Annotated in this window: 41 protein-coding genes and 6 pseudogenes; 27 read left to right on the forward strand and 20 right to left on the reverse strand. The window is 68.6% G+C overall.

What is annotated here, in order from left to right; all coding sequences use genetic code 11:
* Window positions 1-247 precede the first annotated feature (247 nt).
* Entirely contained in the window at window positions 248-598 is a 351-nt protein-coding gene (locus tag AB0D53_RS39430; protein ID WP_362454186.1) for an isomerase, read from the forward strand.
* 537 nt (window positions 599-1,135) lie between these two features.
* Window positions 1,136-1,702 (forward strand): phosphohydrolase, encoded by a 567-nt coding sequence (locus AB0D53_RS39435; protein ID WP_362454222.1) that lies wholly within the window; start codon window positions 1,136-1,138, stop codon window positions 1,700-1,702.
* Between the two features lie 390 nt (window positions 1,703-2,092).
* Here the strand turns inward: AB0D53_RS39435 and AB0D53_RS39440 are convergent, their stop codons facing one another.
* The 3 genes from AB0D53_RS39440 to AB0D53_RS39450 all read right to left on the reverse strand — a co-directional run bounded on the left by AB0D53_RS39440 (window position 2,093) and on the right by AB0D53_RS39450 (window position 5,390).
* Complete coding sequence (locus tag AB0D53_RS39440) at window positions 2,093-2,494, reverse strand: hypothetical protein (protein WP_362454187.1); 402 nt, start codon at window positions 2,492-2,494, stop codon at window positions 2,093-2,095.
* A complete protein-coding gene (locus tag AB0D53_RS39445) occupies window positions 2,487-3,749 on the reverse strand; it encodes a ricin-type beta-trefoil lectin domain protein (RefSeq protein ID WP_362454188.1) in 1,263 nt (420 codons plus the stop codon). Before AB0D53_RS39445 ends, AB0D53_RS39440 begins: the two co-directional genes overlap by 8 nt.
* Before the next feature lie 723 nt (window positions 3,750-4,472).
* Window positions 4,473-5,390 (reverse strand): EamA family transporter, encoded by a 918-nt coding sequence (locus AB0D53_RS39450; RefSeq protein ID WP_362454223.1) that lies wholly within the window; start codon window positions 5,388-5,390, stop codon window positions 4,473-4,475.
* Window positions 5,391-5,539: 149 nt separating this feature from the next.
* Between AB0D53_RS39450 and AB0D53_RS39455 the strand changes: the two are divergent.
* Both AB0D53_RS39455 and AB0D53_RS39460 read left to right on the forward strand, forming a co-directional pair.
* Window positions 5,540-6,456: pseudogene (locus AB0D53_RS39455) on the forward strand (LysR family transcriptional regulator).
* A 292-nt stretch (window positions 6,457-6,748) separates the two neighbouring features.
* Window positions 6,749-6,921: pseudogene (locus AB0D53_RS39460) on the forward strand (IS5/IS1182 family transposase); the annotation flags it as partial.
* An 84-nt stretch (window positions 6,922-7,005) separates the two neighbouring features.
* Here AB0D53_RS39460 and AB0D53_RS39465 read toward each other — a convergent pair.
* The 6 genes from AB0D53_RS39465 to AB0D53_RS39490 form a co-directional block, all read right to left on the reverse strand.
* Window positions 7,006-7,857 carry a class I SAM-dependent methyltransferase gene (locus AB0D53_RS39465; protein ID WP_362454189.1) on the reverse strand — a complete coding sequence of 284 codons (852 nt, stop codon included), beginning with the start codon at window positions 7,855-7,857 and terminating at the stop codon, window positions 7,006-7,008.
* Window positions 7,858-8,169: 312 nt separating this feature from the next.
* Window positions 8,170-8,301 carry a hypothetical protein gene (locus tag AB0D53_RS39470; protein ID WP_362454190.1) on the reverse strand — a complete coding sequence of 44 codons (132 nt, stop codon included), beginning with the start codon at window positions 8,299-8,301 and terminating at the stop codon, window positions 8,170-8,172.
* 57 nt (window positions 8,302-8,358) lie between these two features.
* Window positions 8,359-9,672 (reverse strand): MFS transporter, encoded by a 1,314-nt coding sequence (locus AB0D53_RS39475; protein WP_362454191.1) that lies wholly within the window; start codon window positions 9,670-9,672, stop codon window positions 8,359-8,361.
* Entirely contained in the window at window positions 9,669-10,325 is a 657-nt protein-coding gene (locus AB0D53_RS39480) for a helix-turn-helix domain-containing protein (protein ID WP_362454192.1), read from the reverse strand. The genes AB0D53_RS39475 and AB0D53_RS39480 overlap by 4 nt, the downstream gene beginning before the upstream one ends.
* 619 nt (window positions 10,326-10,944) lie before the next feature.
* Window positions 10,945-11,304 carry a DoxX family protein gene (locus AB0D53_RS39485; RefSeq protein ID WP_362454193.1) on the reverse strand — a complete coding sequence of 120 codons (360 nt, stop codon included), beginning with the start codon at window positions 11,302-11,304 and terminating at the stop codon, window positions 10,945-10,947.
* A 199-nt stretch (window positions 11,305-11,503) separates the two neighbouring features.
* Window positions 11,504-11,998 (reverse strand): cupin domain-containing protein, encoded by a 495-nt coding sequence (locus AB0D53_RS39490; RefSeq protein WP_362454194.1) that lies wholly within the window; start codon window positions 11,996-11,998, stop codon window positions 11,504-11,506.
* A gap of 81 nt (window positions 11,999-12,079) precedes the next feature.
* Here AB0D53_RS39490 and AB0D53_RS39495 point away from each other — a divergent pair, with 81 nt between their 5' ends.
* Window positions 12,080-12,931, forward strand: coding sequence for a LysR substrate-binding domain-containing protein (locus AB0D53_RS39495; RefSeq protein WP_362454195.1), 852 nt, complete (start codon window positions 12,080-12,082; stop codon window positions 12,929-12,931).
* A gap of 89 nt (window positions 12,932-13,020) precedes the next feature.
* On the opposite strand, the pseudogene AB0D53_RS39500 reads toward AB0D53_RS39495, so the two are convergent.
* From AB0D53_RS39500 to AB0D53_RS39510, 3 genes and pseudogenes are all read right to left on the reverse strand, one after another.
* A pseudogene (locus AB0D53_RS39500) lies at window positions 13,021-13,184 on the reverse strand (ISL3 family transposase); the annotation flags it as partial.
* 260 nt (window positions 13,185-13,444) lie between these two features.
* Window positions 13,445-14,113 carry an AAA family ATPase gene (locus AB0D53_RS39505; protein ID WP_362454196.1) on the reverse strand — a complete coding sequence of 223 codons (669 nt, stop codon included), beginning with the start codon at window positions 14,111-14,113 and terminating at the stop codon, window positions 13,445-13,447.
* Between the two features lie 517 nt (window positions 14,114-14,630).
* Complete coding sequence (locus AB0D53_RS39510; RefSeq protein ID WP_362454197.1) at window positions 14,631-15,221, reverse strand: DUF4240 domain-containing protein; 591 nt, start codon at window positions 15,219-15,221, stop codon at window positions 14,631-14,633.
* 685 nt (window positions 15,222-15,906) lie between these two features.
* On the opposite strand from AB0D53_RS39510, the gene AB0D53_RS39515 reads away from it, so the two are divergent.
* Both AB0D53_RS39515 and AB0D53_RS39520 read left to right on the forward strand, forming a co-directional pair.
* Window positions 15,907-16,419 (forward strand): SigE family RNA polymerase sigma factor, encoded by a 513-nt coding sequence (locus AB0D53_RS39515; protein WP_362454198.1) that lies wholly within the window; start codon window positions 15,907-15,909, stop codon window positions 16,417-16,419.
* A gap of 41 nt (window positions 16,420-16,460) precedes the next feature.
* Window positions 16,461-17,735 carry a hypothetical protein gene (locus AB0D53_RS39520; protein WP_362454199.1) on the forward strand — a complete coding sequence of 425 codons (1,275 nt, stop codon included), beginning with the start codon at window positions 16,461-16,463 and terminating at the stop codon, window positions 17,733-17,735.
* A 589-nt stretch (window positions 17,736-18,324) separates the two neighbouring features.
* Here AB0D53_RS39520 and AB0D53_RS39525 read toward each other — a convergent pair.
* Window positions 18,325-18,531, reverse strand: a complete 207-nt coding sequence (locus tag AB0D53_RS39525; RefSeq protein ID WP_362454200.1) for a hypothetical protein — start codon at window positions 18,529-18,531, stop codon at window positions 18,325-18,327.
* 158 nt (window positions 18,532-18,689) lie between these two features.
* Window positions 18,690-19,625, reverse strand: a complete 936-nt coding sequence (locus AB0D53_RS39530) for an aldo/keto reductase (RefSeq protein WP_362454201.1) — start codon at window positions 19,623-19,625, stop codon at window positions 18,690-18,692.
* A gap of 314 nt (window positions 19,626-19,939) precedes the next feature.
* Here AB0D53_RS39530 and AB0D53_RS39535 point away from each other — a divergent pair.
* Window positions 19,940-20,464: pseudogene (locus tag AB0D53_RS39535) on the forward strand (AraC family transcriptional regulator); the annotation flags it as partial.
* An 828-nt stretch (window positions 20,465-21,292) separates the two neighbouring features.
* On the opposite strand, the gene AB0D53_RS39540 reads toward AB0D53_RS39535, so the two are convergent.
* A complete protein-coding gene (locus tag AB0D53_RS39540; RefSeq protein ID WP_362454202.1) occupies window positions 21,293-22,129 on the reverse strand; it encodes a helix-turn-helix transcriptional regulator in 837 nt (278 codons plus the stop codon).
* A gap of 112 nt (window positions 22,130-22,241) precedes the next feature.
* Between AB0D53_RS39540 and AB0D53_RS39545 the strand changes: the two genes are divergently transcribed.
* The 9 genes and pseudogenes from AB0D53_RS39545 to AB0D53_RS39585 all read left to right on the forward strand — a co-directional run bounded on the left by AB0D53_RS39545 (window position 22,242) and on the right by AB0D53_RS39585 (window position 30,318).
* On the forward strand, window positions 22,242-23,477 hold the full coding sequence (locus tag AB0D53_RS39545; protein WP_362454203.1) for an MFS transporter: 1,236 nt from the start codon (window positions 22,242-22,244) through the stop codon (window positions 23,475-23,477).
* Between the two features lie 417 nt (window positions 23,478-23,894).
* On the forward strand, window positions 23,895-24,650 hold the full coding sequence (locus AB0D53_RS39550; RefSeq protein ID WP_362454204.1) for a TetR/AcrR family transcriptional regulator: 756 nt from the start codon (window positions 23,895-23,897) through the stop codon (window positions 24,648-24,650).
* A complete protein-coding gene (locus AB0D53_RS39555; protein ID WP_362454205.1) occupies window positions 24,647-26,338 on the forward strand; it encodes an MFS transporter in 1,692 nt (563 codons plus the stop codon). The genes AB0D53_RS39550 and AB0D53_RS39555 overlap by 4 nt, the downstream gene beginning before the upstream one ends.
* Window positions 26,339-26,481: 143 nt before the next feature.
* Entirely contained in the window at window positions 26,482-26,826 is a 345-nt protein-coding gene (locus AB0D53_RS39560) for a DUF6204 family protein (RefSeq protein WP_362454206.1), read from the forward strand.
* 70 nt (window positions 26,827-26,896) lie between these two features.
* Window positions 26,897-27,445 carry a DUF2087 domain-containing protein gene (locus AB0D53_RS39565; RefSeq protein ID WP_362454207.1) on the forward strand — a complete coding sequence of 183 codons (549 nt, stop codon included), beginning with the start codon at window positions 26,897-26,899 and terminating at the stop codon, window positions 27,443-27,445.
* A 211-nt stretch (window positions 27,446-27,656) separates the two neighbouring features.
* Window positions 27,657-28,334, forward strand: a pseudogene (locus AB0D53_RS39570) (helix-turn-helix transcriptional regulator); the annotation flags it as partial.
* Between the two features lie 163 nt (window positions 28,335-28,497).
* On the forward strand, window positions 28,498-29,094 hold the full coding sequence (locus AB0D53_RS39575; protein WP_362454226.1) for a hypothetical protein: 597 nt from the start codon (window positions 28,498-28,500) through the stop codon (window positions 29,092-29,094).
* 312 nt (window positions 29,095-29,406) lie between these two features.
* On the forward strand, window positions 29,407-29,928 hold the full coding sequence (locus tag AB0D53_RS39580) for a hypothetical protein (protein WP_362454208.1): 522 nt from the start codon (window positions 29,407-29,409) through the stop codon (window positions 29,926-29,928).
* Window positions 29,929-30,318 (forward strand): hypothetical protein, encoded by a 390-nt coding sequence (locus AB0D53_RS39585; protein WP_362454209.1) that lies wholly within the window; start codon window positions 29,929-29,931, stop codon window positions 30,316-30,318.
* A gap of 19 nt (window positions 30,319-30,337) precedes the next feature.
* On the opposite strand, the gene AB0D53_RS39590 is transcribed toward AB0D53_RS39585, so the two are convergent.
* Entirely contained in the window at window positions 30,338-31,318 is a 981-nt protein-coding gene (locus AB0D53_RS39590; RefSeq protein WP_362454210.1) for an IS630 family transposase, read from the reverse strand.
* Between the two features lie 340 nt (window positions 31,319-31,658).
* Between AB0D53_RS39590 and AB0D53_RS39595 the strand changes: the two genes are divergently transcribed.
* Window positions 31,659-33,020 carry an erythromycin esterase family protein gene (locus tag AB0D53_RS39595; RefSeq protein ID WP_362454211.1) on the forward strand — a complete coding sequence of 454 codons (1,362 nt, stop codon included), beginning with the start codon at window positions 31,659-31,661 and terminating at the stop codon, window positions 33,018-33,020.
* A gap of 178 nt (window positions 33,021-33,198) precedes the next feature.
* On the forward strand, window positions 33,199-33,378 hold the full coding sequence (locus AB0D53_RS39600) for a hypothetical protein (RefSeq protein WP_362454212.1): 180 nt from the start codon (window positions 33,199-33,201) through the stop codon (window positions 33,376-33,378).
* Window positions 33,379-33,476: 98 nt separating this feature from the next.
* Here AB0D53_RS39600 and AB0D53_RS39605 read toward each other — a convergent pair whose 3' ends face one another.
* Together AB0D53_RS39605 and AB0D53_RS39610 are read right to left on the reverse strand one after the other, a co-directional pair.
* The gene (locus AB0D53_RS39605; RefSeq protein ID WP_362454213.1) at window positions 33,477-34,400 is read right to left on the reverse strand and encodes a transposase family protein; all 924 of its coding nucleotides are present in this window, start codon (window positions 34,398-34,400) and stop codon (window positions 33,477-33,479) included.
* A 33-nt stretch (window positions 34,401-34,433) separates the two neighbouring features.
* Window positions 34,434-34,652, reverse strand: coding sequence for a hypothetical protein (locus AB0D53_RS39610; RefSeq protein ID WP_362454214.1), 219 nt, complete (start codon window positions 34,650-34,652; stop codon window positions 34,434-34,436).
* Window positions 34,653-35,130: 478 nt separating this feature from the next.
* On the opposite strand from AB0D53_RS39610, the gene AB0D53_RS39615 reads away from it, so the two are divergent.
* A complete protein-coding gene (locus tag AB0D53_RS39615) occupies window positions 35,131-35,991 on the forward strand; it encodes a hypothetical protein (protein WP_362454215.1) in 861 nt (286 codons plus the stop codon).
* A 272-nt stretch (window positions 35,992-36,263) separates the two neighbouring features.
* Window positions 36,264-36,836, forward strand: a complete 573-nt coding sequence (locus AB0D53_RS39620; RefSeq protein WP_362454216.1) for a hypothetical protein — start codon at window positions 36,264-36,266, stop codon at window positions 36,834-36,836.
* Window positions 36,837-37,311: 475 nt separating this feature from the next.
* Here the strand turns inward: AB0D53_RS39620 and AB0D53_RS39625 are convergent, their stop codons facing one another.
* Window positions 37,312-37,995, reverse strand: coding sequence for a hypothetical protein (locus AB0D53_RS39625; protein ID WP_362454217.1), 684 nt, complete (start codon window positions 37,993-37,995; stop codon window positions 37,312-37,314).
* Window positions 37,996-38,341: 346 nt separating this feature from the next.
* Between AB0D53_RS39625 and AB0D53_RS39630 the strand changes: the two genes are divergently transcribed.
* Window positions 38,342-38,632, forward strand: coding sequence for a hypothetical protein (locus tag AB0D53_RS39630; RefSeq protein ID WP_362454218.1), 291 nt, complete (start codon window positions 38,342-38,344; stop codon window positions 38,630-38,632).
* A 75-nt stretch (window positions 38,633-38,707) separates the two neighbouring features.
* Window positions 38,708-38,962: a tyrosine-type recombinase/integrase gene (locus AB0D53_RS39635; protein ID WP_362454224.1), complete on the forward strand. Its 255-nt coding sequence runs from the start codon at window positions 38,708-38,710 to the stop codon at window positions 38,960-38,962.
* Between the two features lie 159 nt (window positions 38,963-39,121).
* Here AB0D53_RS39635 and AB0D53_RS39640 read toward each other — a convergent pair.
* Window positions 39,122-39,414, reverse strand: a pseudogene (locus AB0D53_RS39640) (VOC family protein); the annotation flags it as partial.
* Between the two features lie 639 nt (window positions 39,415-40,053).
* Between AB0D53_RS39640 and AB0D53_RS39645 the strand changes: the two are divergent.
* The 4 genes from AB0D53_RS39645 to AB0D53_RS39660 form a co-directional block, all read left to right on the forward strand.
* Window positions 40,054-40,800 carry an IPT/TIG domain-containing protein gene (locus AB0D53_RS39645; RefSeq protein ID WP_362454219.1) on the forward strand — a complete coding sequence of 249 codons (747 nt, stop codon included), beginning with the start codon at window positions 40,054-40,056 and terminating at the stop codon, window positions 40,798-40,800.
* Between the two features lie 214 nt (window positions 40,801-41,014).
* Window positions 41,015-42,031: an IPT/TIG domain-containing protein gene (locus tag AB0D53_RS39650; RefSeq protein WP_362454220.1), complete on the forward strand. Its 1,017-nt coding sequence runs from the start codon at window positions 41,015-41,017 to the stop codon at window positions 42,029-42,031.
* Between the two features lie 214 nt (window positions 42,032-42,245).
* The gene (locus AB0D53_RS39655) at window positions 42,246-42,758 is read left to right on the forward strand and encodes an Ig-like domain-containing protein (protein ID WP_362454221.1); all 513 of its coding nucleotides are present in this window, start codon (window positions 42,246-42,248) and stop codon (window positions 42,756-42,758) included.
* A gap of 106 nt (window positions 42,759-42,864) precedes the next feature.
* Window positions 42,865-43,053: transposase (locus AB0D53_RS39660; protein WP_362454225.1), on the forward strand; the 189-nt coding region annotated here is incomplete at its 3' end.

Below are 43,053 nucleotides of genomic sequence, written 5' to 3' on the forward strand. Positions count from 1 at the left end.
CCGCTACGAGAAGACCGCGACCGTCTATCTGGCCGGACTCCATATCGCAGGGATCTTCCTTTGGTCTGCCCGGTGATCCAAACGAATGGCCCTAGCGGCACCGTGCCACCGACCTCTCCCCCTCGGGCTACTGCCTGAGCTGAAGCCATAGCAGGGCGTGATCCAGAATGGAGCGGTATCAGTTGGCCGAGCTGCCTTCCGTAGGGTGGGAGCCGATCACGTGATCCCATTCGAGGAGCTGCCCGCCATGCCACAGATCACCGTCGACTACTCCGGCTCGCTCGACGCAGCCTTCGACCGCCCGGCCTTCGCGCTCGCCCTGCACCCGATCGTCGTCGACACCGTCAACGCCCGCATGGAGGCTTGCAAGACCCGCTTCCGCCGGGTCGAGGACTTCACCGCCGGGACCGAGACCGAGGGCCATGCCGTCCTCCACGTCGAGATCGGCCTGCTCCACGGCCGCACCGACGCGACCAAGGCCCGCCTCGCGGCCGCAGTGCTCGCCCTGGTCGCCGCCCAGGTGGAGCCAGTCGACGGCGTCACCCTGCACGCCTCCGTCGAGATCCCCGACCTGGACGCGTCCTACCGAAAGAGCTGACACACGCGCTTCCCGAACACAACGAACGAGCCATCCGTCGGCTTTCCTGCCAGGATCGACCGCTGCCGCAGTGACGATGGCCCTGCACTCCCGAAGCTGCTGCGAAAGTGACAAGTGGCTTTCAGCGGCCAGAGTTGCGATCAATCGTTGTCGAGGCGTGGCCGGTCACCGAACCCGGCGCCGGCATTGCCATCGGTCGTGATGTAGCCGTTGGTGCGTGGCCCGTTGCTTCGGGGACGCAGCCGCAAAGTTGCGGTGCGTATTCGGTCTTGTGGTCCCGGGCCCAGAGGCGGGCGTCGCCCTCTGTGGAGCGGCGCGGTGAGCAGGAATCGGGACCACTGTCGCGGTCTCATCGTGTTGAGCCCCCTTCACCGGACAGTTGGGCGGACCACCTGCACGACACGGCAGGTGCGCAGGTCGGGCGGATCGCGAGGCGCGGCTCTGGTCGTCCCGGTGAGGAATCCGCTCACGGACACAGGAAGAGGCTGTGGTCAGTACCCTGGCGCGGTGAACACCAGCACTGCCTTGTCCAAGGCCATGAGCAGCACCGTCGACCCGCCACTGCTCCCTCTGCCGGACCGTGTCACAGAACTTCTGTCAGAGCTGGGAAGTCCGCCGCGACTGGCAGCTCACCTGCGTGCCGTCCATGACGTCGCACACCAGTTGGTCGACTGGGTGGAACAGCGCTACCCCGATGTTGTCTTCGACCGGGAGGCAGTGCTCTTCGGGGCGGCCACGCACGACGTGGGGAAGACCGTGCACATCACCGAGCTCTCCGGGCCCGGATCGGCGCACGAGGAAGCCGGGCAGGCTCTTCTGCTCCGCCACGGCATCAGCCCGGAACTGGCGCGCTTCGCCGCGACTCACGCGTCGTGGACGGACGTACGGGTCGGACTGGCCGACCTGCTGGTCAGCCTCGCTGACAAGATCTGGAAGAACAAGCGTGTTTCCGACCTGGAGGATCTCGTCGTGGCTCGGCTGGCCGAAGCAACAGGCCGGGCGGCCTGGGAGGAGTTCATCGCGCTTGACGGGCTTCTCGCCGACATCGGCGACGCAGCAGACGAGCGCCTGGCGTTCCAGGCATCCTTCCCGATCCACCACTGAGGGCTCGAGCCTGCTGGGCCGTTTCAGCCGGCCGGCCTCCGTGGCCCGGATGGCACCGGGCCTGATGTCGAGGCGGTGGGGGATCTGCGTCAACTCGCTGCCGTCGGCTCCGTGCAGGTGGCCGCCGTCGGCGGCTGCCGCGGCCCGGGCCCGGTCGGACAGCGCCGGCCGATCTGCGGCCCGTAGTCGCTCCAGGCCGCCATCCCGAGCACGAGGGTCCCGGATGGGGCGGTGACGGTGCCCCTGGGCGCAGGTCGGCTTCGTTCGTTTCCAGGGCAGCGTTTGTCCGCTGGTTCGGGCAGCAGCTGCGGATCTTGAGGCGCGTGAACGTTCACGCGAAATAGCAGCGCGAGCGACGGGCGGTGCGTCGCTCGTCGTGCCTGCGGGGTGTCACTGCCCGGAGCGTGGCCGGGTGAGTCCGGCTCCGACCCTGGTCAGCATCTGGCCGAGGAGGTGGAGGGATCGTGCCCGTGCCGGCACTCCGCGCGCTGTTCCCGTCCAGCAGGCGTCAGTGAGCTTCTCTGTCACCGCAAGGATCTGGTCGTCGTCCTGGGCGGCCGGCACGAGGACGAACCGCACGTAGTCGCCGATGTCGGTTCCCTGGAGGTGCTGGTGTGTGAAGGTCTGCAGGCGCGGTGCCAGTGCGGGCAGGGTGCGGTCCGTTGGGAAGACGACGGCGAGGCCGGCGAGGGCGAGGCGAACCGCAGGGCACTCGGCCGACCAGCGGGTCAGTAGAGCTGCTCCTGGCGCGATTCGGTGAGGCGCCGGCCGAGGCCGTGCGTGCTCAGCCACTCCAGCGCCAGTAGAGTTCGGGCCGAGGCTGCGTGCCGCAGTCGGAGAGCTTCAGCTCGGGGTTCTGCCGGTCGCGGTCGTTCCAGCGGGCGGGGAGTTCGCGGTCGTCCTGGAACAGACAGTGGTGGTCACTGCTGACGATCCGCCAGGCGTTACGTTTCCAGGTCGAGCTCTGCCACGGCTCACGGGTCCATCGTTGGCTTCCGCGACCGTCCTCGCATCGCTCAAGTCCGACGGCCGATGAGTTCGCGGTCAGACACGATTCGCGGTCGAGCCGTGGCCTGATCGTCCCGTCCTTCCTCATGTCCCACTTCTGCGCGGCGGACCCGTCACAGCCGCGGATGTCGGCCGTACCGGCGTTCGACGGCCCGGTGGTGGTGTGGAGGCACTGTGACGGTTCCCTCCCGGTGAAGTACGTCGTCCGGCCGATGTCCCCGAGGATCTCCCCGGAGCGCGGGGACCGGGGGGTCTGCTGGTACTGCCGGTGGATCCACAGACTCCAGTCCTTCTGGAGCGGGCCTTTGTAGGCGGTGACGTTCGCGCACGTCCCGGTGGCCCGGCACTTCCGGCTGGCGAGATACCAGCGCGCCACCTCGTCCTTCTCGGCCGAGGCCCCCGGGGTGAGGTTCGGTGCGAGCGGCGACATGGTGTAGCCGAGGTAGGCCGACACGGGAACCCCGAGCGCGTAGCCCACCCTGCGGAAGTACCGGGCGCCGATGCCGTGGTCGGCGTGGTCGACACCGCCGCCGAGCCCGAAGGCGAACGAGGCGTTGTCGTGATCCATCGTCAGGATGCGCTCTGCCCGGCTCAGCCGGACCAGTGCGGACACCACCGCGAGCAGCCGGTCCTCCGTGTAGCTCGCGGTGCTCTGGAACGGCTCGATGCTCTTCTTGTCCCGGTCGAACAGCTTCAGCAGGCTGTTCGCGTCCTGGCCGTGCGGCAGTCCGTCATGGAGGTCCAGGAACGTCAGCCGCACATCGGTGTCCCTGGCGTCGTCCGCGAGCCGGTAGGACCTGACCCGGACACCGTCCGCCTGCACATCCGACCGTTCCCAGCGGTTGGCCGCCTCCGCCATCTCCGCGTAGGCCGCCCGCACCCCGTACTCTCTGCGGTCCACGTACTCCAATGCCTCGACCCGGTTCTTCTTGGCGTCGTCGCCGGCGGTCAGATACACCGTGTCGACCGGGCACCCGGCGCGGATGGTGTCTCTGATCTCCGGGTTCAGAAAGGCCAGGTCGTCATCAGGATGCGCCACGCCGACCAGGGTGCGACGGCACTGCCCGGGATCCTTCGCGTGGGCGCCCGGACGGGACGCCCCGGCCGTCGTACCCGCCCCGGGAGCCGAATCGGGCACAGCCGAGCAACCGGGCCCCAGCAGGGCGCAACCGACCAGTGCCACCGCAGTCGTCGGCGTGCGAAAGGACCAGCCAGGGTGACGCTTTCTCCAGCCCACCGAGGGCTCCTTTCCCGCTGCGGACCCCCTCACGGAGCATCGTCCAGCGGGCGGAACGGAAGCAACCGACACACCGACCAGCCGCCCGCGGACTTGTGCCGGAGCTCCGGATACCTCCCTGCTCCACTGCCTTCCCGGTGCTCCGCAATCCGCGCCTGGCCTTTGGGGTCGGCACGACTTTCTCCCTGTCGAACCTATGGCGCTGTCCGTTCGGATGGCACTCGATCCCCGTCCACGGCACCGCAGACTTCGAATCTCCCGGCGCCAAGCATCACCCCGACGATCCCGCCTCGACCGAGTGCTGGCCCCACGAGATCGCGGGACGAGGAAAGCGCCCAGTTCTCCCCGCCCGATCGAGCACCGCAACCTGAACCCGCCCGGCTGCCACAGCTTCACGGCCTCGCCTGCGGCAGTCGGCCCACTGCGGCCACTGCGGCCACTGCGGCCCCTGCGCGAACCGGATGCACCGGAAGCCGGCGAAGACGACGTCGGCGAGGACCGACACCCCGCGGGCCTTGTGTCATCTCACGGTGTCTCGGGCCGGGCCCGCAGTCTGGACTCGGAGAGGGCGAGGGAGGCGATGGCCCCGAGCAGGATCACCGTGCCCGCGACGGTGCCCGCGGTGAGTCGTTCGTCAAGGAACAGCACGGCCAGGACGGCGGCGCTGACCGGTTCGAGGAGCATCACCACCGAAGCGGTGGCGGCCCTGAGTAGGCCCACGCCGGCGAAGTACAGCGGGTAGGCGAGCGCTGTGGTGATGGCGGCGACGTAGAGCATCAGCAGCGCCGCCTCGGTGAAGTTCCCGCCGTGTGGGAGAAGGCCCTCGGCGAAGGCCGGCGGCAGCATCACGGCCGCGCCGATGAGGAAGGACCACAGGGTGAGGGTGAAGGCGCCCTCGCCGGTGCCGTGCCGTCCGGTCCACCGGCCCAGCAGGTTGGAGACGGCGTAACCGGCGGCTGACAGCAGCGCAGCCGCCATGCCCGCGGGGTGGACAACGCCGGGCTGGTTGCCCAGTACGAGCACGGTCAGTCCGGCGAGCGCACCGGCAAAGGCCAGTACGCCGGCGCGGCCGATGCGCTCGCCCAGGAACAGGCGCCCGCCGACGGCCGTGAACACCGGTGCGGCGCCGAGCGAGACGATGGTGCCCACCGCCAGGCCGGTGTCCCGCACGGCGGCGAAGTAGGCGGTCTGGAAGACGGCCAGCCCGGTGCCGGTGCCCACCAGCAGCAGCGCACGCCGCCCGGCAGGCTGCGGTGCGCGGGCTGCGTTGCGGGGCGGGCGCAGGGCCCGGACGGGCAGCAGCAGCACCGCTCCGGCCAGGAAGCGCCAGAACGAGATGGCCATGGGCCCCAGGTCGCTGGTCCGGTAGATGACCTCCACGGCCGCACCGGTGGTTCCCCAGGCGATTCCGGCGAAGGCGAGGAAGGCGAAGCCGCGCCGCATCGAGAGTGAGCCGGTCAGTGGGCGGTTCCCGCCCCGGCCCAGTGCCTCCGCGTCGACGGCGAGGTCCTGTGAGGTCTTCATCTCCTCACCGTGCGCCCCTTCACGTGATACGCAAAATGCATCCACCCCACTATCGATACGCTGAGTGTATGGACGCACGCGGAGAAAGCGGAGGAAACGGTGCAGGGCTGGAGCTTAAGCACCTGCGCTGCCTGGTTGCCATCGTCGACACCGGCAGCTTCACGGACGCCGCCCTGGAGCTGGGCGTCTCCCAGGCCGCGGTCTCCCGCACCCTGCTCGCCCTGGAGAAGACCTTGGGGGTGCGGCTGCTGCACCGCACCAGCCGCACGGTCGAGCCCACCGTGGCGGGTGTGCAGGTCCTCGCTCGTGCCCGTCTGCTGCTGGCCGGCGCGGACGAACTCGTCGCCGAGGCCGTATCCGGCCACAGCCGCCTGCACATCGGTCACGCCTGGTCGGCCTTCGGGCGTCACACCACCGAGTTCCAGCGCCGCTGGCGCACCACGACCACCCCGACATCGAGCTCCGGCTCGTCCGCCACAACTCATCCACCGGAGGGCTTGCCGAAGGACTGTGCGACCTCGCGGTCATCCGCAGCGCCCTCGACCTCAAACCCTGGTCACATGCCTTCGTCGGCCATGAGGACCGCTACCTGGCCCTCGCCTCCGACGACCCCTGGGCCCGCCGCCGCAGCATCCGCCTGGCCGAAGTCGCCACCCGCACCCTCGCCCTCGACCGCCGCACCGGCACCACCACCTTGAACTTGTGGCCCGAGACCGAGCGGCCCGCCGCCGAGCACGTCCACGACATCGACGACTGGCTCGCCGCCATCGCCTCCGGCCGCTGTGTCGGCGTCACCCCCCAGGCCACCGCGGCCCAGTACCGCCCCGCCGGCATCACCTACCGCCCTCTGCGCGACGCGGGGCCCGTCTCTGTCCACCTCATCTGGCGCCGACAGGACCCCCACCCCGCCACCCACGCGGCCGTCGCCCTCGCCATCGACCTCTACCGCACAGACCAACAAACCCCGAAACGCTCTCGCAGATGAGCAGGGGTGATCTCTTGCCACGGCTTCCCCCGCGCCCGAGACCTCCCGCGGTTCACGGCCGTTCGAGGCGAGAGCGGAGTACCGTGCCCGCTCACAACGGAGTTGAGAGAACCAGCCGAGGACGTACACGACGACATCCGACGGGACCCGCATCGCCTACCAGGCTCCAATGCAAGGGAGCGCCACTCGACCTGCCTGCGGGCCAGGCCGACGACGACCACTGGGACCCGGTCCGCGCGCCGACTTCCACCCCGCCCGCAGCACCCTCACCCTCGACCACCGCGGCACCGGCCACTGCGAGTCCACCATCGTCCGGGCGGGCTCCGCGTGTGTCGGAAAGCTTGTTGCCTGGGCGAAGAAGTATCTCAGCCTCACGATCAGGACCGTGAGCCGTCCCAGGGACGCATCCGGGGTCGTCGTGCTGCCCCGCCGCTGGGCGTGGAACGAACATGGGCCTGGACGATGCGCATGACTGGCTGGCCGCGCAGGAACCCTGGCGCCCCCATCAGGCCCCCCTGGAATCGATCATCCAGGGAACCGGGAAGCGCGCTACCGGCGGACCGCCGAGATCAGTCCGCCGGGCCGCTCCTCGCGCTGCGGCGGGGTGCTGATCGGGCGGCCGTAGGCGGCAGCGCGCTCGCGCAGGGTGTGGCTGTCGGCCTCCCAGCCGTGCCCGGCCAGCCAGCCCACCGGGTCGTCGGGCATCTCCGAGATCCACATGGACGCCGCCGATCCCTGCGCGGCGTCCGTGCTGAAGCGCTCGATCACGCCGCGCGAGCCCAATGTCAGCCCCATCCGACTGCCTGCCGCCGACTGCCTGCTGATCCGGGCCAGCAGCAGCTCCACCGCCTCCTCGGGCAGATAGATCAGTAGTCCTTCGGCGATCCACGCGGTCGGCATGGCCGGGTCGTGCCCTGCGGCGGCCAGTGCGCCCGGCCAGTCCTCACGCAGATCCACCGGGACGGTGATCCGCTCGCAGCGTGCGACGGCCCGCTCCTGGCGCAGCACCGAAGCCTTGAAGCCCAGTGGCGCGGCGGTGTCGACCTCGAACAGCCGGGTGCCCTCGGCCCAGTCCATCCGGAAGGCCCGGCTGTCCATCCCCGCGCCGAGCAGTACGACCTGCCGGACCCCGGACGCGGAGGCCTGCTGCAACAGGTCGTCGAGGAACTTCGTCCTGATGACGATGGAGAGCGACACGGCCAGGCGGCGGCGTCGCGCGGCCTCGTCATCGGGCAGCGGCGGCGAGGAAGGCCACAGGCCACCGGCGGCGGCGAAGGCCTGTGCCAGTGGGTCGCGGAACAGTGCGTTCTCCCGCTCGGTCTCCAGCGCCCGCACCCTGGCCACCCCGACCGCCGTGGCCCACACTCCCGACGGCTGCACCCGCTCCTGCTCATCAGTCACCGCGCCAGCCTAGGCGATCGATTCCAAGGGGCCTGATGAGGGGAGTCGGCTTCATGCGCGGCCGGCCAGCCGGACGCGCACTGAACGCCTGCGGCCGCTGGAACCACCATGAGGCGAAGATCAACAGTCACCCTGTGTTCGCGACCACACGGAGTGGACCAGGGCCTGGGTTTGAGCAGCATTTGTCGATCACGTGCGCTTGGATGCGCACGACACATGGAGGTGCACAAGGGATCACTGGGCAGGGACGGCTGAAAAGTCGCAGGACAGTTCAACCCTCGATGGGCCGAGGTGGGTCAGGGGGAGGTGGGGTCAGGCGGTGTGGTGGGTGACGAAGTCCGCGATGGCGTCCTGCAGCTGTTGCAGGCCGGGCTCCTCGAGGGGGTAGTGGCCGGCGTTGTCGAGCATGACGGTGGCGACCGGCACCTTGGTAATGCGGGACAAAACCGGAAGGCTCAGGTGGTGGGGGCTCCACCGGTCCTCAACGGGCCTGACGCGAGGCTAGCCGGGCGAGGGCGAGGAGGCCGGCGCTGATGCCGATGGTGCGCCGTGTGCTGGTTCCGGCGGAGTGTCGGGCAACTCGCGGATACGCGGGACCGGCGAAGGCAGCACCCATACCAGGCACATCACGGCCCCGGCCGTTGCGATCCACAGTGTCGGGCGTAGCCCGATAGTCGTGCCGAGTGCTCCTCCCGCGAGAGCGCCCAGCGGGCGCACGCCGTGGGTGAGGGTGCGGTAGGCCCCGTTGACGCGGGCGCGCAGGGCGTGGGGGATGAGGGCCGTTTGAAGTGAGCCCAGCGAGATGTCGACGATCATCGCGCCTGCGCACGAACCGAATTCGGCGAGGAAGAGGAGCGTGAGGACAAGTGTGTCCGGGCCGTCCGCGAGGGGTACGAGCAGCAGTGGGACCGGGAAGGCCGCGAAGCCGACGACGACGGCGGGCCCGATGCCGACGCGGCGCACGAGACGGCCAGTGAGGGCGGCACCGACGAGCCCGCCGATCGCGCCGACTCCGAGCACCGACCCCAGCATGCCTGCGCTCAGGCCGAGTTCGGCGGTGGCGTACAGCACGAAGAGTGTGTGAAAAATGAAATTGAAGAACTGAACCGTGGCGGATCCGGCGAACGTGGCGCGCATGACGCGCGAGCGGAGGATCCACCGCAGGCCTGCGGTGAAGTGTCCTTTCGCGGGCGGCACGGCCGACGGTTCGCGGGGGGATATTCGGGCCAGATAGCAGGCGGAGGCCAGATAGGTCACTGCGTCGGCGAGGAGCGCGAGCGGCGCGGTGAGCAACTGGACGAGGAGGCCGCCGGCGCTAGGACCCGCGACGAAGGACATGGCCCGGCTTCCGTTGACGAGGGAGTTGCCCTCGATATAGCGCTCGGCGGGAATGAGCGAGACGAACAGGATGGTGTTGCAGACGTCGAAGAGGACGGTCAGCGCTCCGATTCCCAGGGCGACTGCGTAGAGCTGGGTGAAGGTGAGTGCGTCCAGGGCGTACGCGATGGGAACCGACGCGATGAGCAAGGCCCGTGCGAGGTCCGTGGCGATCATGACGCGGCGGCGGTGCGCTCTGCTGTCGGCCCAGGCGCCCGCGGGAAGGGAGAGCAGCAGGGCGGGCATGAGCTGGGCTGTGGCGAGCCAGCCCATCTGGGCGGCGTCGGCGTGGAGGGCGAGGACGGCGACGAGAGGGAGGGCGATCTGGGATATCTGATCGCCGACCAGGGAGATGCTCTGGCCGGCCCAGTATCGGCGGAAGGAGCGTTTGCGCAGGAGGTCGGGGATGGTGGGGGACAGGCGGCCCGGGGTCGTCATCGCGGGCCGCCCGTGCTGTCCGGAGCGATGTGAGTCTCCTCGTTACCAGCGGGCCGTTGGGGCAGGGGAAAGGCGGCCCGGATGATCTGGACGAGCCGTGCGCCTTGGGGGCGGGCGGCCGGGTCGCCCTGCCGGTCCTCGTAGGGGCGCAGCAGACGGTCGAGTTTTTCGCCGAGGTCAGCGAGCTCCTGCGCTGTCAGATAGAGCATCTGGTCGCCGATGTGCTCGGCTTCCTGCCACTCGCGCGGCAGATCGTGGCGCTCTTCGACGGCGCGGGTGATCAGCTCGAAGTAGCGTTCGGCGACCGCGGTTTCGAGTGCCCTGCTGGCCTCCGCGACGGCCGGGTCTTCTGAGTGGTTGGGCCACTGGGTGAAGCGAGCTGTGGCCCGCCAGGGTTTCTCGCGGCCCTGACCGCCCGGCGCGACCTCGGCCAGCCCGTACTTGGCGAGTATCCGCAGGTGGTACGAGCAACTGGCGACGGATTCGCCGGTGAGCTCAGCTGCCCGGGTCGCGGTGAAGGGGCCTTCGGTACGGAGCAGGCCGACGAGGCGCATGCGGGTGGGATGGGCATAGGCACGCAGAGCGCGGGGGTCGGTGAGCCGGGTCGTGCGGGCCGGGGCTCCCGTTGGTTCGTCCCTCTGATCGTTCGACACGTTGTAAAGATATCTTTAGAAAGATTTCTTTACAACAGGCTGGGTGTCACCCTCCTCCGCCGACCCGAGCGGGACGACGGAAGGCTCACGGCCCCGCACCTTCGGCGCATCGACAACGGTGCACTTTCATCCCGTACACGGTGGGGCGCGTATGTGTTCACCCGTACGCCGACACCTCTACGCGTGCTCGCGCCGGGTCAACCCGCTGACCTGCTGTTTCCACGTGCTTACCGGGCCGACACAGCGGTCGACAGGCCGTCATCACGGCAGCTGTGCCTGAACCGCAACTCGTGGACAAAGCCATGGGTACCGTCACGCGGGCGGACCGGGCCAGATCGAGGCGGCTGTTCATGTCCAGCTCGAACCGGCCGCGGATCTCCTTGTCCGGACACCTTCGAGTGGCGCCTGCACCGGCACCGTGGCGGTGACCCCGCTCTCGACGGAAGGAAGCGATCGGCCCCCAATGAGAGGTCGGCGTCGCGCACCGTGCAAGATCTTCGCTATGGACTCGCTTGGCGACACCAGCTGGGTGAGAACGCGGGCGGACCCCGTCTCCTGCATCGGACAGCTCAAGCCGCTGGTCCTGGATTCGCGTCCTCCAGTCAGGGACGCTGCCTGATCACAGCCTGGTCGCCAGCCAGATGGCCACGGACGCGGTGGCGGTGAGCCCAACGTTGAGTGCGATCCGGCGGTCTTCGCCAGTCAGGTGGACGGCGATCGCACAGGTCTGCAGGAGGACGAAGCCGATGGCCGCGGCCGGCGCCAGCGACGGCATGATGCCGGTCAGCGGTGGCAGGACCAGGCCGGTCGCACCGAGTATCTCGACCGTCCCCAGCATCCTGAGGGCGGGCAACGGTATGCGGTCGACCCAGGCCATCATCGGGCGGAGCTGATCGCGGCTGCGGATCACTTTCAGCGTGCCTGCGTAGAAGTAGAACAGGGCAAGCAGTCCCGCGACGATCCAATAGGCGATGTTCATGACTCCCGTTCATCGGTCATCGGTTTCCCGAGGACCTGTCGATTGCGTCGACGGCCAGAAGAGCCCTGGAGACGGACCGGCCGGTCGTCCGGGGGCGGGGATCCGCCGAAAGACGGGTGCGCTACGACCCCGCCGGTCAGCCACGGCCCCATGGTCCACGGTCGAATGGAGAGCGGCCGGTCCGTTCCGTCCGTCGGCTTCAGGCAAGGTCGGTGGCGGGCTCGGTTGCGTAGCGGTTCATCGCGTCGATGCTGGCCTGTTGCGTCAGCGGCCGGCCGCTGACGAGCACCTCCTGGAGGTCTCGGAAGTACTGCACGTACAGGTCGGGGGTGAATGTGCTGAGCATGACGGCGGGCTGGTCGGTCGGATTGGCGAAGGTGTGAGGGGTACCGGGCGGAACCATCACGAGCGTGCCCGTGGTGGCGTCGTAGTCCTCGTCCCCGACGGTGAACCGGATGGTGCCGGAGAGGATGTAGAAGCCCTCGTCGTGCTGGGCGTGGCGGTGTTGCGGCGGCCCCTGGGTGTGCGGGGCGAGGACGGACTCGGCGATCGCGAGGCGGTGCCCGGTGTGGCTGCCGTCCTCCAGAACGCGCATGCGCGTGGTGCCCAGCACGATCGTCTCGCCGTCGCCCGGACCCACCACCGATACGGCGGGGTCGGCCTGCGGCTCGCTGGTCTTCGCTTCTTCGGTCATGCTCACGAGTGCACCGCCGGGACCCCGCCGGTGTCCAAGACCCATCCCGCAGCGCCGATACCCCGTGGGTATTGTTGCAGCGTGGAGCTACGGACCTTGCGTTACTTCGTGGCGGTCGCCGAGGAACTCCACTTCGGCCGGGCCGCCACCCGACTGCACATGAGTCAGCCGCCACTGAGCCGGGCGATCAAGCAACTGGAGACCGAGGTCGGGGCCCTGCTCTTCGCCCGTTCGCCCACCGGCGTCACGCTCACTCCGGTGGGCACGGTGCTGCTCGACGAGGCGCGGGCTCTACTCGACCATGCCGACCGCGTCCGTGTACGTGTGAGCGCGGCGGCCGGCGCCGCGACCATCACCGTCGGCATCCTGGGCGACGGCACCGACCCGGGAGTGTCCAGGCTGGCCGCCGCCTACCGCCGAACCCACCCCGGCATCGACATCCGCATCCGCGACACCGACCTGACCGACCCGACGTGCGGGCTGCCCGCCGGACTGGTCGACATCGCCCTGACCCGGGCACCGTTCGACGAGACTGCCCTGACGGTACGTGCGCTGCGAACCGATCCGGTCGGCGTGGTCCTGCGCGCCGACGATCCGCTGGCCCGCTGCGACCGGCTGCGGCTGGCCGAGCTGAGCGACCGCCGTTGGTTCCAGTTCCCGCAGGGCACCGACCCCATCTGGCAGTCGTACTGGAACGGCGGCAGGCCGCGCGAGGGCCCAGTCGTGCGCGCCGTCCAGGAATGTCTGCAGGCCGTGCTGTGGAACGGCACGGTGGGCCTGGCCCCGCTCGGACACGATCTGCCCGCAGAGCTGACCGTGGTACCGCTGATCGACATGAAGCCGAGCCGAGTGGTCGCGGTGTGGAATGAAGGTGACACCAACCCGTTGATCCGATCCTTCGTCGAGATCGCGACAGCCGCGTACCGCCACTGATCATCGGCAACCGGTCGGCAGCTGAGCGAACGAGGTTCGCATATCCGCAGACGGTGCTGCCATCGAGTTCCTCCTGCCTGGTTCGGTGATCAGGACATGAGAACCCGTTGCCGCAAGAGGTCGAAGCCCGCGTGACCGGCCATCTGGCGCTTGAGCAGTTTGATGCAGTTGACATGGCCTTCGACGACGCCCGAGTTCCAGGGAAGGCTGAGGCCGACGATGATGGCTTCGCGTCGCGGTCGATGCCCGCGGCAAGGCTGTGAAGGCTGGGGAGGTAGTCCTGTCTGACGGAATCCAGCCAGGCCGACAGTCGCTCACCCCGGCGCTCGGTATGCATGGTTGCGAAGAACCGGATGTGCCTGGTCGGTGCGTCGGTCTCAGGGCAGTTGGCCCAGGCAACCTTCAAGCCGAAGCATGCAGGTCAGCAGCGGCGCGGCAGACCATGAGCGCGGTCGGGTCCAGCGCGGACAACGCCGCCGCGGAACGCTTCGAAGCGACCTGCAAGAGAGACGCTCAAGGGCCGGAAGGGCTGGTCGAACGAGCGCGAGGCGTGACTCGATGCCTTCCGCTGGCTGCAGCGCTACAACACCCGCCGCCGTAGTGCCCCGCTGCTACGGCCAGCGAGCGAGCCCGAAGAACCGTGCGCGCCAGCTCCTGCGCGGGGACTTCGCTGGTATCGACCTTCAGGTCGTACTTGGCCTCATGGGCATGAACCGTCCGCAGGTGCCCCCTCGCCAGGCCCGCCGAATTGCCACGTGCCGCCTCCCGCTCCTCCAGCACATCGAGCGGGCAGTACACCCCAACGAGATAGACCTCTGCGCCGGAGAGCGCCTGGAGCCAGTCCTCCAGCAGATCGGGATCCAGCAGCATCTCGTCGACCACGACGTTGCAGCCCTTTAGTGCCAGCTCGGCGACCGACGCACAGGCTGCGGCAAGCATCCGGCGGCCGACGTCGCCGTATCGGATGCTGATCAGCTGACGGCCGTCCTCGTCGTGCTCCGACCGGTCGTAGCGGAACCCTTCGAAGCTCAAGTGCCCGCCGCGGGCGCCGGCCCATTTCTCCGGCACCATCGAGAACAGCGTATCGATGCCCCAGTACAGGTACGGCTCATCGCTTTCTTCCTGGATCGCGCGGGCCAAGGTCGTCTTACCAGCACTTGATGTGCCGTTGAGAAAGATCACGTGCCCAGGGCGGTCATACTGCACAGAGGCTCCCATCCAACCAACGTATCGGGCCCGATCGGCGACGGTGCGGCCCTCCGACGCAGGAACCCGGACGTGCCCGCCTCGGCGCTGCGGTCACCGCTGGGAGTAGGTCCAGCGCTCCCCGGGGGAGTTCCGTGCACCAGGTGTCGGCGTACACCTGCATCATTCCCCAGAGCACCTGGATGCTGGCGGGTCAGGGAGGTAGGTGCTGTCAACTCGGAACACCATTCTTCCGGGCGGGAGGACGCCTCTCAAACCCGTGAACATGTGCTGTCACGACTCTCGACTCGTGAACATAGCCACCCCTCAGCTCCTTGAGGAAAATGACACGCACATGGGACGTGACCGATGACACGACCATGGAATCGGACCAAGAAACGGCAGGTCAGTGCGCATCTGAAGGACAAGGCCCACGGGAACCTACGCTGCTTGCTGCGGGGTCTCAGATTCCGTGGCCAAATCTCACGAGCGATCAATGCGTACTCGTCGCGCCTCATGCGTCGGCGCTGAGCGGGAACATGACGCTCAACCTCGGCAGCCTGCGAGCCGCTTCCTCCTCATCCCAGACGTTCCAGCGTTTCCCGGTCGGCCCCTGGCCGACCGCGTGCTCGCCCCGCCGGGTCCGCACCGCTGCATAGAAGGCATCTCCGCACTCGTCAGGATCCCCGGTCACAAGCCCGAAGGCTTCCAACGCCACATAGTCGAGCGATTCCCAACCGGGCCAGTCATCGCCCCAGGACCTCCAAGTTCGCCCCGTCAGGCGCATGACAGCAGGAGTGTCAGCCAGAGCATCAGGGTCGAGCACAGCTCGCCCGAAGGCTTCTTTGCCCAGCCCGACCATCCAGAGGCCGAAGTAGCAGAAGTCGTCATCCGAACACCGGCCGCCGAAGATCCGCTCCGCGGCAGCCCCCAGTTCCCAGGTGAAAGCCTGATGGGTCACTTGGTCCAGGCACATCTGGAACTCAACGATCTCCTCCAGCGACCTGAGCGACAGATCCTCACGAATCCAGGCAAGTCGCGCATCTCTGCCTCCCGTCTGTCGGCGACAGGTCTCCACGAGTTCCCAGAACTTCTCAAGGTTCACGAAGAGAACCCTGCCAGGCACCACTGACAACGGACGGGCCACCTGGCGCCTGGCGCCATCATCACTTCCGCGAAAGCCAGATCGTTTGAGATGGTCACCAGCCCGCAGTCCCAGAACATCTGGCACCTATGCAAGTCAGCGTCACGTCAACTGCCACCTGCGCTGCGACAGGACAGCTGGTTGCCCCGTTGCACCGTAAGCGGCAGATCCTCAGGGCTTCGCAGCCGGATCTCGCGGAACCTCACCCGTTCCGTGGCGGGACCAGACGGCCCAGGGCCCACCGGTCCTCGTGCTCGACCGGATCCACTTCAGTACTCATCACCACACCATGGTCCACTCCAGCGCAGGCGCCGAGGAGCACTTCACCATCGAGCCCGGCTCCGGTCTCTCCCTACGAGCACGTGACAGGCCCGGCTTCATGGGCCTGCCGCGGGCCGTGAGTACGGCCGTCACGGTGATCAATGCCCTGCGTATTCTCGAACAACACGATGTCCGCCGGGCCGGCGAGAGGCGCGGGCCGCGCATGGAGGCCATGTGCGAGAAGCTCCGGCAGATCAGCGCTACCAGCATCGACAGCGGAGGATGGGGGAGGCCTGACCCCAGAGGAAGCAAACTCGGGTGAAACATCCTGCCGCATCCACCGCATCTAAATGGTGTAGGCGACAGAACAAGGGGAGGGTAGTGGATGAGACGGTCCCAGGAGAGCGCCTTCCGGGAGTTCGCGGCGGCCCGCATGGGGCATCTCTTCCGTTCGGCGTGCCTGTTGACCAGCGGCGACACCTATCTTGCCGAGGATCTGGTGCAGGAGACGCTGGGGCGGATGTATGTGGTCTGGGGTAGGCCGTCGAAGCTCGGCAATCCGGCGGCGTACGCGCAGACCGTTCTTGTGCGGGTCTTTCTGGCGCACCAGCGGCGGCGTTCGGCGGGAGAGCGGCCGAGCGACGAGATTCCCGAGGCCTCGGAGACGGCCTCGCAGGGTGACGCCTCGCTGCGGGTCATGCTCCTGGACGCGCTACGGAAGCTGCCGGCGAAGGACCGGGCGGTGGTCGTGCTGCGGTACTGGGAGGACCGGTCCGTCACGGAGACTGCGGACGTCCTCAACGTCAGCTCCGCAGCCGTACGCACCCGCAGCACCCGTGCCCTCGCCCGGCTGAGGGAACAACTGGGCGACAGCATCGGAGAGCTCGCCGCGCACTGATCAGCCCGACTGACTATGACGAGCAATGGTGGTGGTTTGGCATGTCTGGAACGCAGGAGAACCTGGACGCCTTCGAAGACGGGCTCGGTGATGCACTGCACCGCACCGGTGAGGTCTTCGCCGTGGAGGGGCGCCCGCTGGTGGAGGGCGGCGTCGCGCGCGGCAGGCGGAGGTTGCGGCGCATGCGGGGCGCGGCCGTGACCGGCAGCGTCGCGGCGCTCGCCGTCGTGGGGTTCGGGACGTCGTACATCACGGGGGCGTTCGGCGGCGGCTCTGAGCACGGTGGGGCGGGCTCGGCCGCGCCGCCGAAGGCGCAGCAGACCGGCCCTTCGACGAAGGCGTCGTCCGGCAAGGGGCCGCAGCTCTCGGCGCAGCAGGTGATCGAGAGGCTGGAGGGACTGCTGCCGGAGGGGAAGATCAGCGGGCGGGCAGGGCGCGGTACGGCCGACCGGTTCGGGCCATCGGCGCACCTCGTCTTCGACGATGGCGAGGGCAAAGCTGCGATCGGTGTGAGCGTCGGCGCCGTCGACCCGGACGGCGTGGAGGCGGAACAGCAGCTCGAATGCCCCGACAAGACCTTCGTGCCGTACGACTCCTGCCGGAACGAGACGCTTGCCGACGGTTCGCGCCTGATGGTGTTGCGCGGGTACGAATACGCTGACAAGCGCGTAGACACCAAGTGGTGGCACGCCTATCTCGTGACCCCCGACGGGTACACGGTGGATGCCAGTGAGTGGAACGCGCCCGCAGAGAAGGGTGCTGCCGTTTCAAGGGCCGAGCCCCCGCTCACGATTGAGCAGCTGAAGGGACTCGTCGTCTCCAAAAAGTGGCGGCCCGTGATGAATGCCCTGGGAAAGGCGGCCCCGGAGCCCGTACGGCAGCCGTCGGCACAGGGGCAGGACGGCCAGGCGATCCTGAGGAAGCTCAAGTCGCTGCTGCCCGTGTCCGCGAAGGTGGCTTCCGAGCATGGTGACGAGGGATACGCGTATGTCGTCGTGAATGACGGCAGGGGCGCCAGCCTGGTGCAGATCAACGTGCAGCCGAACATGTCGGACGTGGAGGGGGAGCTGTTCGGGGCCGGGGCGGAGGTGCTGCCGGACGGGACAAGGGTCGTCACGCGTCAGGGCCCGGGTGAGAAGGGCGGCGCGGGCGTGGTGATGTGGACTGCCGACACCATCCGTACGGACGGCCTCCGGGTCGTGGTCTCCACGTTCAACTCAGGTTCTCAGAACGCGAAGGCCACACGAAAGACACCTGCGCTGACCGTGCAGCAGCTGAAGGCGATCGCCACGAGCGGGAAGTGGGCCGGAAAGTAGGGCCGTAGGCAACGTACCCGCTCCTCAAGGTAGTTCGGGAAGTGGATCACCATTCGAGGTTGCCGCCCCTGCTTCGTTTTGCGTAGGTGGGCGTTGCGCGGCGCTGTTGCCTTGCCCAGGGCGACCACGCAGCCCCTGTCGCAGACCGTCGCCACCCTGCTGGACGACACCGGAGCAACCGCAGTTGGTACACCTGCGCGTGGGCCGGGCGCACAGTGTCCCCGCACATCCGGAGAAGCTGGCTGCTGCGACCCACGGCATAGCGTCACGTATTGCTCGTCGGCCGAACCCGCATGACCGGGTTCGGCCGACGTCGTTCGCGCGGGGTTTGATCTGTGGGCACGGATGAAAGGCCCCTCGACCGACGCTGCAAGAGCCGTCGATATCGGCATGCAGGACATCGTCCAGGACGATCAGTGCCGCGCCATCAGCGGATCCTGGTTCTCGGAGTACGACGGGAGGACGGTCGAGTCCGCCCCTGCGGCATCGACATCGACCACGTCGTCCCTTTGAAGAAGGCCTGGCGCTGCGGGGCGTCGGAGTGGTCGACGTCCCGCAGCGCCGCACGTTCGTGAACGACCTGGTCAACTCACTGTTGATCGCGGTTTCTGCCGGCAGCAACCAGGCCGAGGACGACGAGGCTGAGGGTGCCGTCGATCAGGACCACCTCCCCGCCCTGCTCGGCGACCTTCTTGAGGGTGCGGTCCAGGCGCGGCGTCTGGGCGGCGAGCAGCCCGATCAGCTCGTCGTGCCAGCGGCGGACGGTGGACTCGGAGACGTTGTTGCCGCCGGCCAAGGACGAGTTTCGGCTCGACTTCCCATCCGCATACAGCGCGCCGTGCCCATCGAGAAGTACGCCACCATCCGAGGGGCCAGGACCGGTGCCCCACCTGAGCGCGTCCCGCCTCCTCGATCACCGCATCGACCACTGCGGCAGGAGTACCCGTGCGGCCGTCAGGGCAGGTTGGCGCCTCGGGCGGTGATCCACAGCTGGTACCACTCCTCGTGGGAGAGCTCCGGCTTCCCGGCGCCGTCGCCGCAGGCGCGGATCCGGTCGGGACGGCTGGTGCCGATGACCGGGACGATCGCCGCCGGGTGGCTTTGCAGCCACCACAGTACGATCGTCTCGGCGGTGGTGCCCTTCCGCTCGGCGAGGCGCCGAACCAGAGCGGCGGTCGCGCGGTCGGCCTCGGTCTCGGGGCGGTCGGTGTACCGGCCCTGGGCCAGCGGACCCCATGCCTGGAGCCGCACGGAGTTGGCCCGGCAGTACTCCACCGTCCCCAGCGGGAACCCGAGCTCGGCGGCGCCCGGTGTGTTGACCAGGATCTCGGCCTCCAGCCAATCCCGGCGGTACAGGCTCATCTCCAGTTGGTTGGCGATCAGAGGCAACTCGAACGGCTTCTGAAGCCGGGCGATCTGAGCGGCACTCATATTGGACACGCCGAACTGCCGCACCAAGCCCTGACGGTGCAAAGAGGTCAGCGCCGTTGCGACATCCTCGGGGACCGCCAGCGGATCGGGTCGGTGCAGCAGCAGGGTGTCGAGGTAGTCCGTGCGCAACCGGGTCAGGCTCTCCTCCACCCGCTGTACGATGCTGTGCCCGCGCAGGTCGTACGTGCCGGGCGCGTCGCCGTCGGCGACCCGGATGCCGCACTTCGTCTGCAGCGTGATCCGCTGCCGCAGCCCGGGGGCGCGGGCCAAGATCTCGCCGAAGACTGCCTCCGCCTTGCCGTGCCGGTATATGTCGGCGTGGTCGAAGGCGGTGATCCCGGCCTCCAGCACGGCCTCGACGACCGCTTGCGCGTGGCTGACATCGGCCGCGCCGTAGGGCTCGCGGTCCCAGCCGCCGCCGAGCCTCATGCATCCGTAGATCATCCGGTCCTGCATCATCCCTGCCTGCCTAGTGACTGTGTCCCCAGCTGCCTTTCAATAGGCCGTGACGATACCGAGCCCCCTGCCGGCGCTCCGACAGCGGATCGAAAGCGCCCTTCGGCCGGGGCCGTCCGGGGGTGAACCGCCCCGGTGGTCGCCCGCCGCCGGTCGCCGGGCAGGAAGCCGGCTTCTCAGAGAGCGCATATGCGGGGCACCATCTGCGTATGTCGCTCAGTGACGCCGCAGGAACGGACGGCACCTCTCTTCGGGGCGTCGTGAGGGTGGACACCGGCTCCGTTCCGGAGCCGGACAGATGGGCGTGGTGGGCGGAGATGGTCAGCCGCGAGGTGATGCCAGTGTCGACCCGCAGTCGGCGTCCGGGTCCGTTCCGGGGACAGGTGGAGGCGGTCGAGATGCCTGACATCCAGGTGTCCGCCTTCGACTTCTCCCCCCTGGCCGCCACCCGTTCGGCCGCCCAGATCCGTAGCCATGACCGCGAGGAGTATTTCCTGGCCCTTCTCCGCGAAGGGCAGGTGCGGCTGGAGCAGAGGTCCGGCGTCTCCCTCCTCCGCGCCGGGGACATGACGGTCTTCTCCAGCTCGCACCCGCTCGCGTGCGAGTTCCTTGCCGACGCCGATCCGGTTGCCGAGGTGACCCGGCCGACGTTGCTTCGGCTTCCCCGGAAGGTCCTTCCCCTTTCCTCGGGACGGGCCGACGGTCTCCTGGCCGTCCCTCTGAGAGCGGATGCTGGCGCTGCCGCACTACTCGGCCCGTACCTCGCTCAACTACCCGGCGCCGCGGGGAGCTGCGGTGCGGCAGAGCTTGCGCGTCTCGGCTCTATCACGGTGGACCTGGCCGCCACGGCGATCGCCGCTCAGCTCGACATCCGGGGGACGCTGCCCGTCGAGACACGCCAGGCCGTGATGCTGGCCGAGGTCAAGGCCTTCATCGAGCACAACCTGACCGACTCCGGACTCACCCCGTCGGCCATCGCCGCCCACCATCATCTTTCGGTGCGTACACTCCACGCCCTGTTCCGCGACGAGACCGAGCCCGTCGCCGCCGCCTGGAGCGTTGCCTCGCCCACCCGCGTGCTGGCGGCGGTACGCGATCTGAACAGGCTGGAGCCGGCCGGGGAAGCGCTGTGGGCAGCGCTGGAGACGCTGGCCTGCGCGGCCCAGGACTGGCTGGCCGGGGCGGTGGCCGTCCGGGAACGGGACGAACGCTACGGCCCGCGGACGCACTCCTGGCGTCCGCCGGCTTCCATGAGCAAACGCGAGGAGATGGCCCTGGTCCATGGCCGGAACGGGTTCGCGCTGCTGGAGGCGGTGCACGATATGCCGTCCCTGCCCGGTGCGCGACCAGTGCACCCCGTGAGCGGACGGGGCGGCAGCCCCCGCATATCACCCAACCGATCAGCATCATCCGGCACGGAGCGAGGTACCCGTGCGCGCGGTACAGGGCGGGCGGTGGCCTCGGGGATCGCGAGATCGTACCGCGGGGAGCAGGCTCTCGTGTACGTGTCCGCCGTGATGGTGATCGAGGAGTGCCCAAGTACCTCCGGGACGCTCTTCAGGCCGGCGGCGGCCGCATGGGCGAGGGGCGCCGCGCCGTTGCCCCGCACGGAGGTGTGCGGGGGTGAGGCGGTTCGAAACGGCGCTTTTCGGTCGGGGTGGGTGCCGGTGTCAGGAGATAGACCGGAGGCGGCCCAAGGGGCGGCGCGGGAGTCGATTCAGGGCCTCGGCAGTGGCCTCGTCCTCGGGGAGGAAAACCACGAGCTGTTGGGAGTCGCCGGGCAGTTCGAGGATCTCGCGGAGCAGCCGGAGCTGATGCCCGCCGGGGTGGTTGAGCCGGAGGACGCCACGGCGCGGCATTGTGTCCCGGTTCAGGCGGCGGGTGAACTCGTCGCCTGCGACGGGGGTCAGGCCGGCGGTGAGCCACTCCAGGTTCTCCAGGGACGGTGCCTGCCACAGGTCAAAGGTCTGCTCGTCCGCGACATCGTCCCAGTCGGCGAAGAAGGTCCGGGCCCGCGGGTCGGTGAAGAGGTAGTGGTTGAGGTTGGGACGGTCGGCATCGAGCAGCCCGGTCCCGCCGGTGACCGCCTGGTAGCCGGATGTGTGGGCAAGTACGTCGCCCAGCCGGTTGGACACGATCGCCACGCCCGGTTCGAGCAGTTCGAGGGTGCGCAGGACGGGCGCGCGCACTCGCCGGGAGGGTGGCACGGGCCTGATGTCGACCGCACAGGAGTCACTGGTGATCTTGGCGAGATAGCGCAGGTGGTTGCGCTCCGATGCGTTCAGGCACAGCGCGTCGGCGAGCGCGTTCACCACTGCCGGTGAGGGGTTGCGGTCGCGGCCCTGCTCGATCCGGGCGAGGTACTCGACGCTGACGTCGGCCCGGTTGGCGAGGTCCAGCCGGCGCAGCCCCGGCGACCGGCGGCGTTGTCGCTCCGGCAGCCCGAGCGGCCCCGGTTGGACGGTGTCCCGCTTGGCTCGGATGAAGTTGCCCAATGGTGTGCCCACGTCTTGAGGGTAGGGGCCCTGCTGCCGATCGCGAGGAGCCGAGGGTGGCCCTGCGGGGGCTGGCCTGAGGAGGATCTGGATACCCGCCGTCCCGCCGACCGATGCTCAGGGCATGAAGAACACGTCGACGCGACGCGCCGGTCAAGTGCTGTTGGTGTGGGGGCTGCTGGTGGTGGCCGCCAACCTTCGCGCGAGTCTGACCGGTGTCGGGCCACTCCTGAACCGCGTGCAGTCCGACCTGGGCCTGGCCCCGGCCGCCGCGGGCCTGCTGAACACGCTGCCGCTGCTGGCGTTCGCGGCTCTGTCGCCGCTGGTGCCGAGGCTGGCTGCGCGGTGGGGGGAGGAGCGGCTCCTCGGCGGCGCGCTGGTGGTGCTGACAATCGGCATCGCGGTCCGCTGGATCCCCACGGCGGCAGGCCTGTTCATCGGCACCGTGCTGATCGGCGCGGGCATCGCGGTGGGCAACGTACTGCTGCCGAGCCTCGTCAAGCGCGACTTCCCGACCAAGGTCGGCCTGCTGACCAGCGCCTACGCCATGGTGATGGGAGGGGTGGCAGCTCTGGCCTCCGGAGTGGCGGTGCCGATCGCCGAGGTTGCTCCCGGTGGCTGGCACACCGCGCTGGGCTTCTGGGTGGTCTTCGCCCTGGTGTCAGTGCTGGTGTGGCTGCCGCAGGTGCGGACTTCCGGGCCGGCCGGGCCGGCACGGAGGGGGCAGCAGTTGCCCTGGAGATCCGGACTGGCCTGGGCGGTCACTGCCTTCATGGGCTTGCAGTCACTGGGCTTCTATGTCGTCGTGACCTGGCTGCCGCAGGTTCTCCAGGACAACGGGGTCAGCCCGGCGGCGGCCGGCTGGCTGCTCTTCTGGTTCCAGATCGTAGCCGTGCTCACCAGCCTGGCGGTGCCCCGGGCGATGCGCTGGGCGCGGGACCAGCGGGGGTTGGCGACGGCCTGTTCCGTGGTCCTGCTGGTCGGCTATGCCGGCCTCTTCGCGGAGCCTCGGTGGGCACTGCTGTGGACCGTGGTCCTCGGCCTCGGCGGCGGCGCCTGCCTGGTGCTCGCCCTGGCGTTCATCAGCCTGCGGGCCCAGGACGCGGCCTCGGCCGGCGGGCTGTCCGCGATGGCGCAGTCCATCGGCTATCTGCTTGCGGCCGTCGGGCCGGTGGTCTTCGGCCTCCTCCACTCGCTCAGTTCCGGATGGAGGGCCCCGCTCCTGCTGATGGTCGTCGCCGCGGCCACCCAGACGGCAGCGGCCCTGGTGGCCGGGCGCGGCACGGTGGCCCCGACATGGAGGCCAGGGTCCGAACTCACCGCTCCAGCTGCGGACCATAGCGCGCCAACCGGTCGTTGATCGCCGCGCGGGGTGCGGGGCCGACACGGCACACCGAGGACGCGGGGGTGTGTCAGCTCGGCGCCGGGAGTCACCGGGTGCGGCACCGGGCGGGGGAGCCGGTCGAGATGAGTCGCCCTCAGGGTGTCGCGCTCGCGCGGCAACTGCGATGACGGGGCCGAGACGCGGCCAGAGCGTCTTCGCGCCAGCGGCGATGTCGACATACATGGCTGTTGTCGCGCTCCACTCCGTTGAGGTCGGTTCACGGCGGGATCGTCGCCGACCCGGCCGCGGAACTGGGCCGACTGATGCGCCGCTACGTGCGCTGACCTCGGTCGGGATTCGTCCCGCCGGTCGTCCTCGGGCTGCCGCGCCTTCGTTGGGAGCAGGCGGCAGCCCGACGTCGTACGGAAACCCATTTCAGATACAGGCCTGTATTTGGATACAGTCTCGTATCCGACGACGCATCAGGAGGCGATCACCATCACCAGGCGACTCACCCGGCAGCAGAGCCGGGAACTCACCCGCGAGCAGCTGCTGCACGCCGCGGCCGAACTCTTTGCCGAACACGGCGTCAACGGCACCTCGGTCGAGCAGATCGTCGAGCACGCCGGCTACACCCGCGGCGCGTTCTACGGCAACTTCGAGGGCAAGCACGAGCTCGTCCTGGCCCTGCTGGACCAGCACACCCAGCGTGAGCTGGAGGAGATGCAGAAGCTCAGCCTCGACGCCGGGTCGTTCGACAGCCTGATGGAGCACCTGAGGTCCTGGTACCGCCAACGCGACGAGACCCTCGGCAGCTGGCTCGCCCTGCGCACCGAGCTCTGGCTCTACGGCCTGCGCGACCCGGAGCTGCTGCCGGTGCTCGCGGACCGCGAGCGACGTTCGCGCGCCGCGCTCGCCCAGGCGCTGGAGCAGGGCTTCGCCGCCCGCTCGGTGGCTCCCCCCGCCCCGGTCGAGTTCCTGGCCCTCGTCATGTACTCGCTGGGCGACGGCCTGTCCATCCAGCGTGTGCTCTCCCCCGAGGACAGCGACATCGACACCGTCGCGAACGCCATGGAGCTGCTGATGCGCTCGTGGAGCGCGCTCTCCCGGAACCCCGCGCCCGCCGAGGAAGCCTCCCGCCCGTCCCCCGGACGTCCGACCACCAAGGGTCGGACTCCATCGATCGAGAAGCCGGAGAAGAATCCATGAGCAGCAAGGCAGGGCAGGCGAAGCAGCCGACCGCCGGACCGCCTGTCGCCTCCGACGCCCCCGCGCCGGACCCGAAGCGGTGGCTCGCGCTGGCCGTTCTGCTGGTCGCCACCTTCATGGACCTGCTGGACGTCAACATCGTGACCGTGGCGATCCCGGCCATCCAGGGCGACCTCGGTGCGTCGCCCGTCGTCGTCCAGGCGGTGACCGCCGGCTACACACTCTCCTTCGCGGCCATCCTGATCACCGGTGGCAGGCTCGGCGACATCTTCGGCCGCAAGCGGATGTTCATGACCGGTGTCGCCGGGTTCGTCGTGGCCTCCGCCCTGTGCGCGGCCGCGCAGAACTCCGAGATGCTGGTCGCCTCCCGCATCCTTCAGGGGGTGGCCGCCGCGATCATGGTCCCGCAGGTCCTGGCGATCATCCACGTCACGTTCGCCCCGCAGGAGATCGGACGCGTCGTCAGTCTGTACGCGGGCATGATCGGTCTGGCCATCGTCGCCGCCCCCATCCTCGGCGGCGCCCTGGTCGACTGGAGCCCGCTCGACCTCGGCTGGCGGAGCATCTTCGTGGTCAACCTGCCGGTCGGCGCGGCCGCCCTGCTCGGGGCCTCGAAGTGGATGAAGGAGTCGAAGTCCCCGCACGCGATGCGGCTGGACCTGATCGGCATGCTGCTCGCGATCGTCGGGCTGCTCCTGCTGATGCTGCCGCTCATGCTCGGCCGTGAACTCGACTGGCCCGCCTGGAGCATCACCTGCCTGTTCGGCGCCGCGCCCGTCATCGTGGGCTTCGTCTTCTACGAGCGGTACAAGACCCGCAAAGACGGATCCCCGCTGGTGATCCTCTCCCTGTTCCAGGTCCGCGCGTTCGGCGCAGGCGTCGCGGCACAGATGCTCTTCAGCGCCGTCCCGGCGGGCTTCTTTCTCAGCTGGACGCTCTACCTCCAGGGCGGCCTGGGCTGGTCGGCGCTGCACACCGGTCTGACCGCGATACCGTTCTCGCTCGGGGTCCCGATCGTCGGCACAATCGCGGTGCGCACGCTCTTCCCCAGATACGGGCGGTACACCCTGGTGGCGGGCGCCCTGATGATGATGCTCGGCATCGCCTCCTACGCCTGGGTCGCAAACCACGCCGGGAGCGACATCACCTCCTGGCACGCCGTCCCGTCCATGCTCCTGCTCGGCTCCGGCATGGGTCTGCTGATGGCCCCGCTGACCGGTCTGATCCTGCGCGAAGTCAAGCCGCAGGAGGCGGGCGCAGCGTCCGGCATCATCAACGCGACCGGTCAGCTCGGCGCGGCCCTCGGGGTGGCGATCATCGGCGGTGTCTTCTTCTCCGCCCTGGCGAGCAACGCGGGCCCGCAAGCCGACAAGGTCATCCCGACCGTCCAGGCGGTGGCACCTGCCCAGGCCGGGGCGATCCGCAGCTGCGCGACCGACTCGCTCGGCCAGGCCGACCCGACCAATGTGCCGGAGAGCTGCACCATGCTGCGCGCGAGCGCCCCAGGCACCAGTCAGGACTCCGGCGCCGACGTCAAGACGATCGAGACCACCCTCGGCGAGATCCGCTCCAAGACCTTCATCGCCACCTACAGCGAGGCTCTGTACTGGGCGGCCGGCGGCCTAGTGCTCGTCACCGGCCTGCTGTTCCTCCTGCCGCACCGGATGCACCGGCCGGAGCAGAAGTGAGCCTCGGCGGCCGAAGGGGGTGCTCGACCCCGGCCGCCGGGCTGACCTGCTGACCTGTCCCCGGCTGACATACGGTCAACTCCACCGCGCACGCCTGCGGAACGCAGGCCGATGAACGAATCCACACCTGGAGAAGCACAGTTATGAGCGGTACGACCTACCAGGTCATCACACACGGCAAGTTCGCCGACCTCACGGATGAACAGCGTGCGTCCCTGATCGCCCAGGCGGGCGAACACGACCTGTTCAAGGCCCGGTTCACCGAGGAGGGCACCGTCACCTACGAGCCGGCCCTGCTCACCTTCACCTTCCGCGTCCTCATCCCGGCGACCGAGGAGGACACCGAGGAACTCGTGCTGGTCCAGGCCGAGGAACTGGCCGCGGCCGCCATCCGCAAACTCGGGGGCGAGTACCGCGACCTCCGGTCGGTCTCCACCGACCTGTCCAAGATCAAGATCAAGGTCAAGGTCAAGCGGAAGGGCCGCTGAGCCCCTGACGGAACAGGCCCCTGCCGGGCACATGGGCCGGGCAGGCTTCAGAAAGGACGCGTTCCCTCTCATGACACCCGAACAACTCGCCATCGATCTGGCCGATCCGGTGCTGCGCCGGGTCTTCTCGGCGGCCGCCCTCGGCGCGTCGACCTCCGCGGAGATCCTCTCCGTCTCGGGGCTCGGCGCACCGCAGGCCGCCCCGGCCATCGGGCGGCTCGTCCGCAGCGGACTGCTCGTCCAAGGGCGCGGCTCGCTGGCCCTGGACGACGACGCCCTCGCCGCGGCCGCGGAGACCGCCTCCCGGCGTGTGGCGGAGGAGACGGCGGCCGACCAGCCCGACCCACAACTGCGCGGCCACATCCGCGGCGGCATCCTGGTCAACGTGCCGGAGCAGGACGCCGACGCCCGTCGCGCGGTCCTCGGGCACGTCGCCGGGAGCACCTTCGCCGCCGGCGACGACTACGACGAGCGGACGGTGACCGACCGCCTGCAGCCATGGTGCGAGGGCGGCGCACTGGACGCCGTCTCGCTGCGGCGCGCCCTCGTCGATGACGGACTCCTGGCCCGTGAGTCCGGACGCTACCGGCTCGCCGCCCCGGTGGGCTGCGCCGGATGAAGACCGCGGAAGCCCCCGCACACTCGGTGGGTTCTAGGCCCTCACCACTGATCGACAGGTAGCACCGTGCGTCTGGGGTCAGGTAACGGGCCCCACAATAAAGGGCCTTGCCTCATCTTCTGACAGTGACGAGCTGTACAGAGAGGGGCAAGGCCATGCAGATGATGCTACCCCGGACCCGTACGCCGACCCGCTGGGATTCGGTTACCGCATGCAGATCCTCCGCACGAAACGCGGGATGTCCCGGCCTGTCGTGGCCGGCCTGCTGGGCATGTCGCCCTCCTGGGTGAAACAGGTGGAGCGAGGGAAGATCGGCATGCCCAAACTCCCAATCGTCCTACGTATTGCCGAACTACTGTGGGTCCGGAACCTTTCCGACCTGACCGGCGACCAGAGCCCCTCGATAGACCTCTTCATCGGGCCAGGCCACTCGCGCCTGCCGGCCGTCCGGGACGCGGTCAACGCCTTGACCTCGGGAACGGATCGACAAGCACCCTCAACTGAACACCTGGCGGCCAGACTCGCGAAGGCATGGACGGCCCGGCACCAAGCGGCGAACCACCGCGAGGTCATCGGCGAGCTGCTGCCCGGACTGGTCCGCGATGCCCAACTGGCTGTGCGGCGACCGGACTCAGCGGTTGACCGGCGCGCCGCTCAGGCCAACTTGTCCGAGGTCTACAGCCTCAGCCAGTTCTTCGTGGCATACCAACCCGACAGTGCACTGCTCTGGCGCGTCGCCGAGCGCGGCATGGTCGCGGCACAGGAGTCCGAGGACCCACACGCCATCGGCATCGCCGCGTGGCTGGCTGCACAGGCGCACCGCGATACCGGTCCGGATCACTTCGATGCCGCGGACGCCATGACCCTGGAAGCGCTCGACCACCTGCAAAGGCTCCTTGCAGGCCGGACTGCTCGCGACCCGGCCCGAGCAACGCGCCACGCTCCTGGCCCTCCAGGACCACCCCAAGGTCCGGGCACTGTACGAATCACGGGGCTGGCAGACACTGGGCGACCTACGCCCGACCCTCCCGAACGCACCGCTCTTCCACTCCATGTTGCTGGACCTCCGCCGCACCACAGAACCGTCGTCGCCACCGCCCGACCGTGAAGCCGCTGTTCTGCCCGAGGCGGCACGGCCACCGTTCGTATACTTGTCCACGGGCGGTGGCGGCACCCCCAGACTCAGGACGGCGCCGCGCGCCGAGGAGCTGGGGGTGGACATGCGAAAGAGGCGCCCTCCCTGGGCGATCGGCTACTTCCTGATGGGCACTGTGTGCCTGCTGATCGCCGTGGTGATGACGGCGGGCATGCGCCACGTGGTCAGTCTGATCCCGATCATGATCCTGGGCGTACCGGGTGTGGTGCTGACGTTCCGCGCGCCGGTGTTCAGCGTCTCCTACGGGCCGGATGGGGTGAGGTACTCCGGGTTGCTCAATGCGCGCTCCCATGCGTGGGCGGATGTCCTGGAGGTGCGGGTGGCCGTCCTGAAGAGCACGGTCTACTCGTCGGACGTCCCGGAGCTGGTGCTGGCTTCCGGCGGGACGGACCAACTGCTGATGCTGGGGGGCCACAGCTTTGGCCGGTCCCGGAACAGGCGGGTCGTGCGGCTGGTGGCCGAGCTGGAGGCGGCGCGCGTGGCCGCGTCCTGACTGTGGTCGCTTCCACCGGCGGCGCGCGGCACCGGCAGTCTCTCCTGCCGGTTTCCCGACGGGCTCCCCGGAGCGGTTCTCCACGCTACGCGACCTGAGAGCCGGTGACAGCTGCAGGCGACGAACATTGCGGAACGAGGCCCCGTCCCCGCCGCCCGGACCAAGGGCCCGGTGAAGTCAAGGCAGAGCTCATCGCCTGGCTACCGGCGCGCGCCCGTAGTCCACTTCTGTGCGGCGGAGAATGGCTGCGCATCGTTACCCGGAGGGTGCACGGGAAGCGGGGAGGTCCGGGCGCGGTTGGAGGCGCGGGTCGTGTCCGCGGGGGAGTTGCGGTCGTTGCACGGGTGGCTGCGGTCGGACCCTGAGGTACGCAGATCTGCCACGGTCGGAGTGCGGGGGAGTGAGCTGCGGCCAGGGGAGACGGGCGCGGCGATGGATGTACCTGAGCTGGTGACGAGGAACGGATGGAGCGCGGCGTCGTTTGTGCCCGTCCTGGTCGCGTGGCGGAAGAGCCGACCGCAACAGACGCGGTTGGAAATTCACCGTGGGGACACGGTCTACACGGTCCATATCCTCACCGGCGGTTCCGACGAGGAGGTCGAGCCGGTGGTCCGGGCTCTGGACGCCGACGGTGATGAGGACGCGAGCCGGTGGGCGTGCTGCCCGACCCGGGGCGTCGAGGGCGGTGCTGGTGGGGACGAGCCGCTACCAGCATCTAGTGCTGTGACCGCGAAGGTTCACCGGGTCCGGGCGGTCAGGGTGAGCTCCGAGTTGGGATGGCCTGGTCGGTGGTGTAGCAGACTGTCGTGCCCCCGGCTCTGCGAGGATTGCTGAGTGAGCAAGCAAGAGTGGGACACATTGACCAAGTCTGAAGAAGCCTTCATGGTCAATTCTTATGAGATCGACATCTTGCCTGGTGTCTGGGGCGATCTCGACGAAGCCGACCAGTCCCGACCGGTCGACGAGCTGGCGGGAATCTTGCTCGCTCTCATCGATCGTGGGTGGATCGAGGCCCGCCGACTCGCGCCGTGGACCTCCCCCTCAGGGGAGAACGGCTTCCAGCCGGGCGAGCTGGTGCCTCGTGATCAGCTTCCGGTGATTCTCGAAGACGCGGCCAACTGGGAGTATCCCGAAGACGGGAACTGGATTGGCGCGTTGACCCTGGTCGAGACCGAAGCGGGAAAGGGAATCACTCGGCTTTCTCCCGAGGAGATGGCCGAGTAGGCCTTCATGGCGGGAGGCCTCAGGCCGCTGCCAACGGTCGGCCGCCTCGGCGGAGGTCCTTCTCGCTGCGGATGCGGGCTCGTTCGCGGGGTTGGGCGGCCAGGAGGTCGGGGTGGCGGGCATTGGCATTGCGCCAGCGCGGACGGCGGCGGAGCTCGCGGGTCTGAACGGTGTGGTCGGGGTGGTTCGAGTTCGCCAGGGTGCACTGCCGCAGCGGCCCGAAGCGCGCCTCGATCGGATTGGCCCAGGAGGCGTTCGTCGGGGTGAAGCACAGCTCGACGTTGTTCTTCCTCGCCCACCGGCGGATCTTGGCGCCCTTGTGGGCGGAGAGGTTGTCCGTGATCACGTGGATCGGGGCGCCGTCGGGGCGGGCGGCACGGATGGACCTGAGCGCGGCCAGGCTGGTGGCGGCGCTCTTGCGGCGGCGGTTGACACCCCAGAGGGTGTCGTCTCCGATGGAGTAGCAGCCGTGGAAGTAGGTCACGCCGTGGGTGCGGTGGTAGGTCGCCGGGATCCGGTCAGGCCGGCCCTGCTCGGCCCAGCAGGATCCGCCGGTCGGACGTATGCCGAGTGGCCCGAATTCGTCGAACGCGAAGACGCGGTCAGGGAAATGGTCCACGACGTGCTCGATCCGGTCCAGCTTGGCATCGCGGTCAGGATCGGTGGACACCTTCCAGGTCTTGGTCCGTTGGAAGGTGACGCCGCGTCGGGCGAGCAGGCAGCGCAGGGCCTGGCGACCGATGCGGATCACCCGCCCGTGGACTCTGTTGAGGTACGCGGCGAGCTTGCGGATCGACCAGCGGGTGAAGGGCTGAGCAAGCTTGGCCGGGCGGGTGGTGGCCGTCAGAACGAGGAAGTCCTCGTCCTCAGAATTGAGTTGGCGGGGACGGCCTCCCGCCCACTGAGGGTCCAGACAGTCCAGACCGATCTCGTTGAAGCGGTGAATGACGTCGCGCACAGTGTCGTCGTCGGCCGCCACCAGCTGGGCGATCACCGGCATGCGGTTCCCGTCGGCCGAGGCGACACCTCATGTGGCAGGGCTGATTCAAAGTCGGGGTCGCCGAGCGGAACGGCGACCAGATCAAGGCCCGCTGGCCGATGAGGTCTACCCGGAGGCCGCCGCCGACCGAGCGTCCCAACTGCTCGCGGGGACATCGCCCCGCCCCTGCCCGCCTGTGCGCCCGCAGCTCCCGAAACGCTCCAGCCAGATAGCCCTCACTGGTGGCAAAGGGGGATATCCCCCGGTAGAACCCGGAGGAAGCCCCCAGCGCGGTCCGCTCCCACCCCAGGCCATGATCGTTTCACCGCCCAGGAAACAAGAACGAGCCGAGGAGTCAAGCATGACCGCGCACCACCAGGCGATCGGCCGACGGAGGCTGCTCGCCGCGACGGCCGGACTCGCGGCCACGGCCCTGCTGGCCCCCACGGCCTCCGCCGCGACCACCGCACCCGCCCCTACGGGGACGAAAGGCCGGCAGGCCGACGCGCTCCGCGCACTGGAGCGCGCCGCCCAGCCCCTGCGCTCGACGGAACCCGGCGGCAACACCACCGACCTACGGGCGCTGGACGCCATGATCGGCGACGCCAAGGTGGTCGGACTGGGCGAGGCCACCCACGGCTCGCACGAGTTCTTCGCCATGAAGCAACGCGTCTTCAGCCACCTCGTCGAGGAGAAGGGCTTCACCACCTTCGCCCTGGAGATGAGCTGGACGGCGGGCCTGCGGATCGACGAGTACCTGCAGGGCGGCCCCGGCGACGCCCGGCGGATCGCCAAGGAGACGCTGACCGGATCGCCCTGGGAGCGCGAGGAGTTTGTCAGCCTCATTGCCTGGATGCGGCGCTACAACGACCGCCACCCCGGCCGGAAGGTCCACTTCATGGGTAACGACATCGGGGCGCCCAAGCTCGGGGACGCTGTCTTCGACCGGGTGCTCTCGTACGTCCGTACGAGCCGCCCCCAGGACGTCGCACGCCTTGAGGAGTTGTACGCGGGCCTGCGCCCCCTCGACGACGTCTTCGCCTATCTGCGCAAGCCCGTCGCGGAACGTCGCCTCGACGCCACCACCGCCCAGCAGGCCTTCGACCTGGTCACCGCGCACAAGGGGGCCGGCGGCGACGCCTACGAATGGGCCGAGCAGCATGCCCGCAGCATCGCCCAGACCTTCGCATTCACCTCGCTCGACCTGTCCGACCCGGCATCGGTGTCCGCCGCGGAGCACCTTCGCGACCGGGTCATGGCCGACAACACCGCCTGGTGGCACCGCCGCACCGGCGACAAGATGCTGCTCTCGGCGCACAACGGCCACGTGGGCTACCTCGCCACCGACCCGGTGATGTACCCCACGACCCAGGGCGCCTTCCTGCGCGAGGCCCTCGGCCGGGACTACGCCGCCATCGGCTTCACCTTCGGCCGCGGCTCGTTCCTCACCGCGACCACCCTCGGCAGCCCCTGGAACAAGGTCACCGTCCCCGCGGCCACCCCCGACATGCAGGAGTACACCCTCAACCGGGTGCACCACCGCGACTACTACCTCGACCTGCGCACCCTGCCCGCCGCGGGCCGCACCTGGCTGAACACCCCCCGCCCCACCTACGAGGCCGGCTCGTCCTTCAAGAACGACCCGCTCCCCACCCTCGCCATCATCCGGGCCTACGACATCCTCATCCACCTCAACCAGGTCCACGCAGCCACCAGCCTCTGACCCAGGGCCGATTCAAGACCCGGGTGATCTGGACGGGGCCTTGACCCCTGATCCTGAACACGGCTGGGCAACGCGCCCAGCCGTGCGCGGGCCCTGCACAAGGCGGTCAAGGCAGAGGAGGCCACCGAAGGCGCGCCGGGCGCAGCGGCTCTGCGGGAGAAGGCGGGGCGGCGGCGCGGTGGTGCGGCGGGCCATCGCGTATCTGAGCCGGGAGCACGGACTGACGGCCTCGGTGGGCTGGAGCGTGGCCGATCCGTGCTGGGCGGGCGGCATCCTGCTGCTCGACGGGGAAGGGGTGCCGGTCGGGGTGTTCAACCCGTCCCGGGTCTTCTGCGGGGGCAGGCGTACCTGCTGCTGACCAGGATGCTGCTGCTCTTCGGTGACGAGCTCGAGCTTACAGTAACGAGTTGGTGCGTGATAGCGGGTGAGGCGTGTTTCTCCTGGTCGCGGCCGATTTCAGGCTGCAGTAGTTCGGTCGGAGACGAGGCCGGCGATGGCTTGGTAGGTGGCGGGGAGCGTCTCGCGTCGGTGAGTCCAGCGGATCAGTTGTTTCCAGCGTTTGTGTTCGGCGAGGGCGTGCTCGACGCTGATGCGTTTTGAGGAGTGCCGGTGGCGGGCTCGCTGACGGGCTTCAAGGACCTCGGGCGGGCTGATTTTGTTGCCCTTCCTCGGAGGAGTGACGGCCCGGCCGGGGTGATCGCGGCGGAGCCCGAGATTGCCGTCGTCCAGGAGAACCTCGACATCGTGAAAGTGCTGGAAGCAGATACCGATGCCTTCGTTGCGCGCGGCGGTCGCATCATGCATCCGACCAGGCCGCAGAGCATCGGTCCATAAGGTGCGGCCCTGTTGGTCGGTGATGACGGTGGCCTTCATCGTGTGCATTCTCTTCTTGCCGGAGACGAACGCTCGTCGTCCGCCGCGGCCGGCAGGCGGCCGGCGGACCTGGATCTCGGTGGCGTCCAGACGCAGCTCGACGCCCTCGGCCTGGGCATGGGCGAAGACATCAGTCAGTGTCCGAAGACGCAGGCCAGGGCGGTCGGGAACCGCGCACCCCCGCTCGGCAAGGAGGGTGCGTATCTCCCCGATCGCGCGGGTGATGGTAGAGCGGTCCACACCGTAGAGCAGTCCGAGGACAGCGTGCGGCAGATCGTGCCGCAGATGAATGAGGGTCGCCGTCAACCGGTCGATGAACACCAGTTGATGCCGGGCGCCCGCACCAGCTGCCCGCCGCCGGAACCCGCCACGTGCCGCGTTACGGCGGCCTTCGACACCGGCCAGCCATGGTTCGGCCAACTCAGCGACCAGGCAGGCGAGATGACGCCGAGAGATCCCCGTGAACACTCGACGCGAGAGAACCGACCGCTTGACCGTGATCGCCACACCCGGATCATGCCACCAGCCAGCAGCGACGCCTCACCCGCTATCACGCACCAACTCGTTAGGAGTTACGTCGTGCGCGCTGTAGGCCCTGAGCTTGGCGTTGAGCTGTTCGGTCATCATGTTCCGCGGCGAGGGTGGGTCGGAGAAGTTCGGGCAGAGAACCCGTTTGAGGAGCCAGAGCGGGATCTTCCACATGTCGGCGATCCGCCGCGGTCTGTCCTTGTCCCTGAGCGCGTTCTGCTTGATCGGCACGAGGACGTTGTAGCCGTGGTAGCCCAAGGCGGGTGCTGCCGGAGTCGGAGGTTGGAAGGGGTTGGCTCGGCAGGTGCGGGGTCGGCGTCCGCCAGCGTGATCTTCAGGATGTCCGTGTACCGTCCGCAGAGGGCGGCGACGCGGTCCAGCTGCGGTTTGCTGCTCTGGTGAGGCGGTGCGGTCGGGATGGTGCAGACGTAGCTGGACTTGAGGTGGTTGGCGTGGGGGAGGCGGGGGCCGGTATCAGCCGCGCGGGCGTACCGGCTCCTGGACGTCGTCCGCTCCCTCGCCGCGATCCACGGCGTCGTCACCGCCGGGTCCGTCGCCCGGCACTCCCTCCGGCGGGCATCTCGCCGGAGGAGAGCCATCCGCTGAGCCAGTGGCAGGTACCGCGGCCGCTCCAGGCTTGGTCTGGGCAGACGGCCGCGTACGCCTCCGCGAGCTGCCCCGCCGTCCTGTGACAGCCAACCTTGACTGATTGACACTGAAGTTTGACGACTGCGCGGATCGCGCCATCGAAGGTGGACAGGGTTGTCCCGTAACCTGGCGGCGCCTGATCACACTGCGACCGGGGGGATGCATGGAATCGTTGTCCTTGTTCTCGGCGATCGTCGCCGTTTGCAGTGCGGCGGTTGCCGCGCTCTTCAGCTATTGGCAGCAACGCCGCCTGCGGTCATGGGAGCAACACAACTACATGGACCGGTACGGGGCCTCCCTGGCGTGGGCCACGTTCGATCTGCAGACCAGGCTCTACAACATCCTGCATGGCCACGTCGTCGACCTGGATTCCTCGCGTGGCAGCGGCTTCCTGACATCCTTCCTCACACGGGGTACCGATCGCGAGGCCGACTTCGTGCGGCGCAGCACGGTCTTCGTGCTCGCCGAATACCTGGGCTGGGTGGAGATCCTGCGCCGTGACATCCAGTTCCTCGACCTCGGCCGGAGTCGCGTCAACACGCAGATCATGCTGCAGATCTCACGGATCGGCGCGAGCCTGGCCAGGATCGACACGGTGAGCAATGAGCTGCGCCTGTTCCGCGCCCAGCAGCGGGCCATCGGCGAACTGATGGTCCATCCCGATGGTGAGCCGGGTCGGCGTCGCTGTCTGGGCTACGCGGAGTTCTGCGCGAAGCTGGAGCACGACAACGGCTTCGCCGAGTGGTTCTCCGTCCTGCTGGCGGACGTGGACCGGCTCGCTGCGGACACCGCCCCGGCCATCACTCGGCTTCAGGATCTGCAGACGCAGTTGGTCACGCTGATCGACCTGCTGGATCCGAAGAGGGCACGCTTCCCGGAGTTCCGGCTCGCCTTCGACCGCGACAGCCACACACCCGGATGAGCGCCGCGCCCACCTGCGCGAGGCTGATGTGACGGGCTCGCACCCGCCTGACCTGGAAGCTCGAGGTCCGATGGCATGAACCCTGCAGTGGTCAATCTTCGATGGCAATCAGTGAGCCTTCGCCAACTTGAAATCGCGGGTCAAAGGGCTGGTGTGACCGGTACTCGGAGTGCTCGTGCTGGTCGCAGGCGTGAGTCCGCGTGGTAGATCGTCCGTCTGGTTTCGGCGGAGGCGGCGGCGGGGCAGTCAGCGCGTTTCAGTACGGTTCCTCCATGGAAGATCAGCGTCATCGGGATGGGGCCAGTGATCAGCTGGGCAGCGAGCAGGTCGCCGTGCCTGACGCCACAATGGCCGAGCAGGCCGTGCCGGAGATGACCGTGTTCGCGTGCGCTGCCTGTTGTGCTGCGCTGGCGGGGCCGCTGAAGCGTCTGCCAGCCGTGCCCGAGGCCCCCGACTACGCGTGGTGGGAAGCGGAGGAAATGGGGCCATCACCGGCCACTGTGCCGTCCGGCTGCTACGCGATCGAGACGGAACCGTACGGCCCGCCTCTTGTCGTTGCCGAGGCACCCGGCCCGGTGATGCCACGGCACGGAGCTCACTACAACGTCGACGGGCAGCCACTGGTCTCGCAGGGGCCACAGGGCAATATCGTCATGAACCCGGATGACTGCCGTGGGTTGACGACGCGGCACGCCTCCGCGGCATGCTGCGGGGCGACTCCCGCTGGGGGACCGAACCAGGTCTGCGCCTGCGGGACACTGGTCGCGACCCTCTCCTCTGACTGCTGCCTGCCATATGAGCTGCACCTCTCACCCGACCACGTGCGAGCCTTGTCATCCCCCTGACCCGGCTCCAGCCTGAGTGAGTGAGCCCGCGCGGCGCGACTTGATTCAGAATCACATCTCGCTGGAACGGATCACCGCGCGGCGCGCGGAGTTGGACGAACTCGAAGAACAGCTGGCCAAACGGCTGGCGGCAGTGCGGGCTGAGCGGGACGAACTCGCAGTCGCCGAACGCGTCCTTGAACGGATGACCGGGCAGCTCACCGAGGAACTCGCCTCCGCCGGACCAGTGTCCGGGCAGGTGGCCGGCCGGGCAGTGATGCTGATCCCGCACCGCGAGCCGGCCGTGGAGGAGGACTCGTTTCCGTGGGACTGCCAGCGCATCATTTCCTTCGTGCGGCAGGCCGCCGGCCCGGTCATGGCTCGTGAGGTCGGCGAGGTGGTGGGGGTGGGCTTCACCGTAAAGGCCAAGCTGGAACCGCTACGCAGCAAGCTCTCGACCGTCCTGACGATGCGCAGCCAGCAGAGTCCCGCGAGGCTACTGCTGCTGGGCGGCTGGTCGCGCGCGAGTGAGTCCGCTCCACCGCTCCAGTTCGTCCGCGTGGCTGCCGCCCGCTGTTGCCCGGGCGACCTCTTCGGTTTCCTTCGGCGTCGGCTCACCATTTCGGAAGAGCAACGTCAGCGGCCAGGTCGGAGTGCCCGACTGCTCACCGTCGAAGGGGTGCCAGTCCCGGGCCGCATCGAAACGCCAGGCGCGCCCGTTCCGGTCAGCAACCTCATCACCCGGTTCGAGGAAGGCGTACGGACGGAAGAACAACTCGATGCGTATTGGTTCGCCGCCGGCCGGATCGATCGTGTAGCCCTGGTCCTCAAGGGACGGATCACGGGTCTCACCCTGCTGCAGGACCTCGAGGTAGGACGCGGGCCGGGGCAGCATGCCGGTGACCAGGGGCGGATCAAAGCGGTGGACCGCTTGGACGTGCACCACGGTCGCAGGGATACCCACCAGGCAGGTATCGCCCGGCTTCAGCGCGGTCTCCGCCGGTTCCGTTCGGAAGATTTCCCACTCGCGGGCCGCGGGCGTTGGAAGCGCCCTTTGGCCGTTCCAGCTGATGTTCTCGGCCTGCGGGTCCACTTCCAGCCACGGGCACCGCACGGACACGTAGTAACGGGTGACCCCGGTGACGGCGGTCTCAGTGAACGGGCACTCCAGCAACAGCACGTCACCGGGCCTGTAGTCGTGACTCATGAACGCATTGTGCGCGCCGTCACGGACAGTGGTCGATCGCCTTGGTCAGCTGCTCCGCGTGGTCTTCAAGCAGCGGCTTGAGGGCGCCGTAGTTGGGCTGGTGGTCCGCGTTGCGGAGCCAGTGGAACACGTTGCGTCGCTCCCGGATCCAGGCGGCGCGTAGTGCTGGGTCGGGGGCGGTATGGGGCGGGCAGGGCACGAAATCGGGCTCGCCTTCGGTGAGCGGGTCCAGATATAGGCGCTGGCGGCCAGGCGCCGGTTGTCGCTGACGGGCTTTCGATGGTGCGTGAGGACTGGGTTCTGGGCGAGTATGTGCCTGATGTCGCGCACCGCCTGCATCCTGATGAAAAACACCGGCCGCAGGCCCGCAGAGATCGCCGGAGCGTGGTTCGAGTGCCTGGACCGAGACGGCGACGATTGGCAGCTGATCTGGAACAACTTCAAGGCCAAGCGCCTCGGACGCCGACTCCCGATCTCCGATGAAGAAGTCCAGGCTGTCCTCGGCCGGCGAGCACGGCTGCACGAACTCGGCTATCCCACAGGAAAGGGAGCCCAGCGCTCTTCCCTCCCAAGCAGGGCGGCAAGCGAGGCATGCGCCCGGCCATCTTGAGCGCGGCCACCCGGCAGTCGGTCGACAGCATCCCGCTCATCAACTCCGAGATCCACGGTAAGGACGGGACGCCCCCTGCCGTTCGACCGCAACCGGACCTACCCGTATGCCTTCCGACACACCTACTGTCAGCGCCACGCCGACGCAGGGGTGCCGCTCGACACGTTCATGGAGCTGATGGACCACGAGAACGTTCAGGTCACCCGCGGCTACTACAAAGTCTCACTCAAGCGGAAGCGTGAGGCCGCTGATGCCGTGCGACGCCACCTCCTCGACCGGTCCGGGCAGCCTCTGACCGGCGGATCGGCTCTCGGGTACGAGCGCAGATGAGTGGCCGTCCCGTTCGGCAACTGCAAGGCCCTGCACGCAGAAAGTGCCTTCCGCCTGGGCCGACAGAACCCCTTGCCAAGGTTCATTATCCCAGTTCAGAAAGCACGTTCGCGTTGCCGTACAGACATCGCCCCCACCCCAAGTGAATCGGCCGGGCTGACCCTCGGGGTTCTGGTGATCGGTGGCAAAGGTGGCACCGAGACCCAGCAGTCGGCCCACCTCCTGATCGCGTGAGGTATCGGGGCGCAAACACGGGTGGACGCCGTTCTTGATCGCCTTGCCCTCGGGCACCTGGTTGCAGTGCAACAGCGGGTCCTCCGTCAGCAGCACCTGAGCTTCACGGGCGCCCGGTCCGTCCTCCGGATGCAGTGGACGGCGGCCATGCACACTTCACACTGCCCAGAACCGAGGGAGCTCGTATGATCCGCACACTCGATCGTCACCTTCTGCAATACCGAGACCCTGCGCACGAGCTGTCCTGATCTCCGCCCAACGTCACCAGGCTCCGCATTACTCCGATTGGGTGACGCGGCGGCCTGGAGCTTGTGGCATATGCCGGAAGTTGGGTTACTGAGGACATCCAACCAATGGGCAGCAATACCGCTCGGGGCGCGTGATGCCGGGGCGAGTGTCGTCCTTCACACGTGGGGAGGGTGCACGTTCGCCGGGATCGCGATGGGCACCCCGGGGGGTTGGATCGTCGGCCGGTACCGCTTGCGCGGTACCGGCCGGCTTGCTGTGTGCGCCAGGCCGGAGGTCGGTGGTGTACGCCGGTGGTACGCAGGTGGTACACAGGCGCTCGCCATGACGCGCCTTGCCATCAGAGTGTTGTGATTGACGGCTTGTCATGCAGTTCCCGTCATGCGGTAATTGAAGCAGCGAACCGGTGGGCCGCCCATCCCATGACCGGGGAACACGGTAAAGGGCGGCGTCTGCCGGTTCTTCCTTTGTGCTTGTACCTACGAGGGAATTCCGTCGACCCGGCACGTTCAGCCGCCCCGTCCTCCCGCAAGGATCTTCCGCGAAGGTCGGCCCGGAGGCCCCCGGTTCCGCTGTGTCCTCTATCTGTCCTGTCAGCGAGGAGTCTCTCCATGCCCATCTCTCCGAACCAGGGGTCCACCGGCGGCGGCACGCTGGTGACCATCACCGGTACGAACCTCTCCGGCACCAGCGCCGTCACCTTCGGCGCCAAGCCGGCCACCAACGTCACCAACGTTTCTCCGACCCAGGTCACGGCCATATCGCCCTCGGGCACCGGCGCGGTCGGGGTGACCGTGACCACCGCGGGCGGCACGAGCAACCCGGTTTCGTTCTTCTACGTCGGAGCCCCGTTCAAGTCCTCGCTCGCGCCGACCTCCGGCCCCCTGGCGGGCGGAAACACGGTCACGATCAATGGTGTGGGGCTGGCGACGGCCACCGGTGTGTCCTTCGGTGCCAACACCGCCACACCGACGGTCGTCTCCGACACCCAGCTCACCGTCGCCGTGCCGGCGGGCGCGGCGGCGGGCCCCGTCGGAGTGAGCGTGACCACCGCGGGCGGGACGAACAACGGTCTGTCCTACACCTACGTGGACGTCCCCACTGTGACCACCGTCGCGCCGGCCTCCGGGCCGACTGCCGGCGGCACGGGTGTGACCATCACCGGCACCAACCTCGGCACCACCGAGTCGGTCACCTTCGACGGCAATCCGGCACCGTTCTCCGTGGTGAGCTCCACCACGGTCTCGGCGGTGACCCCGCCCGGCACTGCCGGCGCGGTCGACGTGGTGGTGACCAACCTGGCCGGCTCCGACACGGCCGCCGACGCGTTCACCTACGTCGCGGCCCCCGGAATCTGACACTCACCCACGCTGCCGCTCGGTCCTTACCGGGCGGCAGCGTGCCTTGGCCGCCGCTTCCGGGTGGTGGCTCTCGCCCTCTCCGCCGCCCGGCCATCGCTCCTCGGTGGGCGGGCGGCCCCGAGCCGCCGATGCCCCAGATGCGGTTCCCTCCCAGCCCTGACCGGTATCCGCATTTCCCGGGTTCTGCCCAGGCTGCCATAGGAGCATCCTCATGCCGCCCACGATCAGTACCATCAATCCCTCGCAAGGGCCCACCACCGGGGGTACCACCGTCACTCTCACCGGCACGGGGATGACAGGGGCCACCGCCGTACGGTTCGGCAGCACCGACGCCACCTCCTTCACCGTCAACTCTGCCACTCAGATCACGGCTGTGAGCCCGCCCCGGGCCGCGGGTGCGGCGGCGGTGACCGTTCTCCATCCCACGGGCAACAGCAACTCGGTGACGTTCACTTATGTAGTGGCGCAGGTGCCGGTGGTCACCGTGGTGGCACCCAGTAGCGGTCCGGCGTCGGGCGGCACCAGTGTCACTCTGACGGGAACGGGGTTCACCGGGGCCACGGCGGTCACCTTCGCCGGGATCCCGGCGATGTCGTTCACGGTGAACTCGGCCTCCCAGATCACCGCCGTGACGCCCGCCGGAAATGCCGGGGCCGCAGTGGTGACCGTCACGACACCAGGGGGCGTCAGCGCCCCGGACGCATTCTTCTTCTACGCCGCGCCTCCTGTCCTCAACACTGCCGTCCCCGCCCAGGGCCCGAGTGCCGGCGGCCTGGTGGTCACACTGACCGGGATCAATCTGCTCAATGCCGGTGCCGTCCGCTTCGGCGCCACCGACGCCGCCTCCTTCGCCGTGGTGTCGACGACACAGATCACGGCCACTTCACCGCCAGGAACGGGTAGTTCACCGATCACAGTGATCACCCCGGGCGGTACGAGCAACCCTGTTGCCTTCAGCTATGTCGCCACGCCCACCCTGACGGCGTTGGTGCCCAGCAGCGGTCCGACCTCCGCAGGCACCGTGGTCACCCTCACCGGCACGAACCTGGCCTCCGCTTTGGCCGTCGCCTTCGGGGGTACGGCCGTCTCATTCACCGTCGCGTCGGGCACACAGATCACGGCGACCGCACCCGCGGGACCCGCAGGCCCGGTCACTGTGACCATCACCACGGCAGGCGGCGTCAGCCCCGGGCTGACCTACAACCGGGTCGTCGAGCCCGGCATCTGACACCGGATCCCGGAGAGAGAGGGGCGCCGGAAACACCTCATACAGCTTCCTTGTCCCACTCCCACTCAGTTGCCTGACGGCCGGTCCGGGCCACTGATCCAACCAGGTTACTTCTGGGTGTCGCCTCCCTCGAAGGCAAAAGAAATCACCATAGCGTGAAACCGCACGGCGCCCGCGCCCTGCGGGCCCGGCGACCGAACAAGGAGCCGCACCGGTGAGGATCACTCAGCACAGAGGGAAGCTGGTCGTCGCCACAGCGCTGGCCGCCGTACTGGGACTGGCCTCGCCCGCCTGGGCCGTACCGTCGAGCACCACGGTGACGGCCACGCCGCAGTCCGCCGAGGTGGGCACTGCGGTGCAACTGCTGGCGACGGTCGACTGTCCCGCTGACCCCACCGGCGGTCTCGGCGTGACGTTCTTCGACGGCTCCGACGAGCTCGAAACCGTGCCCGTGAACGCCAACGGCCAGGCCGTCGACACCGTCACACTCACCACCGTCGGCGCGCACACCATCACCGCCGCCTACAACGGCAACGCGGAGTGCGACGCCTCCAACAACACCACGACCGTCCAGGCCACGGCCGCCCCGAATCCGCCCGGCCCGACCCCCGGCTTCTGTCTTCTCGCCTGCGGTGGGCTGGTCAACTTCTCCGTGGGTGACATCAACAACAACGTCAACATCTCCCCGCACAGGCATGGGTCCCGGATTCAGCAGCACCTGCGCTAATGTCCTGTGCCGGAGATCCTCGACTCCCTCACCCGCTTCTGCCGACGGATCTCCGGCGCGGAACATTAGACCGTGTCCTATGTGGAGATTGCTCGTTGGGCTGTTCATGGGGCGGGATACGTGGAGTTGGATTGTTCCAGACGGGCTGTGGGAGATCGCGAAGCCGTTGATCCCGCCGTCGAGGGTGCGTCCGCAGGGCGGCGGGACGCAGGACACGCCTGATGAGACCCTGTTCGCCGCGATCGTCTACGTGCTGGTGAGCGGGTGTGCCTGGCGGGCTCTGCCGCCCTGTTTC

The sequence above is a fragment of the Streptomyces sp. NPDC048295 genome (genome assembly GCF_040652135.1).
Lineage (GTDB): Bacteria > Actinomycetota > Actinomycetes > Streptomycetales > Streptomycetaceae > Streptomyces.

Bases quoted from the DNA above. Each gene is read 5' to 3' on its own strand.
- AB0D53_RS39430 (WP_362454186.1), top strand. From the start codon at position 248: ATGCCACAGATCACCGTCGACTACTCCGGCTCGCTCGACGCAGCCTTC.
- AB0D53_RS39435 (WP_362454222.1), top strand. From the start codon at position 1,136: ATGAGCAGCACCGTCGACCCGCCACTGCTCCCTCTGCCGGACCGTGTC.
- AB0D53_RS39450 (WP_362454223.1), bottom strand. From the start codon at position 5,390: ATGCGGCGCGGCTTCGCCTTCCTCGCCTTCGCCGGAATCGCCTGGGGA.
- AB0D53_RS39475 (WP_362454191.1), bottom strand. From the start codon at position 9,672: ATGACGACCCCGGGCCGCCTGTCCCCCACCATCCCCGACCTCCTGCGC.
- AB0D53_RS39485 (WP_362454193.1), bottom strand. From the start codon at position 11,304: ATGAACATCGCCTATTGGATCGTCGCGGGACTGCTTGCCCTGTTCTAC.
- AB0D53_RS39490 (WP_362454194.1), bottom strand. From the start codon at position 11,998: ATGACCGAAGAAGCGAAGACCAGCGAGCCGCAGGCCGACCCCGCCGTA.
- AB0D53_RS39515 (WP_362454198.1), top strand. From the start codon at position 15,907: ATGAGACGGTCCCAGGAGAGCGCCTTCCGGGAGTTCGCGGCGGCCCGC.
- AB0D53_RS39520 (WP_362454199.1), top strand. From the start codon at position 16,461: ATGTCTGGAACGCAGGAGAACCTGGACGCCTTCGAAGACGGGCTCGGT.
- AB0D53_RS39530 (WP_362454201.1), bottom strand. From the start codon at position 19,625: ATGATGCAGGACCGGATGATCTACGGATGCATGAGGCTCGGCGGCGGC.
- AB0D53_RS39545 (WP_362454203.1), top strand. From the start codon at position 22,242: ATGAAGAACACGTCGACGCGACGCGCCGGTCAAGTGCTGTTGGTGTGG.
- AB0D53_RS39555 (WP_362454205.1), top strand. From the start codon at position 24,647: ATGAGCAGCAAGGCAGGGCAGGCGAAGCAGCCGACCGCCGGACCGCCT.
- AB0D53_RS39560 (WP_362454206.1), top strand. From the start codon at position 26,482: ATGAGCGGTACGACCTACCAGGTCATCACACACGGCAAGTTCGCCGAC.
- AB0D53_RS39565 (WP_362454207.1), top strand. From the start codon at position 26,897: ATGACACCCGAACAACTCGCCATCGATCTGGCCGATCCGGTGCTGCGC.
- AB0D53_RS39575 (WP_362454226.1), top strand. From the start codon at position 28,498: ATGTTGCTGGACCTCCGCCGCACCACAGAACCGTCGTCGCCACCGCCC.
- AB0D53_RS39590 (WP_362454210.1), bottom strand. From the start codon at position 31,318: ATGCCGGTGATCGCCCAGCTGGTGGCGGCCGACGACGACACTGTGCGC.
- AB0D53_RS39595 (WP_362454211.1), top strand. From the start codon at position 31,659: ATGACCGCGCACCACCAGGCGATCGGCCGACGGAGGCTGCTCGCCGCG.
- AB0D53_RS39620 (WP_362454216.1), top strand. From the start codon at position 36,264: ATGGAAGATCAGCGTCATCGGGATGGGGCCAGTGATCAGCTGGGCAGC.
- AB0D53_RS39630 (WP_362454218.1), top strand. From the start codon at position 38,342: ATGTCGCGCACCGCCTGCATCCTGATGAAAAACACCGGCCGCAGGCCC.
- AB0D53_RS39645 (WP_362454219.1), top strand. From the start codon at position 40,054: ATGCCCATCTCTCCGAACCAGGGGTCCACCGGCGGCGGCACGCTGGTG.
- AB0D53_RS39650 (WP_362454220.1), top strand. From the start codon at position 41,015: ATGCCGCCCACGATCAGTACCATCAATCCCTCGCAAGGGCCCACCACC.